General features: G+C 70.5%; 51 protein-coding genes (1 of these 51 cut by a window edge). 22 read left to right on the top strand and 29 right to left on the bottom strand.

From position 1 onward, the window contains the following. A protein-coding gene (locus tag ACWD5D_RS27355) for a DUF4190 domain-containing protein (RefSeq protein ID WP_451375404.1) crosses the window boundary here: on the bottom strand, positions 1-1317 show its 5' portion. It extends 45 nt beyond the left edge of the window; the window shows 1317 of its 1362 coding nt (coding positions 1-1317); its start codon is at positions 1315-1317; its stop codon lies off the left edge, out of view. Between the two features lie 109 nt (positions 1318-1426). On the opposite strand from ACWD5D_RS27355, the gene ACWD5D_RS27350 reads away from it, so the two are divergent. From ACWD5D_RS27350 to ACWD5D_RS27340, 3 genes are all read left to right on the top strand, one after another. Then, a complete protein-coding gene (locus ACWD5D_RS27350; RefSeq protein WP_451375403.1) occupies positions 1427-2806 on the top strand; it encodes a serpin family protein in 1380 nt (459 codons plus the stop codon). 293 nt (positions 2807-3099) lie between these two features. Then, positions 3100-4410 carry a M14 family zinc carboxypeptidase gene (locus tag ACWD5D_RS27345; protein ID WP_451375402.1) on the top strand — a complete coding sequence of 437 codons (1311 nt, stop codon included), beginning with the start codon at positions 3100-3102 and terminating at the stop codon, positions 4408-4410. Positions 4411-5064: 654 nt separating this feature from the next. Further along, positions 5065-5646, top strand: coding sequence for a Uma2 family endonuclease (locus ACWD5D_RS27340; RefSeq protein ID WP_451375401.1), 582 nt, complete (start codon positions 5065-5067; stop codon positions 5644-5646). A gap of 479 nt (positions 5647-6125) precedes the next feature. Here the strand turns inward: ACWD5D_RS27340 and ychF are convergent, their stop codons facing one another. Then, positions 6126-7214, bottom strand: a complete 1089-nt coding sequence (ychF, locus tag ACWD5D_RS27335; RefSeq protein WP_451375400.1) for a redox-regulated ATPase YchF — start codon at positions 7212-7214, stop codon at positions 6126-6128. Positions 7215-7397: 183 nt separating this feature from the next. On the opposite strand from ychF, the gene ACWD5D_RS27330 reads away from it, so the two are divergent. After that, a complete protein-coding gene (locus ACWD5D_RS27330) occupies positions 7398-7970 on the top strand; it encodes a DUF6542 domain-containing protein (protein WP_451375399.1) in 573 nt (190 codons plus the stop codon). A gap of 40 nt (positions 7971-8010) precedes the next feature. On the opposite strand, the gene ppgK is transcribed toward ACWD5D_RS27330, so the two are convergent. Together ppgK and ACWD5D_RS27320 are read right to left on the bottom strand one after the other, a co-directional pair. Then, entirely contained in the window at positions 8011-8775 is a 765-nt protein-coding gene (gene ppgK, locus ACWD5D_RS27325; protein WP_451375398.1) for a polyphosphate--glucose phosphotransferase, read from the bottom strand. A 73-nt stretch (positions 8776-8848) separates the two neighbouring features. Continuing rightward, entirely contained in the window at positions 8849-9865 is a 1017-nt protein-coding gene (locus tag ACWD5D_RS27320; protein WP_451375397.1) for a 4-hydroxy-3-methylbut-2-enyl diphosphate reductase, read from the bottom strand. Positions 9866-10116: 251 nt separating this feature from the next. Here ACWD5D_RS27320 and xseA point away from each other — a divergent pair, with 251 nt between their 5' ends. From xseA to ACWD5D_RS27305, 3 genes are all read left to right on the top strand, one after another. Further along, positions 10117-11325, top strand: coding sequence for an exodeoxyribonuclease VII large subunit (xseA, locus tag ACWD5D_RS27315; protein ID WP_451375396.1), 1209 nt, complete (start codon positions 10117-10119; stop codon positions 11323-11325). Between the two features lie 9 nt (positions 11326-11334). Beyond that, a complete protein-coding gene (locus ACWD5D_RS27310) occupies positions 11335-11568 on the top strand; it encodes an exodeoxyribonuclease VII small subunit (RefSeq protein WP_451375395.1) in 234 nt (77 codons plus the stop codon). Between the two features lie 133 nt (positions 11569-11701). Beyond that, entirely contained in the window at positions 11702-12292 is a 591-nt protein-coding gene (locus ACWD5D_RS27305) for a malonic semialdehyde reductase (RefSeq protein WP_451375394.1), read from the top strand. Between the two features lie 108 nt (positions 12293-12400). Here ACWD5D_RS27305 and ACWD5D_RS27300 read toward each other — a convergent pair whose 3' ends face one another. After that, the gene (locus ACWD5D_RS27300; RefSeq protein WP_451375393.1) at positions 12401-12925 is read right to left on the bottom strand and encodes a DUF4245 domain-containing protein; all 525 of its coding nucleotides are present in this window, start codon (positions 12923-12925) and stop codon (positions 12401-12403) included. Positions 12926-13051: 126 nt separating this feature from the next. Between ACWD5D_RS27300 and glpX the strand changes: the two genes are divergently transcribed. Beyond that, positions 13052-14086, top strand: a complete 1035-nt coding sequence (gene glpX, locus ACWD5D_RS27295; protein ID WP_451375392.1) for a class II fructose-bisphosphatase — start codon at positions 13052-13054, stop codon at positions 14084-14086. Between the two features lie 143 nt (positions 14087-14229). Here the strand turns inward: glpX and ACWD5D_RS27290 are convergent, their stop codons facing one another. Together ACWD5D_RS27290 and ACWD5D_RS27285 are read right to left on the bottom strand one after the other, a co-directional pair. Continuing rightward, complete coding sequence (locus ACWD5D_RS27290) at positions 14230-14604, bottom strand: WhiB family transcriptional regulator (RefSeq protein ID WP_451375391.1); 375 nt, start codon at positions 14602-14604, stop codon at positions 14230-14232. Positions 14605-14730: 126 nt separating this feature from the next. Then, on the bottom strand, positions 14731-15456 hold the full coding sequence (locus ACWD5D_RS27285) for a DUF1707 SHOCT-like domain-containing protein (protein WP_451375390.1): 726 nt from the start codon (positions 15454-15456) through the stop codon (positions 14731-14733). Between the two features lie 198 nt (positions 15457-15654). On the opposite strand from ACWD5D_RS27285, the gene ACWD5D_RS27280 reads away from it, so the two are divergent. Continuing rightward, positions 15655-17319 carry a fumarate hydratase gene (locus tag ACWD5D_RS27280; protein ID WP_451375389.1) on the top strand — a complete coding sequence of 555 codons (1665 nt, stop codon included), beginning with the start codon at positions 15655-15657 and terminating at the stop codon, positions 17317-17319. Positions 17320-17442: 123 nt separating this feature from the next. Here ACWD5D_RS27280 and ACWD5D_RS27275 read toward each other — a convergent pair whose 3' ends face one another. Further along, entirely contained in the window at positions 17443-18966 is a 1524-nt protein-coding gene (locus ACWD5D_RS27275) for a ricin-type beta-trefoil lectin domain protein (protein ID WP_451375388.1), read from the bottom strand. 199 nt (positions 18967-19165) lie between these two features. Between ACWD5D_RS27275 and fomD the strand changes: the two genes are divergently transcribed. Then, positions 19166-19855, top strand: a complete 690-nt coding sequence (gene fomD, locus ACWD5D_RS27270) for a cytidylyl-2-hydroxypropylphosphonate hydrolase (RefSeq protein WP_451375387.1) — start codon at positions 19166-19168, stop codon at positions 19853-19855. 280 nt (positions 19856-20135) lie between these two features. Continuing rightward, entirely contained in the window at positions 20136-22247 is a 2112-nt protein-coding gene (locus ACWD5D_RS27265) for a SpoIIE family protein phosphatase (RefSeq protein ID WP_451375386.1), read from the top strand. An 83-nt stretch (positions 22248-22330) separates the two neighbouring features. Here the strand turns inward: ACWD5D_RS27265 and ACWD5D_RS27260 are convergent, their stop codons facing one another. Next, positions 22331-24637, bottom strand: a complete 2307-nt coding sequence (locus ACWD5D_RS27260) for a transglycosylase domain-containing protein (RefSeq protein ID WP_451375385.1) — start codon at positions 24635-24637, stop codon at positions 22331-22333. A 266-nt stretch (positions 24638-24903) separates the two neighbouring features. Here ACWD5D_RS27260 and ACWD5D_RS27255 point away from each other — a divergent pair, with 266 nt between their 5' ends. Genes ACWD5D_RS27255 through ACWD5D_RS27245 form a run of 3 tightly spaced genes read left to right on the top strand, consistent with a single transcriptional unit; the run spans position 24904 to position 28441 of the window. After that, positions 24904-25428 carry a PadR family transcriptional regulator gene (locus ACWD5D_RS27255; RefSeq protein WP_451375384.1) on the top strand — a complete coding sequence of 175 codons (525 nt, stop codon included), beginning with the start codon at positions 24904-24906 and terminating at the stop codon, positions 25426-25428. Further along, on the top strand, positions 25425-26114 hold the full coding sequence (locus tag ACWD5D_RS27250) for an ABC transporter ATP-binding protein (protein WP_451375383.1): 690 nt from the start codon (positions 25425-25427) through the stop codon (positions 26112-26114). Before ACWD5D_RS27255 ends, ACWD5D_RS27250 begins: the two co-directional genes overlap by 4 nt. Further along, on the top strand, positions 26111-28441 hold the full coding sequence (locus ACWD5D_RS27245; protein WP_451375382.1) for an ABC transporter permease: 2331 nt from the start codon (positions 26111-26113) through the stop codon (positions 28439-28441). The genes ACWD5D_RS27250 and ACWD5D_RS27245 overlap by 4 nt, the downstream gene beginning before the upstream one ends. A gap of 109 nt (positions 28442-28550) precedes the next feature. On the opposite strand, the gene ACWD5D_RS27240 is transcribed toward ACWD5D_RS27245, so the two are convergent. Continuing rightward, a complete protein-coding gene (locus tag ACWD5D_RS27240) occupies positions 28551-29558 on the bottom strand; it encodes a LysR substrate-binding domain-containing protein (RefSeq protein ID WP_451375381.1) in 1008 nt (335 codons plus the stop codon). A gap of 133 nt (positions 29559-29691) precedes the next feature. On the opposite strand from ACWD5D_RS27240, the gene ACWD5D_RS27235 reads away from it, so the two are divergent. Beyond that, complete coding sequence (locus ACWD5D_RS27235) at positions 29692-30246, top strand: peroxiredoxin (protein WP_451375380.1); 555 nt, start codon at positions 29692-29694, stop codon at positions 30244-30246. A gap of 3 nt (positions 30247-30249) precedes the next feature. Continuing rightward, positions 30250-30783 (top strand): alkyl hydroperoxide reductase, encoded by a 534-nt coding sequence (locus tag ACWD5D_RS27230; protein ID WP_451375379.1) that lies wholly within the window; start codon positions 30250-30252, stop codon positions 30781-30783. A 27-nt stretch (positions 30784-30810) separates the two neighbouring features. On the opposite strand, the gene ACWD5D_RS27225 is transcribed toward ACWD5D_RS27230, so the two are convergent. The 5 genes from ACWD5D_RS27225 to ACWD5D_RS27205 form a co-directional block, all read right to left on the bottom strand. Then, the gene (locus ACWD5D_RS27225; RefSeq protein WP_451375378.1) at positions 30811-32202 is read right to left on the bottom strand and encodes an AI-2E family transporter; all 1392 of its coding nucleotides are present in this window, start codon (positions 32200-32202) and stop codon (positions 30811-30813) included. A 139-nt stretch (positions 32203-32341) separates the two neighbouring features. Then, positions 32342-33061 (bottom strand): aggregation-promoting factor C-terminal-like domain-containing protein, encoded by a 720-nt coding sequence (locus ACWD5D_RS27220; protein ID WP_451375377.1) that lies wholly within the window; start codon positions 33059-33061, stop codon positions 32342-32344. Between the two features lie 389 nt (positions 33062-33450). Beyond that, positions 33451-34776: a PhoH family protein gene (locus ACWD5D_RS27215; RefSeq protein WP_451375376.1), complete on the bottom strand. Its 1326-nt coding sequence runs from the start codon at positions 34774-34776 to the stop codon at positions 33451-33453. A gap of 408 nt (positions 34777-35184) precedes the next feature. After that, positions 35185-35958 (bottom strand): isoprenyl transferase, encoded by a 774-nt coding sequence (locus ACWD5D_RS27210; protein WP_451375375.1) that lies wholly within the window; start codon positions 35956-35958, stop codon positions 35185-35187. 816 nt (positions 35959-36774) lie between these two features. After that, on the bottom strand, positions 36775-37560 hold the full coding sequence (locus ACWD5D_RS27205) for a class I SAM-dependent methyltransferase (protein WP_451375374.1): 786 nt from the start codon (positions 37558-37560) through the stop codon (positions 36775-36777). 52 nt (positions 37561-37612) lie between these two features. Between ACWD5D_RS27205 and ACWD5D_RS27200 the strand changes: the two genes are divergently transcribed. Continuing rightward, entirely contained in the window at positions 37613-38125 is a 513-nt protein-coding gene (locus ACWD5D_RS27200; protein WP_451375373.1) for a DinB family protein, read from the top strand. Positions 38126-38133: 8 nt separating this feature from the next. Here ACWD5D_RS27200 and ACWD5D_RS27195 read toward each other — a convergent pair whose 3' ends face one another. After that, on the bottom strand, positions 38134-38589 hold the full coding sequence (locus ACWD5D_RS27195; RefSeq protein ID WP_451375372.1) for a GNAT family N-acetyltransferase: 456 nt from the start codon (positions 38587-38589) through the stop codon (positions 38134-38136). Positions 38590-38644: 55 nt separating this feature from the next. Then, positions 38645-39517 (bottom strand): LLM class flavin-dependent oxidoreductase, encoded by an 873-nt coding sequence (locus ACWD5D_RS27190; RefSeq protein WP_451375371.1) that lies wholly within the window; start codon positions 39515-39517, stop codon positions 38645-38647. Between the two features lie 116 nt (positions 39518-39633). Between ACWD5D_RS27190 and ACWD5D_RS27185 the strand changes: the two genes are divergently transcribed. Beyond that, positions 39634-40002 (top strand): DUF192 domain-containing protein, encoded by a 369-nt coding sequence (locus tag ACWD5D_RS27185; RefSeq protein WP_451375370.1) that lies wholly within the window; start codon positions 39634-39636, stop codon positions 40000-40002. A gap of 40 nt (positions 40003-40042) precedes the next feature. Here ACWD5D_RS27185 and ACWD5D_RS27180 read toward each other — a convergent pair whose 3' ends face one another. The 12 genes from ACWD5D_RS27180 to ACWD5D_RS27125 all read right to left on the bottom strand — a co-directional run bounded on the left by ACWD5D_RS27180 (position 40043) and on the right by ACWD5D_RS27125 (position 49630). After that, entirely contained in the window at positions 40043-40666 is a 624-nt protein-coding gene (locus tag ACWD5D_RS27180; protein ID WP_451375369.1) for an OmpA family protein, read from the bottom strand. Positions 40667-40673: 7 nt separating this feature from the next. Continuing rightward, positions 40674-41255 carry a hypothetical protein gene (locus ACWD5D_RS27175; RefSeq protein ID WP_451375368.1) on the bottom strand — a complete coding sequence of 194 codons (582 nt, stop codon included), beginning with the start codon at positions 41253-41255 and terminating at the stop codon, positions 40674-40676. A gap of 26 nt (positions 41256-41281) precedes the next feature. Beyond that, on the bottom strand, positions 41282-41875 hold the full coding sequence (locus tag ACWD5D_RS27170; protein WP_451375487.1) for a pilus assembly protein TadG-related protein: 594 nt from the start codon (positions 41873-41875) through the stop codon (positions 41282-41284). Continuing rightward, a complete protein-coding gene (locus ACWD5D_RS27165; protein WP_451375367.1) occupies positions 41872-42069 on the bottom strand; it encodes a Flp family type IVb pilin in 198 nt (65 codons plus the stop codon). Before ACWD5D_RS27165 ends, ACWD5D_RS27170 begins: the two co-directional genes overlap by 4 nt. Before the next feature lie 457 nt (positions 42070-42526). Beyond that, positions 42527-43414: a DUF5936 domain-containing protein gene (locus tag ACWD5D_RS27160; protein ID WP_451375486.1), complete on the bottom strand. Its 888-nt coding sequence runs from the start codon at positions 43412-43414 to the stop codon at positions 42527-42529. A gap of 16 nt (positions 43415-43430) precedes the next feature. Then, the gene (locus ACWD5D_RS27155; RefSeq protein ID WP_451375366.1) at positions 43431-44375 is read right to left on the bottom strand and encodes a type II secretion system F family protein; all 945 of its coding nucleotides are present in this window, start codon (positions 44373-44375) and stop codon (positions 43431-43433) included. A gap of 12 nt (positions 44376-44387) precedes the next feature. Further along, entirely contained in the window at positions 44388-45725 is a 1338-nt protein-coding gene (locus tag ACWD5D_RS27150; RefSeq protein ID WP_451375365.1) for a CpaF family protein, read from the bottom strand. A 128-nt stretch (positions 45726-45853) separates the two neighbouring features. Next, the gene (locus ACWD5D_RS27145; protein ID WP_451375485.1) at positions 45854-46201 is read right to left on the bottom strand and encodes a TadE/TadG family type IV pilus assembly protein; all 348 of its coding nucleotides are present in this window, start codon (positions 46199-46201) and stop codon (positions 45854-45856) included. A gap of 70 nt (positions 46202-46271) precedes the next feature. Then, the gene (locus tag ACWD5D_RS27140; RefSeq protein WP_451375364.1) at positions 46272-46700 is read right to left on the bottom strand and encodes a TadE family protein; all 429 of its coding nucleotides are present in this window, start codon (positions 46698-46700) and stop codon (positions 46272-46274) included. Positions 46701-46707: 7 nt separating this feature from the next. Then, a complete protein-coding gene (locus ACWD5D_RS27135; protein ID WP_451375363.1) occupies positions 46708-47961 on the bottom strand; it encodes an AAA family ATPase in 1254 nt (417 codons plus the stop codon). 12 nt (positions 47962-47973) lie between these two features. Beyond that, positions 47974-48678 (bottom strand): Flp pilus assembly protein CpaB, encoded by a 705-nt coding sequence (gene cpaB / locus ACWD5D_RS27130; protein ID WP_451375362.1) that lies wholly within the window; start codon positions 48676-48678, stop codon positions 47974-47976. A 91-nt stretch (positions 48679-48769) separates the two neighbouring features. Then, complete coding sequence (locus ACWD5D_RS27125) at positions 48770-49630, bottom strand: hypothetical protein (RefSeq protein ID WP_451375361.1); 861 nt, start codon at positions 49628-49630, stop codon at positions 48770-48772. Between the two features lie 408 nt (positions 49631-50038). On the opposite strand from ACWD5D_RS27125, the gene ACWD5D_RS27120 reads away from it, so the two are divergent. From ACWD5D_RS27120 to ACWD5D_RS27105, 4 genes are all read left to right on the top strand, one after another. Further along, complete coding sequence (locus ACWD5D_RS27120) at positions 50039-51733, top strand: chitinase (RefSeq protein WP_451375360.1); 1695 nt, start codon at positions 50039-50041, stop codon at positions 51731-51733. A gap of 222 nt (positions 51734-51955) precedes the next feature. After that, positions 51956-52507 carry a hypothetical protein gene (locus tag ACWD5D_RS27115; RefSeq protein WP_451375359.1) on the top strand — a complete coding sequence of 184 codons (552 nt, stop codon included), beginning with the start codon at positions 51956-51958 and terminating at the stop codon, positions 52505-52507. Positions 52508-52512: 5 nt separating this feature from the next. Next, positions 52513-53181, top strand: a complete 669-nt coding sequence (locus tag ACWD5D_RS27110; protein WP_451375358.1) for a hypothetical protein — start codon at positions 52513-52515, stop codon at positions 53179-53181. Continuing rightward, positions 53181-56579, top strand: a complete 3399-nt coding sequence (locus tag ACWD5D_RS27105) for a putative T7SS-secreted protein (RefSeq protein ID WP_451375357.1) — start codon at positions 53181-53183, stop codon at positions 56577-56579. The genes ACWD5D_RS27110 and ACWD5D_RS27105 overlap by 1 nt, the downstream gene beginning before the upstream one ends. The last annotated feature ends 38 nt before the right edge of the window (positions 56580-56617 follow it).

Raw genomic sequence — 56617 nt, 5'->3', positions numbered from 1 at the left:
ACCCGAGCCTCCACCGTCGCTCGAGCCGCCACCTTCACCTGAACCACCGTCACCCGAGCCGCTGTCGTCGTCGGCGGGCGGGGTGGTCTCGAGCCCGAGGGCCTTGCGGGCGGGCACGGACCGCTCCGGGTCGACGGCCCCGAGGCCGGCGCCGTAGTGCTGGTAGAAGGCGTCGGCGTCCTTGGCCATGGCCGCCTTCGCCCACTCCACGCGCGCCTGCTCCAGGTTCGCGGCCAGGGCGGTGACCGGTGTGCGGGCGCTCGCGGGCCAGGAGTGGCCGCGCAGCATCAGGATCTGCTCGGCCAGGGCCTTCGACACCCGCCCGGCCCACGCCTTGTGCCCCGGCAGGTCGTCCTCGACGTACTTCTCGTCCGGCGCCGTGTCCATGGCCGCGTTGAGCACATGGGCGGCCTTCAGGTAGGCGACCTGGTCGGGATCGAGGACGGTCTCGTCGTTGCGCAGCGAGCCGGTGAGGTTCTGCCCCTCGGTCGTGTTGCCGAAGACGCAGGTGACCTCGCGGTCTCCGGCCGCCCAGCTGTCCTCGGTGGGCGTGAGGTAGTAGACGTCGACGTCCGCGGGGACCGCCCAGCCGTCCATCGCGTAGGCGTCCTGGAGGCCGTAGCAGCGCCGGTCCGAGGTGTCGGCCACCGATTCGTCGCCGGGGTAGCCGCCGGCGCCCAGCCGGAAGGAGGCGAACACCTCGCCGTCGTGCTCCCCGGCGCAGGGCACCTCGTCGACGTCGTACGTCTCGCCGCTGAGCCGGCCGCCGGGCGCGTCGAAGCACTCGCCCTTGACGAGCGAGACACTCGCGCCGCCGCGTGCGCCGTCCTCGATCCCCTGCCAGAAGTAGGACGCGCCGCCGGTGGCGAGCAGCACCCACAGGACGATCCCGATCGCGGACAGCACCGAGCCGCCGATCGCCAGCCCCTTGCCGCGCTGCCCCTGCCGCCGGATCTGCCCCAGGGCGATCAGCCCGAGCAGCAGGCCCACGCCCGGCAGGCAGCACAGCACGCCCATCACGAGGGAGGCGATGGCGAGGCCGTTGACGGGCGCCGGCTGGTTGTAGGGGCTGTAGCCCTGCGTCCACGGCTGGTACCCGGGCGGCGCATAGGGGTTGTGCGGTTCCTGCGGGTACGACGGCTGCCCGTACGGGCCCGGCTGCGACGGCTGCGACGACCCGTACGGTCCCTGCTGGGCCAGCCCGTGGGGCCCCGGCTGGGGCGACTGGGGCGGCTGGGCCAGCCCGTGGGGCCCCGGCTGGGACGGCTGGGACGGCCCGTACGGCTGGTGGGGGTCGGGGGGCGGAGGTATGGACACCGGTACCGTGCTCCTGGGTCGGGCGGCGGCAGCCGCGGGAGCGGCGAGCGGCCGACGGCCGTGCAGACGTTCGACAGCGCATGGTAAGCGGGACACAAGTGGGGGCGGAATGAGGGTGGGCAGCCGGTTCGGCGGCGCGACGGTCCAGGCGGTGAACGGCCTCACCGCCCGCTGGGCACACGCCCTTCCCGAGGGCACGGTGTTCTCGGCGCCGGGTGTGTGGCCCCTGCTGGCCTTCCTGGCGGACGGCGCGACGGGGCCGGCCCGGGCGGAGCTGGCCTCGGCGCTCGGGGTTCCCGCGGAGCATGCGGCCGCAGCCGCACGGGAGTTGATGGCCGGGCTGGAGGACGTGTCAGGGCTGGACGCGGCGCTCGGGCTGTGGACGCATCAGGCACTGCGTCTGCGGGAGCAGTGGCGGGCGGGGCTGCCGGCGCGGACGCAGGGGGTGTTCGGGGACGATCTGGTCACCGCGCAGGAGCGGCTGGACGCCTGGGCGGCGGAGCGGACCGGCGGGCTCGTGGAGCGGATGCCGGTGAGGCTGACCCGGGACGCGCGGATGGTGCTGGCCAGTGCTCTGGCACTGCGCACCGACTGGCGGCACCCGTTCACGGAGACGATGCTGCGCCCCGAGGCCGGGCCCTGGCAGGGCCGTTCGCTGCTCGGGCTGCACCGCCGGAGCGTACGGCCGGAACGGGTCGGCGTGACGAACTCGCCGGACGGCTACGTGACCGCACTGACCGTGCCCGGCGACAACGGCATCGACGTCCACCTGGTGCTCGGCGAGGAGCGGATGACACCCGGTCAGGTGCTCGCGACCGGGATCGGGGCCGTACAGCGCACGTTCCCGGTCACCGAGGGCGGGCGGCTCCCGCTCGGACACGTCGGGCCGGGCCTGCACGTGGAGCGGGAGCCGGCCGTCGCGCCGGAGTCGGTCGCGCTGGACGTGACGACGGTGGCGTACGAGGTGCGCGCCGATCACGACCTGATGGCACTGGCCGCCCTCTTCGGGCTGACCACCGCCCAGGATCAGCGCCAGGGCCACTTCCCCGGCATCAGCGACACCCCGCTCGCCATCGGGCAGGCCCGCCAGTCCGCCCTCGCCCGGTTCGGCGCGCTCGGCTTCCGGGCGGGCGCGGTGACGGCGGTCATGGCGGCACCGGGCGGCGTCCCGCAGTACCGCTACGAGACGACGGTCGTCCGCGCGGCCTTCGACCGCCCCTTCGGCTTCCTCGCCGTCGACCGCGCGTCACGGCTGGTGCTGGTGGCGGGCTGGGTGACGGATCCGGTGCCGTACGGCGTGGCGGGGTACACGGGCGCGCGGGGCTTCGCGGACACGCCGGGGTTCGCGAGCCCGCCGGGGTTCACGAGCCCGCCGGGCGCACCCGCGTTCACAACTCCTCCGGGCGCACCCGGGTTCACAAGTCCCCCGGGTGCGCCCGGGTTCACTGCGGGGCCGGGCCTCCCGGGCGCTGTTCCGCCGGCACCCTGACGCAGCGGGCGAGCAGCGCGGTCAGGGTGTCCCGCTGTCCCGCGGCCGCAAATCCATCCAGCGCAGCAAGGTCATGCGCCAACCTCGTCAGCCCCAACTTCTTGGGACGACAACGGACATTGACAAGCGTCACCGGCTGAGCGAACGCTGACAAGAGCACAGGGAGCAGAGCACGCCACATCTGTCGGCGGGAGGAACCAGCATGCCGATCAAGATCGAGATCCGTCCGCCGGACAACAAGAAGACCACGGGCGACAGTGTTGGTGACGACGGCTCCTGATCAGGCGCGGACGATGGACCGTTATCCCACGGTCGCGGAAGTCACCGACTCGGCACGGCAGTTGGTCTCCCGGTTCCCCGGGTCCTGCCGCCTGCGCCGGATCGGCACGTCCCGCGCGGGCCGCCCGATCCTGATGCTGTCCGTGGGACACGGGCCGCGCCACATCCTGGTGGTCGCCCGACCCCACCCGGACGAGCCGGTCAGCGGCGCGACCGCGCTCGCGTTGGCGGAGCAAGTGGCACGCGGTGACCGTCCGTCCCCGGCGACGAATCCCTCCCTCGTCACCTGGAACATCGTCCTGTGTCTGGACCCGGACGGCGCCGCGCTGACGCAGGGAATCGAAGAGGCGACGGCCGGCCCCGACCACACCCTGGGCACGTACTTCCGCGCCGCCTACCGCCCGGTCGCGGCGGAACAGCCGGAGTGGGCGCCGATCGAGTCGCGGCAACTCCCGGAGAGCCAGGCGTTGTTCCAGGTGATCGACGAACTACGGCCGTTCCTCCAGTGCTCCCTGCACAGCGTCGAGGCGGGTGGCAGCTGGGTCCAGCTGACCCGTGACCTCCCCGGGCTCTCCGTACCCTTCCGCACTTCGGCCATGGAACTCGGCATCCCGCTTCAGCACGGCACGTTCGACGCCCTGTACTGGGAGAACCCCGCCCCAGGGATCTACGTCCTGCCTGCGCCGGACGGCACCGCCCGACTGGCCGCCGGGTCCGAGAACATCGCTCTGTCCACCTGGTGCGCACCTCAGCGGTACGACGGCGTCACGGCGATCGTCGAAGTGCCCATGTGGTCGACCGACCTGGCCGACGACCTGTCCCCGCACCCGGAACCGGTCCCCGTCCTGCACGGCCTGTCCCGGCTGGTACGGGAGGAAGGACGACAGGTGACCGCCGTCCTCGACAAGGCCCGCGCATTCCTGCCACCGGCCGAGGACGACCCGTGCAGACGCGTACTGGAGTGGATGGCCGCCGGCCTCTACGACCTGGTCGCCACTTCCTGGGACCCACTCGCCCGGCAGGCCGCCGAAGCCTCGCACCCGGACGACCCGCGCCGACCGACGAAAGCCCAGATCTCCGCCCTGGACGTCGTCGCCCGCCGCCAACCACTGCGCGCCGCAGGACTTCTCCTACGACTCCTGAAAGCGTCCGACGACCCCGCCGCCCCCGGACTGCACCACGACCTGGACGACCTCTTCACCACCTGGTGCACGGACTTCGCGAAATCCCTGCGCCCGCGCTGGGTCCCCGTACACCACCAGGTCCGACACCAGGCCCGCACGGTCGTCGCCACCGCCGAAACCGCCCTGACCGCCCTCGGGTGACCACCCTTGCGCAGACCGGCTCCGGAGCATGGCCGATCCGGCACTGGGTCGTACACGTCAGGCATCGCTCCACCGTCCAGGACACCTCAGCACTCCTGAGATCCAGCCGGATGATCCAGGGCCGACCCACCACAGGGCCGAAGCCCGATGGACTTCTCCGCAACGTCTGCGGCTCGATCGCGCTCACCAACTCCCGCGCCTCGCCCGCAATCCGCCACTCACAGCGCAGGCAGGGATCTGCCACCCGGTAGCCGCGATCCTTCGACGGACGCAGCGATACGGGTAACTCCGCCGCAACGATGCCCGTGAGTGCGGCGCCTCGCCGATGACCAGCACACTCGCCCGGGTCGGCGGGCAGCCCTGTGAGGTCAGCCATCCCGGCACGGGAAACCAGGGGCCCGACTCCGAAGAGTCGAACCCCTTCCGACCGGCATTTTCACCAGACCAGCGACCTGGCGTTGGTTCACCCGCTCACACGCTGAAGCGGGATGCCTACAACAACGCTCTCACCTGCGGAAACGTGCTTCTGAAAGATCCGAATCAGTACAGAATCAGCACCGGCGGCAGGTCCGGGGTTTTCAGGACAGCCCGGAAGGGCGCTCACCCCTTGACGATCTCGTGGCCCAGGCCTCGCCGAGTCGCTACGGTTTAGGCATGACCGCACTGCCCGACTGGATGCGCCCGCCGCGCGCGGAAGGCTGGTTCGCGGAGGACCTGGACCGCCTCCCCGAGGCACCACGCCACACCGAGCTGATCGACGGAGCCCTCGTCTTCATGATGTCGCCCCAGCGGTCCTGGCACGGCCGCCTCGTCACCTCCCTCACCACCACACTCATGACCACCGCGCCCGCCGGTTTCGAGGTCGAACGGGAGATGACGATCCGCCTCGACGAGCGAAACCGGCCGGAGCCGGATCTGCTCGTGACGACCGCGCCGTACGACCCGGACCGCACGTGGTACGCGCCGGAAGAGGTCCGGCTCGTCATCGAGGTCGTCTCACCGGAATCCGCCCACCGTGACCGCACGGTGAAGCTGCACAAATACGCAGAAGCCAGGATTCCTCACTATTGGTGCATCGAGGAAGAGGACGGCGCTCCTGTCGTACACGTCTACGAACTCGACGCACCGACTGGCGTCTACGCGCCCGCGGGTATCTTCCGGGGCACTCTCGAGCGCCCGGTGCCCTTCGAGATCAACCTGGACCTCGACAAGCTCACCCCACCGCGGGGCAACTGAAGTCAGCACAGGAACGCGGAAGGGGCCGGGCTCGCCAGAGCCCGACCCTTTTTGACCTGCACGCTTGACGAATCATCTAGCGCGCAGTCACGCAGCGATCACAATCGTCCGGACCTCCAGCCTGACCTGCGGCGAAGCCGCGCCCAAGCCTTTGACTAGGGATGTCACCGTTGACTGCTTGGCCTCCGATGGCCGGGCCATCCACGAATTCTGCGGACTGGGAGAAGGACTTACCGGGACCCGCCGCGATGGCAGGTGACAAGGGGCGTCGGCTCAGTCGACTCAGTCGGCTGTGCCAGGCTCCACGACCCACTCGGCTTTCAGCCCGCTCATGTACGACACCTGAGCACTCTGACGTCGGGGCAGAAAATCCGGCACCAATCCAGCACGGGATTGCCGAAGGGGCCGGACTCGTGAGAGTTCGACCCCTTCTGACCCGTGTGTTTGCCACGTCAGCGGCGCGGGCTCGCTTCATCCGCTCACACGTTGAAGCGGAACTCCACCACATCCCCGTCCCGCATCACGTACTCCTTGCCCTCCATGCGCGCCTTGCCCTTGGCGCGGGCGTCGGCGACGGAGCCGGTTTCGACCAGGTCGTCGAAGGAGATGACCTCGGCCTTGATGAAGCCCTTCTGGAAGTCGGTGTGGATGACACCGGCGGCCTCGGGGGCGGTGGCGCCCTTCTTGATGGTCCAGGCGCGGGACTCCTTGGGGCCGGCCGTGAGGTAGGTCTGCAGGCCGAGGGTGTCGAAGCCGACGCGGGCGAGGGTGGCCAGGCCGGGCTCGTGCTGGCCGACGGACTCCAGCAGTTCCAGGGCCTCCTCCTCGTCCAGCTCGGCGAGGTCCTGCTCCAGCTTGGCGTTCAGGAAGATCGCCTCGGCGGGGGCGACCAGGGCGCGCTGCTCGTTCTTGAAGTCGTCGTCCATCAGCTCGTCCTCGTCGACGTTGAAGACGTAGAGGAACGGCTTGGTGGTGAGCAGGTGCAGGTCGTGGAGGAGCTCCTCGTTGCCGGAGCCCTGGACGATGCCCGCGGAGAACAGTGTGTCGCCCTTCTCCAGGATCTCCTTGGCCTCCTCGACGGCCTTGACCTTCGGAGCGACGTCCTTCTTGATCCGCGACTCCTTCTGGAGGCGGGGCAGGACCTTCTCGATGGTCTGGAGGTCGGCGAGGATCAGCTCGGTGTTGATCGTCTCGATGTCGTCCTTCGGCGAGACCTTGCCGTCGACGTGGACGACGTTCTCGTCCTTGAAGGCGCGGATGACCTGGCAGATCGCGTCGGACTCACGGATGTTCGCGAGGAACTTGTTGCCCAGGCCCTCACCCTCGGAGGCGCCGCGCACGATGCCGGCGATGTCGACGAAGTCGACCGTGGCCGGAAGGATGCGCTCGGAGCCGAAGATCGAGGCCAGCTTGGCCAGCCGGGCGTCGGGGACGCCGACGACGCCGACGTTCGGCTCGATCGTGGCGAACGGGTAGTTGGCCGCCAGCACGTCGTTCTTGGTCAGGGCGTTGAACAGGGTCGACTTGCCGACATTGGGCAGGCCGACGATTCCGATCGTGAGCGACACGTTGCGACTTCCCGTAGATGAGTGGGCCAGGGGGTGCCAGGGGCCAGAGACCGACACTGACCGATCCCCCAGTTTACGGCGTCCCGGCGGCGGGCTTCCGCGAGCATCGAACGCCTGGCCAAGCCGTCCTCACCGGCGTGTCTGATGGGTGATTCGGCACATAAACAGACCTAAGTTGGTCCAATGGAGCAATACAGAACGCGACCTCCGAACGACGGACCGCGACGTGGCACGCCGCCACCTGCGCATCTGCCGCCCGGGCAGCTGCCGCCGCAGGCACGGCGCCGCCCGGCCGACGTGCGCAGGCCCGCTCCGGCGGCGCAGCGGGACCCGCGGCAGGTCCGGGTCGCCCGGCCGACGCCGCCCGTCCGGCGGGTGCCGAACCCCCGGCTGACCGGGCTCGGCGGGGGTCTGTTCTGCACGGCGGCCATGTTCCTGCTGGGCTGCCTGGACCACCTGCTGTTCGGGGGGTCCCTCACCGTGTACGGCGTGCTGTTCCTGCCGGTGTGCGTGCTGACCGCGCTGTGGATGCGCGGCGGTGACCTGCTGACCGCGCCGGTGGTCGTGCCCATCGCCTTCGCCGTGGGCCTGTTCCCGGTCGCCGACGGCGGCACGGGGTTCCTCAGCCGGATGATGGGCCTGGTCACCGGGCTCGCCACGCAGGCGGGCTGGCTGTACGGGGGGACGCTGGTCGCCGGGGTGATCGTGCTCGTACGCCGGGTGCGGTGGGTACGGAGGCGACGGCGCCGCGGCTGACTGGTCCTGTACGTCCTGTACGTCCTGCCCCTGCGCGCCCCTACCCCTGCCCGCCCGCCTGCTGGATCTGGGACACCCGCATCGCCGCACCGACGATCCCCGCGTTGTTCTCCAGCTGCGCCGGGACGATCTCGGCCTTGATGCCCTCGATGAGCGGCACGAACTTGTCGGCCTTGCGGCTCACCCCGCCGCCGATGATGAACAGCTCGGGCGAGAACAGCATCTCGACGTGCGCCAGGTACTTCTGCACGCGGCGCGCCCAGTGCTCCCAGGTGAGGTTCTGGTCCTCCTTGGCCTTGCTCGAGGCCCGCGTCTCCGCGTCGTGCCCGTTCAGCTCCAGGTGACCCAGCTCCGTGTTGGGGATCAGGACGCCGTCGGTGAAGACGGCGCTGCCGATGCCCGTGCCGAAGGTGAGCAGGATGACCGTGCCCCGTCGGCCCTGGCCGGCGCCGAAGTGCATCTCGGCGACGCCCGCCGCGTCCGCGTCGTTGACCACCGTCACCGGCAGGCCGCCGAGCCGGCCGCTGAACAGGGCACGCGCGTCCATGTCGACCCAGCTCTTGTCGACGTTGGCCGCTGTACGAATCGTGGCGCCACCGGTGACCACTCCGGGGAAGGTCAGGCCCACGGGGCCCGTCCAGCCGAAGTGGTCGACCACCTGTTTCACCCCGTCGGCCACGCCGTCCGGTGTCGCCGGGTGCGGGGTGAGCACCTTGCACCGTTCCTGGGCCAGGTCGCCCTTCCCCAGGTCCACTGGGGCACCCTTGATCCCGGATCCACCGATGTCCACGCCGAAGATCTGCATGGCTCCACGTTACGACGCACGACTGACCGTCACGCCCCGGACCTACGGGACGGGGTGCGGGACGTGGAGACGCTCACGCGTCCGCCGTGCCCGTGCCGCCGCGCTCGGCGACCAGGGCTGCGGCCTCTTCACGCAGGTCGCGGCGGAGTTCCTTGGGCAACGAGAAGGTGATGGACTCCTCGGCGGCCCGGACCAGCTCGACGTCGCCGTACCCGCGCTCGGCGAGCCACTGGAGGACCTGCTCGACCAGGACCTCGGGGACGGAGGCGCCGGAGGTGACGCCGACCGTGGTGACGCCCTCCAGCCAGGCCTCGTCGATCTCGCCGGCGAAGTCCACCAGGTAGGCCTCACGGGACCCGGCGAGCTTCGCGACCTCGACCAGCCGCTTGGAGTTCGAGGAGTTCCGCGAGCCGACGACGATGACCAGCTCGGCCTCCGCGCCCATCTGCTTCACGGCGAGCTGGCGGTTCTGGGTGGCGTAGCAGATGTCGTCGCTGGGCGGGGAGACCAGCCCGGGGAACTTCGTCTTCAGGGCGTCGACGGTCTCCATGGTCTCGTCCACGGAGAGGGTGGTCTGGGAGAGCCAGACCACCTTCGACTCGTCGCGGACCTGGACCTTGGCGACGTCCTCGGGGCCGTCGACGAGCTGGATGTGTTCGGGGGCCTCGCCGGAGGTGCCGATGACCTCCTCGTGGCCCTCGTGCCCGATCAGGAGGATGTCGTAGTCCTCGCCCGCGTAGCGGACGGCTTCCTTGTGGACCTTGGTGACCAGGGGGCAGGTCGCGTCGATGGTGGCCAGGCGGCCCTGGCGTGCCTCCTCGTGGACGACCGGGGCGACGCCGTGCGCGGAGAACATCACGATGTTGCCCGGCGGCACCTCCTCCGTGCGCTCGACGAAGATGGCGCCCTTCTTCTCCAGGGTCTGCACGACGTACTTGTTGTGGACGATCTCGTGGCGGACGTAGATCGGGGACCCGTACTGTTCCAGGGCCTTCTCGACGGCGATCACGGCGCGGTCCACACCGGCGCAGTAGCCTCGAGGGGCGGCGAGCAGGACACGGCGGCCAGGCGAAGCGGTCATGGGACCCATCGTAAGGCCGCGTTCGGGGGCCCCGGGATCGCGTGCCGGTGCCGTCCCCGGGACGACGGGGCGTAGTCCCCCCGCGGTCGCGTGTGCGCGGCCGTACGACCGACGGCCGCGCAGTCCCCCAGAGGCGCGCGTGAACCGCGCGACAAGCCACGACGGCGCCGCACCCGCCCCCGGAGTCGGCCGGCACACCCTCGGCGCGTAGCCCCTCTGCACATACCCACACTGTCAGTACGGCCCATTACGCTCGGCGCATGGCTGTGAACACGTCGTCCGAAGCGCCCCTCCCCGTCGGTGAGGTCTCCCGGCTGATCGGCGGGTGGATCGACCGTCTCGGGGCCGTGTGGGTCGAGGGGCAGATCACGCAGTTGTCGCGGCGGCCCGGCGCGGGGGTCGTGTTCCTGACCTTGCGGGACCCGTCGTACGACATCTCCGTCAGCGTGACGTGCTACCGGCAGGTGTTCGACGCGGTCGCGGACGTCGTCGGCGAGGGCGCCCGCGTCGTCGTCCTCGCGAAACCCGAGTGGTACGCGCCGCGCGGGCAGCTGTCGCTGCGGGCGGCCGAGATCAAGCCTGTCGGGGTCGGCGAGCTGCTGGCGCGGCTGGAGCAGCTGAAGAAGACGCTGGCGGCCGAGGGGCTGTTCGCGCCGGAGCGGAAGAAGCCGCTGCCGTTCCTGCCGCAGCTGATCGGGCTGGTCTGCGGGCGTGCCTCCGCCGCGGAGCGGGACGTGCTGGAGAACGCCCGGCACCGGTGGCCCGCCGTCCGCTTCGAGGTGCGCAATGTCCCCGTGCAGGGCGTGCACGCCGTCCCGCAGGTCGTTCAGGCCGTGAAGGAGCTGGACGCGATCGAGGACGTGGACGTGATCATCGTCGCGCGGGGCGGCGGCAGTGTGGAGGATCTGCTGCCGTTCTCCGACGAGCAGCTGGTGCGGGCGGTGGCGCAGTGCCGTACGCCGGTCGTCTCCGCGATCGGGCACGAGCCGGACAATCCGCTGCTGGACCACGTCGCCGACCTGCGTGCGTCCACGCCCACCGACGCGGCCAAGAAGGTCGTACCGGACGTGGGCGAGGAGTTCGAGCGGGTGCGGATGCTGCGGGACCGGGCGCGGCGGTCCGTGCGGGCGCTGGTGGAGCGGGAGGAGCGGGGGCTCGCGCACGCGCTGGCGCGGCCCTCGATAGAGGATCCGCACCGGATGGTCGACGAGCGCGCCGATCATGTCGCCGCGCTGCTGGACCGCGGCCGGCGCACCCTCGGCCACCTCCTGGACCGCGCCGACTCGGAGCTGACGCACACGCACGCGCGCGTGGTGGCCCTCTCCCCCGCCGCCACGCTCAAGCGGGGCTACGCGGTGCTGCAGAAGGCCGACGGCCACGTGGTGCGCGATCCGCAGGACGTGACGGAGGGCGAGACGCTGCGCGCGCGGGTCGCCGAGGGCGAATTCTCGGTACGTGTCGATGTCTAGGGTGGGTGGATGACCAGCAAGGTGGATGAGGCGCTCTCGTACGAGCAGGCGCGGGACGAGTTGATCGAGGTCGTACGGCGGCTGGAGGCCGGCGGTACGACGCTGGAGGAGTCCCTGGCGCTGTGGGAGCGCGGCGAGGAGCTGGCCAAGGTGTGCCGGCGCTGGCTGGAGGGGGCGCGGGCCCGGCTGGACGCGGCGCTCGCGGAGGAGGAGGCCGGGGAGACCGGGGAAGGGAGCGAGTAGGCGCCGCGCGGGGATGTGAAGCGGATCACCACACCCCAGTTTTTGTTGAAGGTTGAACTTCCCTCGCGTAGGGTCATTCCTGTCAGCCGGTCCGGGCAATCACGGACCGGACGCGCATCAGAGGAAGTCACGCATGTCTCTCGTTCTTGACCCCGCCGCCCAGGACCTGCTGTTCCGCGAGGCCCGTACCGCGAACAGCTTCACCGACGAGCCGGTGACCGAGGAGCAGATGCAGGCGATCTACGACCTGGTCAAGTACGGCCCGACCGCCTTCAACCAGAGCCCGCTGCGCATCACCCTGGTCCGCTCCGACGAGGCCCGCGAGCGCCTGGTGCAGCACATGGCCGAGGGCAACCAGCCCAAGACCGCCGCCGCCCCGCTGGTCGCGATCCTCTCCGCGGACAACGAGTTCCACGAGGAGCTGCCGGCCCTGTTCCCGCACTTCCCGCAGGCCAAGGACGTGTTCTTCAGCGAGCGTCCGGCCCGTGAGGGTGCCGCCGCGCTGAACGCCTCCCTGCAGGCCGCCTACTTCATCATCGGTGTCCGCGCCGCGGGCCTCGCCGCCGGCCCGATGACCGGCCTCGACTTCGAGGGCGTCCGCAAGGAGTTCCTGGACGACGACCACACCCCTCTGATGGTCGTCAACATCGGCAAGCCGGGCCCGGACGCCTGGTTCCCGCGCTCGCCGCGCCTGGCCTTCGACGACGTCGTCACGACCGTCTGAGCCGCCCACACACGCGAAGAGGCCCCCGGTCCTGCCGGGGGCCTCTTCGCGTGTTCTCCCGCTTTCTCCCGCTTCTCCCGCGCGCGTTCCCCGCTCGGGCCGCGACTCCTACTTCAGCCGCAGCGCCGTCGCCATCGCCGTCAGCTGGTCGAAGGGGGCAGTACCCGCGACCACGGTCGTGGAGCCGGGGGTGTCCTCCAGGACGAGGGCGTCGTAGCGGCCGCCCGTGTAGCGGGTCCAGGTGCGGCCGTCGATCCGCTCGGTCCGCTTGGTCGCCGAGGCGCCCTGGCTGGCCTGGTCGATGACGTCGGCACGCTTCCCGGCGGACTGCTCGACCTGCACGTACTGGCCGTCGGGGCCCTGGAAGCCGAGGTGCCAGCGGTCGCTCTCCTCGCCCTGGAAGCGGACGGAGGTCGCCTTCCAGGTGTCCGGCAGCCCCTCGGGGGCCGCCACCGGGTAGCTCGCCGCCCGCCGTGCCGTGAGCAGCTCGACCCGGTAGTCGACCCGCTTGACGTCGGGAGCGTGATCGTCGTGCGGGACGAAGACGTAGATGACCGCCGCCGCGATACCGATCAGGGCCAGGGAGAGAATCATGTCCCGGACCGTCTTCTGCTTGCCGTTCGAACCTGCCACGCCCCCTATCGTCGCAGGCGTCCCCGGCGCTCATCCGTGGGGTCCCCTGCTCATTTTGTCGGCCTAACGATAGAGTCGGGGGCATACCCTCATCCGGCCGTCGTCGTATCAGAAAGGTGCGCTCCGATGACCGAGCATCATCACTTGCCGTCCGAGCTCGACGTACCCTCCGAGGCTCCCGACCGCAACCTCGCCCTGGAACTCGTCCGGGTGACCGAAGCCGCGGCGATGGCCGCGGGCCGCTGGGTCGGCCGCGGCGACAAGAACGGCGCCGACGGCGCAGCGGTGCGCGCCATGCGGACCCTCGTCTCCACCGTGTCGATGAACGGCGTCGTCGTCATCGGCGAAGGGGAGAAGGACGAGGCCCCGATGCTCTTCAACGGGGAGCGCGTGGGCGACGGCACCGGGCCCGAGGTCGACATCGCCGTCGACCCGATCGACGGGACCACGCTGACGGCCAAGGGCATGCCGAACGCGATCGCCGTCCTCGCGGCCACCGAGCGCGGCGCCATGTTCGACCCGTCCGCCGTGTTCTACATGGACAAGCTGGTCACCGGCCCCGAGGCCGCCGACTTCGTCGACATCGACGCGCCCGTCTCCGTGAACATCCGCCGCATCGCCAAGGCGAAGCGGTCCGCGCCCGAGGACGTCACGGTCGTCATCCTCGACCGGCCGCGGCACGAGGGCATCATCAAGGAGGTCCGCGAGGCCGGCGCGCGCATCAAGCTGATCTCCGACGGCGACGTCGCCGGCTCGATCCTGGCGCTGCGCGAGGGCACGGGCATCGACCTGCTGCTCGGCGTCGGCGGTACGCCGGAGGGCATCATCTCGGCGTGTGCCGTGAAGTGCCTGGGCGGCACCATCCAGGGCAAGCTGTGGCCCAAGGACGACGCGGAGCGGGCCCGTGCGATCGACGCCGGGCACGACCTGGACCGGGTGCTGACGACCGAGGACCTGGTGCGGGGCGAGAACGTGTTCTTCGTCGCCACCGGTATCACCGACGGTGAGCTGATGCGCGGGGTTCGCTACCGGTCGGAGACGGCGACGACCGACTCCATCGTGATGCGGTCCAAGTCCGGCACCGTGCGGCGGATCGACTCCGAGCACCGGCTCAGCAAGCTGCGGGCCTACAGCGCGATCGACTTCGATCGGGCGAAGTAGCACCTGCCCACGGGCGGAGGCCGCGCGTCCGTCGGCGGGAGCGAGGCCCTCGCGGCTCGTCGCGCCCGCACGACGGGGACACGGCCCCGTCCCCCTGAAGAGCCTGGGCGCCCTCGGTGCGGAGAGGGCGCCCTTGCTCATGTCTAACCCGCCATGCGGTTCTCCGTCGCCCGCGCCGCCTTCTTCAGTTCCACCTCGCGCCGGCGGCGCCGGGCCAGGACCACGCGGCGCTCCGCCGCCGTGAGGCCGCCCCAGACGCCGTAGGGCTCGGGCTGGAGGAGGGCGTGTTCGCGGCACTCGACCATGACCGGGCAGCGGGCGCAGACGCGCTTGGCCGCCTCCTCACGGGAGAGCCGGGCGGCCGTGGGCTCCTTCGACGGGGCGAAGAAGAGGCCGGCCTCGTCGCGCCTGCACACCGCGTCGGTGTGCCACGGTGTGTCCTGGTCCCTGTCGCGCGCTGGCACCCGCTGGGCCGGAGCGACAGCTACCTGCAAGGACGAGGGCGGCGGTTGCAGCACGGTCTACTCCTGACGACGGATTCGCGAGCGAGAGACGATGCAGCAGCCCTACCCGCTGTGCGCGCGCCTATGCACTGCGTTCCCAACCGTCGGCGTGCGGCGTCTTGTTCGCGCCCCTCGTGGCCGTCAACGATCCAGGTGTCTGCGCAGCTTCCTGTCGAGCTTGCTCTGGACCCGCTCCTGAACGCGCTCGTGGACCCGCTCGAGGATGTCCGAGACGAGCTTGCCGCGCTTGGGGCGCGCCTCGACGTTGCCGAGAACGGCCCAGCCGTCGACGTAGACCACCGGGGCGTCCGACTCGGGCGAATCCAGGGGGTGAACCTCGAAGTTGCCGAGGACGCCGCCGCCGGTGCCGCGCAGCGACACGTTCTCCGGGACGCGGATCTGGACGTCGCCGAAGACCGAGACGGCCTTGATCACGACCTGCTGGTACTCGAAGATCGCCTCGCTGAGGTCGATCTCGACGCTGCCGAAGATCGCGAACGCGTGCAGCCGGCGCCCGGCGCGCCAGCGGCCCCGGCGCATGGCGCTGCTGAAGACGGCCACCACGCTGGCGTCGGCCTCGGCGGGGATCGCGCCGGGCTCCGGGCGGGACGGCGCGCGCGTGTACGCGGGGGCGGCCGCCTGCTGGTGGGCGGCGGGCAGGTCGCGGATGAAGGTGTCCAGCTCGCCGACCGTCTTGGTGTGCAGCACCCCCTCCACGCGCTCGGCGTGCTCCTCTGCGGTCAGCCGGCCTTCGGCGAGGGCGTCGCGGAGGATGTCGGTGACACGGTCGCGGTCGGCGTCCGAGGCGCGCAGGTCGGACACGCTCGGCGCGGCGTCCTGGGGCTGGGCGTGCTTGTGAAGGTCCACGAAGGCAGCGTACCGAAACGCGATAGATCGCGACTAGGGGGTGTGGACGACCCGCCGACCCGCGTCATGTCCTGCGGGCGCCGCGCGATCGAACCGACTGAGCCTTACCTCACAGGCTCCGTGTCGGCGGCAGGTTCTACGCTGGGGAGGCCCGCCGATGTCGACGGGCGCCGTCCGTAGAGTGAGGAATGGGCTGAGATGCCTGAGTTCGCGTACACCGATCTGCTTCCCCAGGGAGAGGACACCACCCCCTACCGGCTGGTGACCTCCGAGGGCGTGTCCACCGTCGAGGGCCCGGACGGACGCACGTTCCTCAAGGTGGAGCCGGAGGCGCTGCGCAAGCTGGCCGAGGAGGCCGTCCACGACATCCAGCACTACCTGCGCCCGGCCCACCTCGCCCAGCTGCGCCGCATCGTCGACGACCCCGAGGCGTCGAACAACGACAAGTTCGTCGCGCTCGACCTGCTGAAGAACGCCAACATCGCGGCGGCCGGCGTGCTGCCGATGTGCCAGGACACCGGCACGGCGATCGTCATGGGCAAGCGGGGCCAGAACGTGCTCACCGCGGGCGAGGACGAGAAGTCGCTCTCCAAGGGCATCTACGACGCCTACCAGAACCTGAACCTGCGCTACTCGCAGATGGCTCCGCTCACCATGTGGGAGGAGAAGAACACCGGCTCGAACCTGCCGGCGCAGATCGAGCTGTACGCCACGGACGGCGGCGCCTACAAGTTCCTGTTCATGGCGAAGGGCGGCGGCAGCGCCAACAAGTCCTTCCTGTACCAGGAGACGAAGGCCGTCCTGAACGAGGCCTCCATGATGAAGTTCCTGGAGGAGAAGATCCGTTCGCTGGGTACGGCCGCCTGCCCGCCGTACCACCTGGCGATCGTCGTCGGCGGTACGAGCGCCGAGTACGCGCTGAAGACCGCGAAGTACGCCTCCGCGCACTACCTGGACGAGATCCCGGCGGAGGGCTCGGAGCTGGGCCACGGCTTCCGGGACAAGGAGCTGGAGGAGAAGGTCTTCGAGCTGACCCAGAAGATCGGCATCGGCGCGCAGTTCGGCGGCAAGTACTTCTGCCACGACGTGCGCGTGGTGCGTCTGCCCCGGCACGGCGCGTCCTGCCCGGTCGCCATCGCCGTCTCCTGCTCCGCCGACCGCCAGGCCGTCGCGAAGATCACCGCCGAGGGTGTCTTCCTGGAGCAGCTGGAGACGGACCCGGCGCGGTTCCTGCCGGAGACCACGGACGAGCACCTGTCCGACGACGACGTGGTGAAGATCGACCTGAACCGGCCGATGGACGAGATCCTCGCCGAGCTCACCAAGTACCCGGTCAAGACCCGTCTGTCGCTGACCGGTCCGCTGGTCGTGGCCCGCGACATCGCGCACGCCAAGATCAAGGAGCGGCTCGACGCGGGCGAGGAGATGCCGCAGTACCTGAAGGACCACCCGGTGTACTACGCGGGTCCGGCCAAGACCCCGGAGGGCTACGCGTCCGGCTCCTTCGGCCCGACGACGGCCGGCCGCATGGACTCCTACGTGGAGCAGTTCCAGGCCGCGGGCGGCTCGAAGGTGATGCTGGCCAAGGGCAACCGCTCCCAGCAGGTCACCGACGCGTGCGACGCGCACGGCGGCTTCTACCTCGGCTCCATCGGCGGCCCGGCCGCGCGGCTCGCACAGGACTGCATCAAGAAGGTCGAGGTCGTCGAGTACGAGGAGCTCGGCATGGAGGCCGTCTGGAAGATCGAGGTCGAGGACTTCCCCGCCTTCGTCGTCGTCGACGACAAGGGCAACGACTTCTTCCAGAACCCGGCTCCTGAGCCGACGTTCACGCACATCCCGGTGCGCGGACCGGGCCTGTAGCGACGACGGGGACGGCCCCGGTCACCGCGCGTGCGGTGACCGGGGCCGTCGCCGTTCGGCCGTGCGGGCGGCCGGTCGCTCAGCGGGCGCTCAGCGGGCGCTCAGCGGGCGCTCAGCGGGCGCTCACGCGAACTTCTGGTTCGCGGAGCCGTCGCAGTTCTGGAGCCGGACCGGTTCCCTGGCGGCCGCGTGGGCCAGGCAGAGCGTGGAGGCCGCCGCGGGGCGGATCGTGGCGCCGGCGCGGACGAACTTCTGGTTCGCGCCGCCGTGGCAGTTCCAGACCTCCAGGGCGGTGCCCGCCTTGTAGGTGCTGCCGGGCACGTCGAGGCAGCGGTCCTGGGTGAGCCCGGTGATCAGGGTCTGCCGGGTGGAGTCGTACCACCAGGTCTGGTTACGGGTGCCCCCGCAGGTCCAGCCGAGCACGCTGGTGCCGTTGGCGCTGGCGGAGCTGTCGACGTCCAGGCAGTTGCCGGTGGCCGCGTTCTTCAGCGGGCGGTACACGTCGTCCCAGGCGAGCGGGAACAGGGTCGGCTTCCCGGAGGAGTTGACGTCCGCGCAGCTCGCCTCGCGCAGGCCCGAGTCGTAGAGCTGGGTCAGGCAGGACGCGAAGGCGGCGTGGCCGCGGGCGTTGGGGTGGAAGGACTGGCGCAACGAGTTCTCGTCCGGCGTACCGGGCTTGGTGACGTCGATGAAGGCGCCGCGGGCCCATGTGTCCTCCATGCAGACCTCGTGGCCCTGGAACAGCCGCGAGTTGTCCAGGTAGGTCACGCCGGTGTCCTGGGCGGCCTTCCGCATGCCGCGTTCGAAGGCGGGGACGGCGGTGTCACGGCCCCACTTGGTGTCGGAGTCGTAGCCCAGGCCGCCGCAGGCGAGCTTGCCGGGGAAGCTCGGGTTGTCGTGGAAGTCCGGGCCGATGGGGCTCGGGTAGCCCATCACGACGAGCTTGTAGTCGCCGTCCGCGTACCCGGCGTCGCGCATCACGGTGCGCAGGTCGCGCACGGTCTGCTCGACCTTGGGGACGAGGGCGTCGACGCGCGCCTGCCAGCCGCCCGCGTACTTGGGCTCGCAGGCGCCCTGGGAGAGCAGGTAGCGCTCGACGCAGTCGGTCATGACCGGGCCGAACTGCAGGTCGTCGTTGGCGCCCGCGACCAGCAGCACCATCTTGATGCGGGTGTTGCGGGCCTTGACCGCGAGGTTGTCGCTCTGGACCGGCTCGTCGGCGTACTGCTTGCTGCCGCCGATACGGATGTTGCCGGTGTAGGCGCCGGAACAGGCGACGTTGTACGTCTCGTCGGCCGGGATGCCGGTGCGGTGGATGGCCGAGTCGGGCGACCGGTGGCACCAGTTGTCGGGGCCGTTGGTGCCCGGCTCGTAGGTGCCGATGCCCTCGCCGGAGATCTCGCTGTCGCCGAGGGAGATCAGGGAGGTCTTGCGGTCGGCGAGGGGCCGCTCGGCCGAGTCGCCGTACAGGGCGGTGGCCTCCGCGGCCCGGATGCGTTCCAGGTCGGGCGACAGTGGCGTGGCGGTCAGGGCCCGCTGGGCGGCGGGAGCCGCGTGGGCGGCAGGGGCCGCCAGGCCGGCGAACACGGTCGCGGCCGCCGCGACTGCGACGGCCGTACCTCTGATCCTGGATCTGAAGCGGTGCATGACGCCTCCCCGAAGCAGGTGTTACCCCCGGTTTTACTGACGGGTAGTCGAATAGGGAAGGGGCAGACGTGAGAAGTGTTCAGCTTTTCGGGGGTGGCACAGTGACGCTCGTGAACCGCAGGCGAACGTTTCCGGCCACGCGCCCGCAACCGTGACCGCCATCGCAGCGTCGTATGTCCACGGCACCTAAAATCTGTCCATGACGGACGACGGAGCGGTGAATCGAGTGGAAGCAGGCCCTGCGACGTACTGGTCCCCCGGGAGTCAAATCCTGTGGCGGTACCGGGAGAACGCGGGCGAACACGTCCACATCGCACGGCCCGTCACCGTGGTCCGGGACGACGCCGAGCTGCTCGCGGTGTGGCTCGCGCCCGGCACCGAATGCGTGAAGCCCGTCCTGGCCGACGGCACCCCCGTGCACCTGGAGCCGCTGGAGTCCCGCTACACCAAGCCCCGCACGGTGCAGAGGGACCGCTGGTTCGGCACCGGCGTGCTCAAGCTGGCGCGGCCCGGCGAGCCCTGGTCGGTCTGGCTGTTCTGGGAGCCGGGCTGGCGGTTCAAGAACTGGTACGTCAACCTTGAGCAGCCGTTGGTCCGTTGGGGGCACGGCGTGGACTCGGAGGACCACTTCCTGGACATCTCCGTACATCCGGACCGCAGTTGGCACTGGCGCGACGAGGACGAGTTCGCGCAGGCCCAGCGGGACGGGCTGATGGACGCGGAGACCGCCGAGCAGGTCCGGGCGGCGGGCCGGGCCGCCGTGGAGGGGATCCACGCCTGGGGTTCGCCCTACGCGGACGGCTGGCAGCACTGGCGCCCGGATCCGTCCTGGGCGGTACCGTCACTCCCCGAGGACTGGGACCGTACGCCCGCGCACATGTCCTCATGAGACCCTTGATGCGCCCCCGGACCACAACCGTAGGATCGTCCTCCGCAAGGGCGCCGAGTTGCAACTCCCGGAGCATGCGCCGGGCTTGACCGAACGTCACCGAGGGGCGGCAGGACGTGAGCGAGGGGTACGAGGGCAACACCGCGGCGGACCCCGAGGGGTTCGGCACCGGCACAGGAACAACCTCTGACCACGCGGGAATTCCGTTCCTGGGGCACGTATTCCGGGTATCGGGATTTCGGCGGGACCATCTGCGCGCCCGGCGCGCAGCCCCGGACGGATGGATTCGACACGCGTGACGGAGCAGCCCACCTCCTTCGAACGCCCCCAGCCGGGCGTCGACCCCGCGGAGGGCCGCGGGGCGCTCCTGCGTACCCCGGATCCGCTCGGCCCCCCGGCCCTACCGGCACAGGCCCGTGCGGACGGCACTCCGTCCGGCCCGGGGACCACCACACCCTGTGGCAAGGGGAACAAGGGGAAGGAGCCCCCAGTCAACGGCCCCGAGCACTCCCAGCCGGCCGCCGCGGAGCCGGGCACGCACCGCCCGCGCCCGGCCGAGGCCATTCCGCCGCAGCCGGGCGCCGAGCAGGAACGGGCACCGGGCGGCGGCCAGGAGCGCCGTACCGGGCGGGGCCTGCCGCCCGGGCGGCCGATGCCGATGCGCCGGGACGGGGACCGGCTCAGATTCGTGGGCGCGGCGACCCGCCGGATCGCGCGCGGTCTCGATCTGGACGAGATCGTGATGGGGCTGTGCCGGGCCACGGTGCCGACGTTCTCGGACGCGATCCTGGTCTATCTGCGCGACCCGCTGCCGGTCGGCGACGAGCGGCCCACCGGCCCTGTGGTGCTGCGGCTGCGCCGCGCCGACCGGATACCCGACGAGCGGGGTGCCGAGGGCCTGTTGCCGTCGCCGTTCCCGGAGCCGGAGCCGGACCCCTCCGGACTGCCCGCGTTCTCCGGGCCGTCGGCGCTGACCGCCGAGCTGTGCGAGGTGCGGCCCGGCGGCGCGCTCAACGAGGTGCTGCGCGGGGTGCGGCCGGTGTTCGCCGACGCCCCCGGGGCCCGTGCCGCGCTGCCCGAACTGCTCGGCGAGAACGGCGAGGCGCTGGTACCGGACGGGCAGCACGCGATCCTCGCGCCGCTGCGCGGCCGGCGCCGGGTGATCGGCGCGGCACTGTTCCTGCGCCGCCCCGAGCGGCTCGCCTTCGAGGCGGACGACCTGCTGGTGGCGGCCCAGTTGGCCACGCACAGCGCGCTCGGCATCGACAAGGCGGTGCTGTACGGCCGCGAGGCGTACATCGCCGACGAGCTGCAGCGCACCATGCTGCCCGAGACGCTGCCCCGTCCGACGGGCGTGCGGCTGGCCTCGCGCTATCTGCCGGCCGCGGAGACCGCGCGGGTGGGCGGCGACTGGTACGACGCGATCCCGCTGCCGGGCAGCAGGGTGGCGCTGGTCGTCGGTGACGTCATGGGGCACTCCATGACCTCGGCGGCGATCATGGGCCAGCTGCGGACGACCGCGCAGACCCTGGCCGGTCTCGACCTGCCTCCGCAGGAGGTGCTGCACCACCTGGACGAGCAGGCTCAGCGGCTCGGCACCGACCGCATGGCGACCTGCCTGTACGCGGTCTACGACCCGGTCACGCACCGGATCACGATCGCCAACGCCGGTCATCCGCCGCCGGTCCTGCTGCATCTGGGCGGCCGGGCCGAGGTGCTGCGGGTGCCGCCGGGCGCGCCCATCGGGGTCGGCGGGGTCGACTTCGAGGCGGTCGAGCTGGACGCGCCCGCCGGGGCCACGCTGCTCCTCTACACCGACGGCCTGGTGGAGTCCCGGCTGCGGGACGTGTGGACCGGCATAGAGCAGTTGCGGGAGAAGCTGGCCGCGACCGCGCAGCTGACCGGCCCGGACCATCCGCCGCCGCTGGAGGCCCTCTGCGACGAGGTGCTGGACATGCTCGGGCCGGGCGACCGGGACGACGACATCGCGCTGCTCGCGGCCCGCTTCGACGGGATCGCGCCGAGCGATGTGGCGTACTGGACGCTGGAGCCGGAGGACTCGGCGCCCGGCCGGGCCCGCAGGCTGGCCCGGCACGCGCTGTCCCGCTGGGGTCTGGAGGACCTGTCGGACTCGGTGGAGCTGCTGGTCAGCGAGGTGGTCACGAACGCGGTGCGGTACGCCGAGCGGCCGGTGACGCTGCGGCTGCTGCGCACGGATGTGCTGCGCTGCGAGGTCGGCGACGACGTGCCCCAGCTGCCCCGGCTGCGGCAGGCCCGCGCCACCGACGAGGGCGGCCGGGGCCTGTACCTGGTCAACAAGATGGCCCGGCGCTGGGGCGCGACCCGGCTGAGCACCGGCAAGGTGGTCTGGTTCGAGCTGCACCGCAGCTGAGGTGACGGCCCGCCGCGTGGGCCCGCTCCGGTACGACGTGAAGGGCGCCCGGCGTGTGCCGGGCGCCCTTCACGTGTGCGGTGTCACTGACCGGTGGGTCTGAGCGGGTTCTCGGGTGTGACGTCCGTCCTCGGTACCTCGGTGGTCGGCGTCTGCGTCGGTGTCTGCGTGGGCGGGGTCTGGCTGGGCGGTGTCCGGGTCGGGGTCCCGCTCGGCGTCTCGGACGGGGTCTCGGACGGGGTCTCGGACGTCGGCGGTTCGCTGGTCGGCGTCTGCGAGGGCGTCTCGGTCGGCGACTGGCTCTGCGTCGGCGTGTCCGTCGGGGCGACGGCGGCACCCTGCTGGGTGTCCAGGTCGAAGCGGGCCGCGGAGGTCACGCCGAAGGTGTAGGCCGCCCAGATCTTCGCGGGCGGGCCACCGCCGTTGACGCGGCCGCCGCCCATCGCGCCCGAGAGCGAGACATGGGCGTACTTCTTGATCGGCGTGCCGTCGCAGTCGGTGCCGCCGGCCTTGGCCGCCTCGCCGAACAGGCCGACCGAGGTGACCAGGTCCGGGGTGTAACCCGTGAACCAGGCCGACCGGTTGCAGTCGGAGGTACCCGTCTTGCCGGCCACCTGCTGGCCGCTTCGCAGCGGGTTGTTCGCCACGGACGCACTGGCCGTGCCGTCGTCGACCACGCCGGTCAGCACGGAGGTCACGGTGTCGGCGGCCGTGCGGCTGATCACCTGGTCGCCGACCGGGTCGGGCATCTCGACGCTGCGGTCCTTCTGCTCGGCCGACTTCACGATGCCGGGGGTCACCTTGTCGCCGTGGTTGTCGAGGGTGGCGTAGATGCCGGCCATCTCCAGCGGGCTGGCCCCCATCGAGCCCAGGGTCTGCGCGGGCACCGCCTGCATGCCCGTGGTGTCCATGCCGAGCTGCTTGGCCGTCCCCATGACGTCGTCCATGCCCACGTCCACGCCCATCTGCGCGAAGACGGAGTTGACGGAGTTGTTCATCGCCTTCTGGACGGTGATCTTCCCGTAGTCGTGGTCGTCCTCGTTGGGCGGGGCGAAGCCGACCTTGCTGCCGTGGTCGACGACCGGACGGCCGCTGGTGCCGTCGTAGACGGTGTCGGCGTTGATGGGCTGCCCGTTCTGCGTGGTGGCCTGGTGCTCCAGCGCGGCGGCGAGGATGACCGGCTTGAACGTGGAGGCGGGCTGGTAGTCCCGGCGGGTGGCGTTGTTCGTGTAGTGGGCGAAGTAGTCCTTGCCGCCGTACAAGGCGACGATCTTGCCCGTCTTCGGGTCGACGGAGACGGCGCCGGCCTGGACGTCGGCGTCGGTCTTGCGCTTCTTCGGGTCCAGCCTGCTGGTCAGTTCGGCCTTGACGGCCTTCTCCAGCGCCGCCTGCTTCTCGCGGTCGATGTTCAGGGTGATGGTCCAGCCCTGGTCCTCGACCTTGGCCTCGGCCTCGGATCTGGACAGGCCCTCGTCCTTCATCAGCTGCTGTTCCAGCTGGGCGTTGGCGAGGGAGACCAGGTAGCCCTTCTGACCCTCCATGCCGGGGGCGCCCTTGGGCTCCTTGGGGTAGGGGAACTTCATGTCCCGGCGCTTGGCGGCGTCGAGCCAGCCCTCCTTGACCATGTTGTCCAGGACGTAGTTCCAGCGGGCCTTCACCAGGCGCTTGCCGACCGGGCCCGCGGCGGACCAGTCGTACTGGCTCGGCGCCTGGAGCAGCGCGGCCAGGTAGGCGCCCTGCTCGACGGAGAGATCCTTCGCGTCCACCTGGTAGTAGGCCTGGGCGGCGGCCTGGATGCCGTAGGCGCCGCGGCCGTAGTAGCTGGTGTTGATGTAGCCCGCGAGGATCTCGTCCTTGGACTTCTCCCGCTCCACCTTGAGCGAGATGACCAGCTCCTTCAGCTTGCGCGTGACGGTCTGGTCCTGGTTCAGGTAGTAGTTCTTGACGTACTGCTGGGTGATCGTCGAACCGCCCTGGGTGCCCTTGCCGGACAGCGTGTTGACCAGGCCGCGGGCCATTCCCTTGAAGTCGACGCCGGGGTCGCTGTAGAAGGACTTGTTCTCGGCGGCGACGAAGGTCAGCTGGACCTTGCGCGGCACCTTCGACAGGTCGACGATCTCCCGGTTCACGGTGCCGGCGCGGGCGAGGACCTTGCCGTCGCTGTACTTGTACACGTTGCTCTGGCGCTGGGCGGCCACGTTGCCGGCGGGGACGTTGACCGTCATGTACAGGACGATGAAGCCGCCGATGCAGAGCAGGCAGAAGCCGAAGAACGTGCCGAGGATCTTCTTCCAGGTGAAGAGCCGGCGTATTCGGCCCTTGGCAGGCCTCGCGGGCGCCGCGCGGTGGCCGCCGCGCTGGCGCGCTCGTCTCTCGTCCGCTCGTCCCATAGGTCCTGTGGCTCCGCTTCCGTCTCGGGGTCGGCTCCGAAAGCTAACACCCGGCACTGTGACAAAGGCCGTCCGATCCGCTCTTTTACGGACGTGAGAATGAGCACCCGCCCTAAGGGAACCGACGGATCCGGCGGGCTCAGGGTTGCCTGACGCGAGGATTCCGGTTGGCCGTGCACGAGGCGCACCCGACCCTGCCGGCTGTTGCGGAATCATGACAGTGGGATCTATACACACTGCGTATACACCGTGTGTAGAGTGCCGCCATGTCCATCGGTCACACCCTTCTAGGACTCCTGGAGTCCGGCCCCCGGCACGGCTACGACCTGAAGCGGGCCTTTGACGAGAAGTTCGGTCACGACCGGCCGCTGCACTACGGCCAGGTCTACTCGACGATGTCCCGGCTGCTGAAGAACGGGCTCGTGGAAGTCGACGGCATTGAGGCGGGCGACGGTCCGGAGCGCAAGCGGTACGCCGTCACCGACGCCGGCGTCACGGACGTCGACCACTGGCTCGCCACCCCGGAGAAGCCCGAGGAGTACCTCCAGTCGACCCTGTACACCAAGGTCGTCCTCGCGCTGCTGACCCACCGCGACGCGGCCGACGTCCTCGACACCCAGCGCTCATCGCACCTGCGCAGCATGCGGATCCTGACGGACCGCAAGCGCAAGGGCGACCTCGCGGACCAGCTGATCTGCGACCACGCCCTGTTCCACCTGGAGGCGGACGTGCGCTGGCTGGAGCTCACCGCGGCACGGCTCGACAAGCTGCGCACGGCGGTGACCGCATGACTCCCCCGCCCGGCTCCCTGCTCGCGGCCGAGGACCTGCGCAAGGCCTACGGCCCGACGCTCGCCCTCGACGGTGCCGCCTTCTCCATCCACCCGGGCGAGATCGTCGCCGTGATGGGCCCCTCCGGGTCCGGCAAGTCCACCCTGCTGCACTGCCTCGCCGGGATCGTGCGGCCCGACTCCGGCTCGATCACCTACGCCGGACGCGAGCTGGCCGGCATGAGCGACGCCGAGCGCAGCGCGCTGCGGCGCGGCGAGTTCGGCTTCGTCTTCCAGTTCGGCCAGCTCGTACCGGAACTGACCTGCGTGGAGAACGTGGCGCTGCCGCTGCGGCTGAACGGCGCCTCCCGCAAGGACGCCGAGCGGACGGCGCTGGGCTGGATGGAGCGCCTGGAGGTCGACGACCTGCGGCGCAAGCGGCCCGGCGAGGTCTCCGGCGGCCAGGGGCAGCGCGTCGCGGTGGCGCGGGCGCTGGCCACCGGGCCCCGGGTGCTGTTCGCCGACGAGCCGACCGGCGCGCTGGACTCCCTCAACGGTGAGCGCGTGATGGAGCTGCTGACCGACGCGGCCCGCTCGACCGACGCGGCCGTCGTCCTCGTCACGCACGAGGCCCGGGTGGCCGCCTACTCCGACCGCGAGATCGTCGTACGCGACGGGAAGTCCCGGGACATGGAGCACGCCGTATGAACCCGCGCCAGTGGGGCCGGGATCTGGCCATGGGGGCCCGGTTCGCCGTCACCGGCGGGCGCGAGGGCTGGGTCCGGACGACCCTGACGGCGGTCGGCGTCGGCCTCGGTGTGGCCCTGCTGCTGCTGACGACCGCGCTGCCGAACGTGCTGACGGCACGCCATCACCGCGAGCAGGCGCGCCAGGACCTCACCTTCGGCGTGACCGCGCCGCCCAGGGGCGAGAACACCGTGCTGGTCGGCCAGAGCGACACCATGTGGCGCGGCCGGGATGTCCGGGGCCGTCTCCTGCAGCCCGAGGGGCCGCGGGCGCCGCTGCCGCCCGGCGTGGACCACATGCCGGCGAAGGGAGAGATGGTGGTCTCGCCCGCGCTGAAGGAACTGCTCTCCTCGGACGGGGCGAAGCTGCTGCGGGAGCGCCTTCCGGCCCGGATCACCGGCACGATCGGCGAGGCCGGACTGGTCGGGTCGCACGAGCTGGCCTATTACGCGGGCACCGAGGGCATCGCGGTGTCCAAGAACAGCTCGCGTGTGGTGCGCCTTGCCGGATTCGGGGATCCGAACCCGACGACCGAGCGGACCGACCCGGTGCTCGTCCTGCTGACGCTGGTCGTGTTCGTGGTGCTGCTGATGCCGGTCGCCGTGTTCATCGCGGCGGCCGTACGGTTCGGCGGCGAGCGGCGCGACCGCCGGCTGGCCGCGCTGCGGCTGGTCGGCACCGACAGCGCGATGACCCGCCGGATCGCGGCCGGCGAGGCACTGGCCGGCGCACTGCTCGGGCTGCTCGTCGGAACGGTGTTCTTCCTCCTCGGGCGGGAGACGGCGGGCTCGGTCGAGGCCATGGGCGTGAGCTTCTTCCCGAGCGATCTGAACCCCTCCCCCGCGCTGGTCGCGCTGGTCGCCATGGCGGTGCCGGCCGCCGCCGTGCTGGTGACGCTGCTCGCGATGCGCGGGGTGGTCGTCGAACCGCTCGGCGTGGTGCGCACCGCCAGGCAGCCCCGCCGGCGCCTGTGGTGGCGGCTCCTGCTGCCCCTCATGGGACTCGCGATGCTCTACCCGATGCTCGGGAACGGCCGCTCCCACGGGAACTTCAACCAGTACCTCGTCGTCGGCGGCGTGATGCTCCTGCTGGTCGGCGTGACCGCGCTGCTGCCCTGGCTCGTGGAGGCGGTCGTCGCCCGGCTCGGCGCGGGTGCGGTCTCCTGGCAACTGGCCGTACGACGGCTCCAGATGAGCAGCGGTACGGCCGCCCGTACGGTCAACGGCATCGCGGTAGCGGTGGCCGGGGCGATCGCCCTCCAGATGCTGTTCGCGGGGGTGGAGAGCCAGTACACGAAGGACACCGGCAAGGACCCCGGCCGGGCGCAGATGGAGATCGACCTGCCCGACCGCTCCCACACCCCGACCGCGGGGCAGGAGTTCCACCGCACCAGGGGCGTACGGGCCTCGGTGGCGATCTCCACCGGCTCGCTCGGCAACCGGCGCATCGAACCCGACGCGCGGGCGAACGTCACCGTGGGCGACTGCGCCGCGCTGCGCGAGCTGGCCCACCTGCCCTCGTGCCGGGACGGCGACGCGTTCCTCGTGCCCGTCCAGGACGACTCCACCGTGCGCGCCTTCCTGCGGCCGGGCCGGCCCGGCTTCATCGACCCCAGCGACGAGGGCGCCGACCGCGGACGCGAGATCCCCTGGACGGTGCCGGCCGGTCTGCGGACGGTGACCCCCCGCAAGGACGCGCTGCAGCCCTGGATCCAGGGCCTCCTCGTCACCCCCTCCGCCCTGCCCTCCTCGGCCGGGCCGACGATGTACGACCAGGTCTTCGTCCGGCTCGACCCGTCGGTGCCGGACGCGGAGGAGTACGTCCGCAACACGGCCGCGCGGCTGGACCCTCTCGCCAACCCGTGGAAGTGGTCGGCGACCGAGCAGTCCAGCAGGTACGCCTCCCTGCGCACCGGCCTGTTCGTCGGCGCGACCTGTGTGCTGGCGCTGATCGGCGCGAGCCTGCTGGTCTCCCAGCTGGAGCAGTTGCGCGAGCGGCGCAAGCTGCTGTCGGCGCTGGTCGCCTTCGGCACCCGGCGCCGCACACTGGGCCTGTCGATGCTGTGGCAGACGGCCGTACCGATCGCGCTGGGCCTGCTGCTGGCGTCGGCGGTGGGCCTCACCCTCGGCGCGGTGCTGCTGCGGATGACGGCGACCCCGGTGGCCGTGGACTGGCCGAGCGTGCTGTCCATGACCGGCGTGGGCGCGGCCGTGGTCCTCGTGGTGAGCCTGCTCAGCCTGCCCCCGCTGCTGCGGCTGATGCGCCCGGACGGGCTGCGCACGGAGTAGGCGCCCTCCCGGGACACGGCGGTCGCGAAGGACGCGACGGACGCGCGCGCGGGGCCCCTCTCCGGCACCGGGGAGGGGCCCCGCGCCGGGTACGGTCACCGGCGCTGTGTCAGGCGCCCGCGTCGAGCACCCGTACCGGCAGCGGTTCCAGCGCCTCGCGCAGGGCGGCCGCCAGTTCGCGGTACTCGGCTCCGCGGGCGGCGCCGGTGCGCATGGCGAGGGCGATCCGGCGGCTCGGGGCGGGTTCGGCGAAGGAGCCGGTGAGGAGCTGGCTGCTGCGGGTGGTCTCGAGCTTCAGGGCGGTGCGCGGGAGCAGGGTGCAGCCGAGGCCGCCGGCCACGAGCTGGACGAGTGTGGAGAGTCCGGCGGCCGTGGTGGTGACCGGGGCGCTCCCGCGCCGCCCGCCCCCGCCGTCGGCCGAGGAGCTCCGCCCCGCCCCCTTGAACTCCCGCCCCGCCTCCCGGCAGATCTCCAGGGCCTGGTCGCGCAGACAGTGCCCCTCGTCCAGGAGCAGCAGGTTCAGTTCCTTCAGCGCCTCGCGAGGAATGCCCTCGCGCCCGCCGAGCCAGTGGTCCAGCGGGGTGACGAGCACGAAGTCCTCGTCGAACAGCGGGAGTTCGACGACTCCGGGCACAGCGAGCGGCACCGCCAGCAACAGCAGGTCGAGCCGGCCCGAACCCAGGCCCTCGACGAGGCTCGCGGTCTGCTCCTCGTGCACCTGGAGGTCGAGGTGCGGGTAGCGGTCGTGGACGAGGCGCAGCACGGTGGGCAGGAGGTAGGGCGCGACGGTCGGGATGACGCCGAGCCGCAGCGCCCCGGTGAACGGCGCCCGGACCGCCTCGGCCTCCTCCATGAGCGCCCCGACCTCGTCCAGCACCGCTCTGGCCCGTGCGGCCAGGCTCTCGCCCGCGGGCGAGAGCAGTACCTTGCGCGTCGTACGCTCGAGGAGGGTGACGCCGAGGGCCTCCTCCAGGGCCGAGACCGCGCCGGACAGCGCGGGCTGGCTCATGCCGATGGCGGCGGCCGCGTCCCGGAAGTGCAGGTGCTCGGCCACGGCCACGAAGGCCCGCAGCTGGGAGAGGCTCGGCTGCCTCCGGATTCCGCTACTGACTGTCACTGATAGCTACCTCCGATCAACGTGACCTAGTGTAGCTATTTCACTAATCAATGCACCCTGTGCCAGCATCAACAGCGTCCAACCCATGGGAAGCGCCCTCAAAAGGGGTGCTTCTTCGCTGCAAGGAGAGCACGTGCTCACTGTCGGTGACAAGTTCCCCGAGTTCGAACTGGCCGCCTGCGTCTCGCTGGAGAAGGGCAAGGAGTTCGAAACGATCAACCACAAGACCTACGAGGGCCAGTGGAAGATCATCTTTGCGTGGCCCAAGGACTTCACCTTCGTGTGCCCGACCGAGATCGCCGCCTTCGGCAAGCTGAACGACGAGTTCGCCGACCGTGACGCCCAGGTCCTCGGCTTCTCCGGTGACTCCGAGTTCGTCCACCACGCCTGGCGCAAGGACCACGACGACCTGCGTGACCTGCCCTTCCCGATGATGGCCGACTCCAAGCACGAGCTGATGCGCGACCTGGGCATCGAGGGCGAGGACGGCTTCGCCAAGCGCGCCGTCTTCATCGTCGACCAGAACAACGAGATCCAGTTCTCCATGGTGACCGCCGGCTCCGTCGGCCGTAACCCCAAGGAGGTCCTGCGGGTCCTGGACGCCCTGCAGACCGACGAGCTGTGCCCGTGCAACTGGAGCAAGGGCGACGAGACGCTGGACCCGGTCGCGCTGCTGGCCGGTGAGTGACCCATGTCGCTCGACTCGCTGAAGTCCCGCGTCCCGGACTACGCCAAGGACCTGAAGCTCAACCTGGGCTCGGTCATCGGCAACTCCGACCTGCCCGCGCAGCAGCTGTGGGGCACGGTGCTGGCAACCGCCATCGCCTCCCGTTCCCCGATCGTGCTGCGTGAGCTGGAGCCGGAGGCGAAGGCGAACCTCACGCCGGAGGCGTACACGGCGGCGAAGTCCGCGGCTGCCGTCATGGCGATGAACAACGTCTTCTACCGCACCCGGCACCTGCTGTCCGACCACGAGTACGGCACGCTGCGCGCGGGTCTGCGGATGAACGTCATCGGCAACCCGGGTGTCGAGAAGGTCGACTTCGAGATGTGGTCGTTCGCGGTCTCCGCGATCAACGGCTGCGGCCTGTGCCTGGACTCCCACGAGCAGGTGCTGCGCAAGGCCGGCGTCGAGCGCGACGTGATCCAGGAGGCGTTCAAGATCGCCTCCGTGGTTCAGGCCGTCGGCGTCACGCTGGAGGCAGAGGCCATCCTCGCCGAGTAGTCCGGCCGTGTCGTACGAGAACCCCGCTCACCCTCCGTGGGCGGGGTTCTCGGCGTTCACGGGGACCTCATCGAGGCTCGCGCCCCCGGACCCCGCGCCGGCCGGAACGGTCTCGTCCTCCGGCTCCCGCGCCGGTGGCGTCGCGACCGGGGCCGACTGCTGCCCGCCCGCACCGAGGAGTTGCTGCTCCAGCGAGTACTGCCGCAGATAGCCCACCACCGTGTTCGTCACCGCCACCAGCGGCACCGCCACGACCGCACCGCCGACGCCGGCGACCATGGCGCCGGCGGCGACCGTGAGGACCACCGCGAGCGGATGGACGCGCACGGCACGGCCGAGGATGAACGGCTGCAGGACGTGCCCCTCGATCTGCTGGACCAGGAGGACCACCACGAGGGTCATCACGGCCGTGAACACGCCCTGGGTCACCAGCGCCACGATCACCGCGAGCGCCCCGGAGGCGACCGCGCCGACGAGCGGGATGAACGAGAACAGGAAGATGAACACGGCCAGCGGGACCGCCATCGGCACATCCAGCGCGTAGATGCCGATGCCGATGCATATGGCGTCGATCAGGGCGACCAGCACCGTGCCGCGGACGTACGCCGTCAGCGTGCTCCAGGCACGCGGTCCGGCCCCGGCCACACCCGGTCGGGCGGCGGCCGGCACGAGCTTCAGGAACCACTGCCAGATGCGCTCGCCGTCGTAGAGCAGGAACAGCGTCGAGAAGAACACCAGCAGGATGCCGGTCAGGGCCTCGACGACGACCTGAACTCCCTCCAGGCCCGCGGACGTTATCTGGTCGGTGTTGGCACCGATGGCCTCGCGCAGATTCTTCGCTATCTGGTTGATCTGCTTGTCGGTGACGTGGAAGGGGCTCTTCAGCAGCCAGTTGCGCAGGTCGTCGATGCCGCTCTGGATCTGGTTGGAGAGGGTGTCGATGTTCTCCATCACCTGCCAGGTCACGAACCAGCCCATCAGCCCGATGACCACGAAACCGGAGATCGCGGTGAGCGCGGTGGCCGGACCGCGCGGCACGCCGTGGCGGCGCAGCCGGGCGACGGTCGGCTGGAGCAGCGCGGTGATCAGCAGGGCGATGACGAAGGCGAACACCACCAGTTGGACGGCGCTGATGACCCGCATCAGGACCCACACGGTGCCGGCGAGCACCAGCACGCGCCAGCCGGCCTCGGCGGCGACGCGCACACCCCAGGGAACGGCCTGCGCGGGGTCGGGGCGGGGACCGGCCGGCACGGGCAGCGGTGCGAGCGGGGCGGCGGGCGCGCCGGGCAGGTCGGCGGTGACCGGCTCCGGAGGGCTGTGCTCCTTCTCTACCTCGGCGCGCCGCTCGTCCAGGCGCGCGCTCACTTCGGTCAGCCCGGCGCCGATCCGACCGAGCCACCCTGGCAGTCGCGACATGATCCGTCCTCTTCCCCCGCGTCCCCGGGTGTTCGCCACCACTGGCCCCGGGAGTCGTTCGCGTACGACCGTACAGCGCGAAAGCCCCTCCCCCTAGGACGGGGAGGGGCTGCGCGAGGTTGAGTCGGACCGACCCGGATCAATACCAGTGGTTGGCCTGCCAGAACGACCACGCCTCACATGGACTGCCGTACCGGCTGTCCATGTAGTTGAGGCCCCACTTGATCTGGGTGGCCGGGTTCGTCTGCCAGTCGGCGCCGACGGACGACATCTTGGAGCCGGGCAGGGCCTGGAAGAGGCCGTAGGCGCCGGAGGAGGCGTTCACGGCGCGGTAGTTCCAGCTGGACTCGTGGTCCACGATGTTGCTGAAGCACTGGAACTGGCCGGAGGCCACCATCTGACGCGCCATCGCCTGGATCTGCGCGACCGAGTAGCTGCTCTGCGTGGGGAAGCTGGAGGAGGACCGGACGGTGTCGCGGCTCGCCGCGGCCTTCGCCTCGGCGCGCTCCTTCGCCGCCTTGGCGGCGGCCTCCTCGGCGGCGGCCTTCTTGGCGACCGCGGTCTCGGCGGCAGCCTTGCGGGCCGCTGCCTCGGCGTCCTTCTTGGCGGTCGCGTCCGCGGCGATGGCCTGGGCGTCGGCCTGCTGCGTCAGGGACGCGGTCTGGACCTGGGCCTGCTGACCCGCGGGTATGTCCGCGAGGAGCGTGGTGTCGGCTGCCGTCGCCTCGGCGTCGTTGTTGTTCTGCGCGACGCTGCCCGAGGCAACGCCGACGACGCTTCCGACGGCGGTGACCGCGGTGGCCGAGACCACTGCGAATCCCCGGACCGAAATCCGGCTCACACGGTTTCCTTCCAGCATCGCCCGCTTCGGTGACCCTGGCGGACGCAATCGTGCCCCCTGACACTGGCCTCCCAACTGCGGGGTCACGGGAGGCACGGGCCCGGTGGGCAACTCCCCGGAAGGGAGCGCCACGTGGTGCGCGGGCGGCATACGACGTCAGCTATGGAGTTGGCCGTGGTGTTTCTGATACCGCTGGGGGTACAGGTGTGTCGTATGCGGGGCCTGACAGGAGTGAGACTCTGCCGCAACCGGACGCCGCGTGGCAATTCTGTGTTGCGTGTGAAAGCTCACATCCTGTTTGCCCCTGGGGATTTCAGGAAAGTTCCACATGCCGAGGCGCCGCCCGGATAGGCTCTTGGCCTTTGCCGGACGGCGCCAAAAAGCGCCGCATCAGGGGCGGATGCCCATCAGATGTGGCCGTCCTCCAGCATTTCGGTCACAAGCGCCGCAATCTGGGACCTCTCGGAGCGCGTCAGGGTGACGTGCGCGAAGAGCGGGTGCCCCTTCAGCTTCTCCACGACGGCGACCACACCGTCATAGCGGCCCACTCGCAGATTGTCCCGTTGTGCCACGTCATGCGTGAGAACCACCCGCGAATTGGCGCCGATTCGAGACAGAACGGTCAGCAGGACATTCCGTTCCAGTGACTGCGCCTCGTCCACGATCACGAACGCGTCGTGCAGCGAGCGACCGCGGATGTGGGTGAGCGGCAGCACCTCCAGCATCCCGCGCGCGGTGACCTCCTCGATGACCTCGCGGCTGGTGACCGCCGACAGCGTGTCGAAGACGGCCTGGGCCCAGGGACTCATCTTCTCGGACTCGCTGCCCGGCAGATAGCCCAGTTCCTGCCCGCCCACCGCGTACAGCGGCCGGAAGACCATCACCTTCTGGTGCTGACGGCGCTCCAGAACCGCCTCCAGGCCCGCGCACAGCGCGAGTGCCGACTTGCCGGTGCCGGCCCTGCCGCCCATCGAGACGATCCCGACGTCCGGGTCGAGCAGCAGGTCCAGCGCGACGCGCTGCTCGGCGCTGCGGCCCTTGATGCCGAACGCCTCCCGGTCGCCGCGCACCAGGCGGACGTTGCCGTCCGCGGTGACGCGGCCGAGCGCCTTGCCGCGCTCGGACTGGATGGTCAGTCCCGTGTGCACCGGGAGGTCGGAGGCCTCCGGCACATACACGTGCCCGACCTCGAACAGGATGTCCACCTGTTCGCCGGGGAGCGTCAGTTCGGACATTCCGGTCCAGCCGGAGTTGTCCGTGATGGCGAGTTCGGCGCGGTACTCCTCGGCCAGCAGGCCGACGGAGGAGGCCTTGATTCTGAGCGGAAGATCCTTCGAGACGACGGTGACGTCGTACCCCTCGGCCTGCAGATTACGGGCCACCGCGAGGATGCGGGAGTCGTTGTCCCCCAGGCGGTAGCCGGTGGGCAGCACGCTGGGGTCCGAGTGGTTGAGCTCGACACGGACGGTTCCGCCCAGTTCCCCGATCGGGATGGGGGCGTCGAGGCGACCGTGCTTCACCCGGTAGTCGTCCAGCAGGCGCAGGGCCTGGCGGGCGAAGTAGCCGAGTTCAGGGTGGTGCCGCTTGGCCTCCAGTTCCGTGACCACGACGATCGGAAGCACGACCTCGTGCTCGTCGAAGCGGGTCAGGGCTTTCGGGTCGGCCAGCAGGACGCTGGTGTCGAGAACATAGGTGCGCCGGTCTGGCTTGTGGCGCTTTGTGCTGGTCACCACGGAAGGACGTACCCCCTCGGATGAGGTCGGGGAGCGACGAAGTGGAAGCCGGGCCGGGAGGGTCGAGGCATTGCGGCCGGTCCCTGGCCCCCGCGTCGGGCGGGCCGGACACCGGCCCTCCGCGGCTGCTTCCGTGCAGTGGCCGCACGGTCGGGCTGGTGCAAAGGGCCTCCCGGGCGGACGGCCACGTGCCGCCCGCTGAGATCCGATGCCCGTGGTTCGGGCATCGACCTGCTTGGCTTATGCCCTCGAACATGCACTGCCATGCAAAAGCGGCCATCGGCGCCCCGGTGAACTCCTTGTTACATCCGCCCCAAGAGGGGTATATGGAACGCCCCGCCTCAGAGGTGAGCGGCGGGGCGTTCGGGGCGGGTTCCACAGCGGGCGGGCGCGGGGCTCCCGTGCAGTTCAGCCTCCGTAGCGGCGGTGGCGCGCCGCATAGTCACGCAGGGCGCGCAGGAAGTCGACCTTGCGGAAGGCCGGCCAGAAGACCTCGCAGAAGTAGTACTCGGAGTGGGCCGTCTGCCAGAGCATGAAACCGGACAGCCGCTGCTCGCCGCTGGTGCGGATGACGAGGTCCGGGTCCGGCTGGTCACCGGTGTAGAGGTGACGGCCGATCATGTCGACGTCGACGGAGTCGGCGAGGTCCTCCATCGAGACGCCCCTGTCCCGGGCGTCGAGGAGCATGGAGCGCACGGCATCGGCGATCTCCTGCCGACCGCCGTAACCGATGGCCACGTTGACCAGTATCCCGTCGACGTGGGCGGTGGACTCCTCGGCCTCCTTGAGGGTGCGCTGCATCCCGGACGGCAGCAGGTCGCGGGTGCCGACGTGGTGCACCCGCCAGCGGCCGTCGGCGGCGAGGGTGCGGACGACGTCCTCGATGATGCCGAGGAGCGGGACCAGCTCCTCCTGCGGGCGGTCGAAGTTGTCCGTGGACAGCAGCCACAGGGTGACGCCCTCGACCTCGGTCTCGGTGCACCAGCCGAGGAATTCCTCGATCTTTTCGGCACCGGCCCGGTGGCCGTGCACCGTGGTGGAGCCGGCGGCCTTCGCCCAGCGGCGGTTGCCGTCCATGATGACGCCGATGTGCTTGGGCACCTGAGCGTGGTCGAGGTGGCCTTCCACCCGGCGTGCGTAGAGCCTGACGAGCAGGCCGCGCAGCTTGTCGCGCAGGTTCACGGGACCCTCCGGGGGTTGAGCGGCGGTTGAAGCGTACCCCTGCCGGGGGCTCGGCCGGGGTAGGGGTACGGGGCGCGGTTCGGGTGTTCACGCGGGCGCTGTGGGGGCCCGGCGGGGGCCGGCCGTACCCACGCGGCGGAGGCCGTGTGCCGAACGCGGTCCCACGCCCCTCGGAGCGGGGGCGGTGCCCCTCCAGGTGGGGACGGCCGGCGGGTGCCTCGCGGTTCCGCATGATGCACGCTTCTGGGCCGCATGAAAAAACGGGCCGGTCCGTGGGGGGGAGACGGACCGGCCCGAGGGGGGGTTTCCACCATAACCCTTCGTAAGGGATGGTGCGTGCATCGGCGCGGCACAACTACTCAGCGGAGTCGCCCGGCGACGTCCCGGTGCACGCGGAACGCTGCGTTCAGGGGCGTTTCATGGCTTGTTCACAGCGGATTCCCGGGAAATCCGGGCGGAACGAGAGGGATCGAGAGAGTTTGGGCCGTCCTGGTGACCGTTCGGCGAGTTGTCCTCGGGTCCCTCCGGCGGGCGACCCGGTCAGCGAACGACGACTTGACCGTTCCGCTACGGGATTCACGGAGATCACAGCACCGCGCAGCCCCCTCCACTGCGCGATGCCACCCGCGCAGCTTTGCTGGCGCGAATCACCTTGGTCTGAACCTACGTGACGAGTGAGGCGGAAGTGAACCGCAGAGGATAACGATATGGAAACCCCAGGTGAACTGTGAGTGAACAGATGGTCGATTCGCCCATGTTCACCCCATTCGTCGGAGGCCATGCCTCCGCACCGTGACGGAGTCGGCCTCCGAGTCGCTAGGAGGCCGGCTTTCGGACATCGAAGAGATGCCGGGTGCTGTGCGCCACGAACGGACCTTCCTTCTCGATCCGCTCGTGCAGGTCGCGCAATCGGGGCTCGTACGCCTCGACCGTGAAGCCGGGGACCATCCAGATCACCTTGCGCAGGAAGTGGACGACGGCGGCGATGTCGTGGAACTCGATCCGCAGCCGCTCCGCCCGCAGGTCCACGACCTCCAGTCCGGCGGCCTCCGCCCCGGCGCGCTCGCGGTCGGGGTGCCGGGCATTGCGCACGGCGTCGGACTGGGCGCCGACGAACCGCTCGACCAGCTCGAAGACACTGCTCGGCCCGACGTGCTGCGCGAAGTACGTGCCGCCCGGCCGCAGCACCCGTGCGACCTCCGCCCAGTGCGGGCTCACCGGGTGCCGGCTGAGCACCAGGTCGAAGGCCTCGTCGGCGAAGGGCAGCGGCGCGTCGTCCGGGGCCGCGACGACCACGACTCCGCGCCGCCGGAGCAGCGCGGTGGCCTTGGCCACATTCGGCGGCCAGCCCTCGGTGGCGGCGAGCAGCTGCGGGCGGGCCGGGGCGGCCGTGGCCAGTGCGAAGTCGAACACCTCACCGCCCCCGGTCTGGATGTCGAGCGCGGCCTCGGCGCGGGCCAGCCGCTCCCCCGCCGACCGGGCGTACCCCCACGAGGGCCGCTCCTCGGTGGCCCGCCCCTCGAACCACGAGAAATCCCACCCCTCGGTGGGCACGGCGGCCCCCTCGGCCACCAGGTCCTCGAACGTGCGCTCACCAGTCATACGTGTCATCGTCCCAGGACGTTGTCGGCGGTACCTGCTAATTTCCGCGCCCATGACGAACGCGGAGACCGGCCGCACCGCCGGCGAGAAGGACACCCTGCACGCGAGCCTGAACCGGCACCGGGACGCCGTGCTGTGGAAGCTGAACGGACTGGACGACGAGCAACTGCGCCGGCCGCTGACCCCCACCGGGACGAGCCTGCTCGGCCTGGTGAAGCACCTCGCCTCGGTCGAGTACGGCTGGTTCGTGGAGACCTTCGGCCGCGAACCGGAACCGCTGTGGTTCGACCCGTACGAGGGAGAGGACATGTCCGTCACCGTCGACGAGACGACCGAGCAGATCATCGCCTTCTACGGCCGTGCCCGCGCGGCGGCGGACCGTACGATCACCGAGCTGCCCCTGGACGCGACCGGCCGCCCCGCGTGGCAGGACAGCCAGGTGTCCCTGCGCTGGACGCTGGTCCACATGCTCACGGAGACCGCGCGGCACGCCGGCCACATGGACATCGTGCGCGAACTGATCGACGGCGCGACCGGCGACCCGCCGCCCACGGTCGCCGGCTGAGGGCCCTCCTAGGCGAGCCTCAGCAGCACGTGCCCGTCCTCGTCCAGGCTGACGCGCTCGAAGCCGTGTCTCTCCAGCAGGGCGACGGACGCGGTGTTCCCGGAGTGCGGGTCGGCGTACAGGGGCCGGACGGCATCCAGTTCCAGGAAGAGGCCCAGGGCCCGGGTGCCGACGCCCCAGCCCCAGTACGCACGCCCCAGCCAGTACCCGACGAACCGCCGCCCGCCCTCCGCCGTCCACGACCCGACGTTCCCGGCCACCTCCCCGCCCACGATGACCGTCTGTGACAGACAGTCGGGGTCGGGGAGCACCCGCTCGCGCCAGTGCGTGAGGAAGGCGTCCTTCGGCCGGGGGGTGAACTTCGACCGGCGGACGGCTTCCTCGTCCTGTTCGTAGGCGTGGAGGACGAGAAGGTCGTCCTCCACCACGTTCCGCAGACTCACATCACTGTGTGCTTCGGTCATACGGGGAGTGTGGCACCCGCCACTGACAACGCCCCGACGCACGGATCATGACGTGCTACGCCACCAGCGGCCGGACCTCCTCGGCGGCGAAGCGCACGAAGCCCTCCACGTCGGGCTCGTCCGCCGTCGGCTGGAGGACGACCGTGTCGGCGCCCGCGTCGGCCATCCGCTGCACCGCCTTCGCCACGGCGTCCGCGTCCCCCGCGACACCGAGGTCAGGCACCGACTCCAGCCCCTCGGCAGCGAGTTCGGCACGCAGCCGGGCGGCCGCGTCGGGTCCCGTGGCGGCCAGCAGATAGACGACGACCCGGTGCGGTTCGCTCCGCCCCGCCTCCGCCCGCGCCTCCTCGATGATCCGGCGGGCCCGCCGCACGCCGTCCGGCGAGGTGGCGGCGGTCAGCAGGGTGCCGTCGGCGCGGGCGCCGGAGAGGGCGAGGGTACGAGGTCCGGTGGCGCCCGCGAGGACGGGCAGCGGGCCGGCCGGGGGCCAGTCCAGGCCGACGTCGTCGAGGGTGACGTACCGGCCGCGCACACTGAGCCGTTCCCCGCGCAGCAGGGCGCGCAGCGCGTCGAGATGCTCACCGAGGAGGGTCAGCGGCGAGGCGGCCCGCGCGCCGACCTGTCCCATCCAGTTCTGGACGCCGTGCCCGACGGTCAGGACGGCCCGGCCGGGGAACATCCGCTCCAGGGAAGCGGCCTCCATCGCGGTGACGGCAACGTTCCTGAGCGGCACGGGCAGCAGCCCGATCCCGACCCGCACCCGCTCGGTCCAGGCGAGCGCGGCGGCGGCCGCCGACACCCCGCCCTCCAGGAAACAGTCCTCCCACAGCCACAACTCCTCCAGCCCCACCGCGTCCGCGAGTCGGGCGACGGCACGGAGCCGCTCGGGAGGAAGCTGAGGACGGAATACGACACCGAGTCCAGTCATGAGGCCTTCCTAGTGCGCCGGGACGGGTGGGACAACACGTTTACGTGGGTACGGGTACGGACACCGCGGAGACCGAAGCGGGAGCCGGGAACGGGATCGGGTGGGGTGAGGTGGGGATGGCTCGGTGGCGGGACGGGTGCGGAACGCTGGTGGTCAACGCCGGCGAAGGGGCGGAGGCCGTCACCGTCCCCCTGGAGATCGCGGCGTCGTATCGCGCGCGTACCAAAGGGCTGCTGGGCCGTGACGGGATCGACGGCGCCATGCTCCTCTCCCCCGCGAACAGCGTGCACACCTTCCGTATGCGCATCCCCATCGACGTCGCCTACCTCGACCGCGGCCTCACCGTGATCGCCGTCCGCACGATGAGGCCGGGCCGCCTGAGCCTGCCCCGGATCCGCGCCCGTCATGTGCTGGAGGCGGATGCCGGTGCGATGGCGGGGTGGGGCCTGGTCCCGGGGGCGCGGGTCGTGGTCGAACGGCAGTAGGGGCTGGGCCGGCGGCTTCACCGGCGCCCTTGCCGGTGGCTCACTGCCCGGTGCGCGGGAAGGTGACCTCGACCCGGCGGTTCTTCTTCCGGCCTGCTTCCGTGGAGTTGTCGGCGATCGGGTACTGCTCGCCGTAGCCGCGTACCTCGAAGGTGATGCCCGGGTTGTTCAGGTCCTGGTCGAGGACGGCCTGTACGGCGTTGGCGCGCTGCTTGGAGAGGACGTCTCCGTGGGCCGAGGTGCCGAGGTTGTCCGTGAAGCCGAAGACGCGGATCTGGGTCGCGTGCTGTTTCCCGATCTCCTCGGCGATCGTCGCGATACGGGCCTTTGCCGCTCCGCTGAGCTTGGCGCTGTCCTTGCTGAAGAGGACTTCGGCCTGCAGGGCGAACGTGACGTCGGCGTTCGTGTCCTCCCTGCGCTCGTCCCCGCTCTGGTCCTCCACGACCGACTTGATGTCCAGTACCTTCGGCGCGGCGAGCGTGGCACCTTCGGGGAGCTTCAGGTCCGGGTCGGTGGGGTCGATCTTCACGGGGGCGGCGGCGGAGGGTTCGGTGCCAGGGGGATCGCTGGGGTCGGTGTCGTCGGCGTGGGCCGGGATGAGGTGGGTGGTTGCGAGGAGGGCGGCGGTGGCCACGGTGAGGGTGAGGCGGGATCTGGTGGTCACGTCGGCCTCACCCTGAGATCTGGATGGTGGCGCTCGGGAACGTCGGCAACTGGAAGTCCAGTTCGGCCGTACTCACCGGAGGTGCCGGAAACTGCATGAACACCGCCAGATTCTCACCGGACCTGAGGGTCGAGAAGCCCGTCGTGGTCAGTGGCCGGCCGTCCGTGTCGCGCAGAACGTAGTATCGCTTCTTCCCGTGAGGGTCGACCAGCGTGGCGCCCCCCAGGGACTTGCCGTTCCGGATGATCTCCGTTTCGTTCCCGCTCAAGGCGGACGGGATGACGACGCCCTTCGCGCCGTCGTTCCTGAGAGTGCCGTTCACGGTGATGAAGCCACCGGAGTCACGTTGAGCGGAGGTGATCTGAAGGAACAGTCCGTCCGAACCCTTCAATTCGGCCAGCGGCCCGTCCGACTGACCCTCCTGAGTATTCGAGTCCGATCCACGGGACGTGGGCGAGGACGCTGAACGTTCCGGCTTCTTGGCGTCGTCCCCTCCACCGCCGCAGCCGGCCACGCCCAGGGCCAGGCCGGCCGCCACCGTCAACGCGACCAACCCCCTGTTGGCCTTCCCAGTGAGCCGAATCCTCATGGTTCTGCTTCCTTCTTTGCACGTTGTCAGTCGGCCAGGTGGACGTCGAAGAGATCCTGGGGCCCTGGGAGATCGGCTAGATCGTCCGGGTTCAGTTCCCAGTCCCGGTCCTTGCAGGTGAGTCGGGGCAGCGCCTTGCCGTCTCCACCCTCACCGGGGAGTTCGAAGGTGCAGAGAGGCTCGATGACGGCCTTGGCGGACGCCTTCGACTTGAAGTTCTCGGTACCGGGGACGACCGAACGTCCGACGGACTTGTTGGTCTCGGCCCGGACGGTGAAGGTGAGCGGACCCGGCGAGTCGCACTGCGCCCGTGCGTTGTTCTGAGCGGCCAGTTGATCGGCCCGCCAGCACGACGGTCCGAGTGGCACCTTGCCGTCGAAGATGTCCTGCCATTGCGTCGGGTCCAGGATGTCCTCCACCCATTTCCCCGCGAGTTGGTCGCGTCTGTTCTGTGCTGCGGCCAGTGCCGCCGCGTCGGCCGCCGTCTGGGCGCCGCTCCGATTGACCGCGGCCTGCCCCACGGCGAGATAGGCGAGCGCAAGAAAGAGCAGACCTGCCACCACCGTGATGTAGATGGGGAAGGCCTGCCCTACGTCCCCCAGTCGGCGCTGGTGGGTCAGATGCCGGTCACTTCGGAGATCTTCTGCGTGATCGCGTCGAAGATCGTCTGACCGATGCTCGTACCCGTGATCGCCAACACGATCGCCACCACCACCGCGATGATGCCGAGGTACTCCACCGCGGTCTGTCCCCGGTCGTCGCGGGCGACTCGGGTCTTCAGGTACGCGACCGTGGAGTTGATCCAATTGCTCATGGTGTTCCCCTCTGGTGTCCGGCGATCGTTGCGCGCTGTGCTCGCAAGGCTCGGGAGAAGTCTCGTGAAAAACGTATGCGGGAATGCCCGGAAGACCAGAGGGTTCTTGGGCCCAAATCCGGGGCCCGGCCGAAAACCATCGCCACGTCACGTCGCTGATGCAGCAGGTGGCGGTGATCTCCTGATCGTCCTCGCCTGCTGCGACAAAGTCCATGATCTCCGCCTCCCCCCTGCTCGGCCGGAACCGCGACCGGCATGACGACGACTGTCCCACATCTGGTTGCATTCGTGAAGAACCATCCGGGAAGTGCGTTGAAATTATGGCGAATTCGGCGTTTGCGTACGCGAGGCCAGGTCTGCTGCCAGCCACCAGGCGGGGTGTGGCCATGCGAGTACGTTCCCCGGCCGCCCGTCCCCGGAACGGCGTCGTCGGCACCATGTCTGCTTTCCCCTCCCCTCACTTCCCCGTGAGCGAGCCGAAGTCCAGGCCCGAGCCCAGGATCAGGCCCGCGCCCAGCAGCAGCATCGTGGCCGGGACCATGAAGGTGGTGATCATCAGGGTGGCTTTGGGGACAGCGCGGGCGGCTTTGCGGCGGGCGTTCTGGGCGTCGGTGCGGCGCATGTCCTTGGCCAGGGAGACGAGGGTGTCGACGATCGGGGCGCCCAGTTCCTCGCCCTGCTGGAGTGCCGTCACGAACATGGCGACCTGCTCGGAGTCGTTGCGGCGGCGTAGTTCCGCGAAGGCCTGGCGGCGGTTCATGCCGAGGTCCATCTGGCGCAGGGTGATGCGCAGTTCGTCTGCCCAGGGGCCCTCGTAGCGGGAGGCGACCCGGTCGAGGGCCTGGCGGAAGCCGAGGCCCGCGCTGACGACGACGGCGAGGACGTCCAGGAAGTCCGGCAGGGTCCGCTCGATGACGTCCTTGCGGACGCGGATCGCCGACCAGATGCCGACCTCCGTCCAGAACGCCCCGAACAGCAGCAGAAGCAGGGCGACGAACCACTGGCCGCGCAGCAGGAACACCAGGAAGCCGACGCCGCCGAGGGCGCCGTAGACCGCGCGCCGGGCGGCGTAGCGGTCGATGGTCAGGCCGCCGGGGTTGCCCGCGAGGTCGATCCTGCGACGGTACCTCGCGACGAGGCGGGGGCCCATCAGGCGCAGGACCATGGGGGCGTAGCGCATGCCCATGCGGTCGATCAGGGAGTTCGCGGCGCCCGTGCGGGTGGCGCCGACCTCCAGGGCGATGGCGAGGTCGCCGGGGAGTTTCGCGTCCGCGCGGTACATCCGGACGCCGGCGAAGGCGCCCCAGACACCGAGGCCCATCAGCAGGGCGAGCAACACAGCGATCATCGGAGCGGCCCCCTCACACGTCGATCCGGCTCATCCGGCGGATGAGCACGAAGCCGACGGCGTACATGGCGAACGCGATGACCACGCAGGCCTGGCCGATCGGTGAGCCGGTCATGCGGTCCAGGGCGCCGTCCTTGACACCGTTCATCAGGAAGAGGGCGCCGACACCGAGGACGGGGACGGCGTACGAGGTCATGGTCACCTGGGAGAGCTGGGTGCGGATCTCCCGCCGGGTCTCCTTGCGCTCCTCCAGGGTCTCGGTCAGGTTGCGCAGGGCCGAGACCACCTGGCCGCCGGCGCGGTTGGAGAGCACCAGGGTCGTGACGAGGACGACGAGTTCGCGGGAAGGCAGCCGGTCGGCGAGTGCACCGAGGGCGTCCTCCATGGACTGGCCGATGGTCAACTGGTCGGCGACCTTGGCGAGTTCCTCACCGGCCGGGGCCTCCATCTCCTCCGCGGCCATGCCGATGGCCGTGCGCAGGGCGAGGCCGGCCTGGGTGGCGTTGGCCAGGATGCGCGCCAGTTCGGGGAGTTGGCCGATGAAGCGCTCGATGCGTTTCTGGCGTTGCCAGTTGAGGAACTGGACGGCCGCCCAGACGCCGAGCAGGCCGGCGAGCGGGCCGAAGAAGGGGGCGAGGGTGGCCTGGCCGACGATCCAGAGGGCGGCGACCACGGCGAGCATGTAGGCGAAGAACTCGCCCGGAGTGACGTCCAGGCCGGTCGCCGCCAGCCTCAGCTCCAGCTTGCGGCCCAGTGCGGTTCGGCGCAGCCGCCGGTCCAGGGTGCGAAAGCGGCGCCGGCGGCCCGGGTCGGGCGCGGGTCCCGTGTGCGAGAGGCGGTCGATGAGGGCGGCGCGGCGGGCGCGGCCGGAGGCGTAGACCTGCACGCCGACGACGGCCAGGACGCAGGTCAGCAGCGCGATGCCGGTGGTGAGCCGGGCGACGGTGTTCAGTTCCATGGGGTGACCTACCTACCTGGCTTCTCGGGTGGCGAGCTGGTCCGCGGAGTGGGCGACGCCGAAGGCCCCCGGGATGGGCTGGCTCGCCATGTAGAGGCGGTCGGCGGTACGGCGCGGCAGGGGGAAGTGCGCGAAGGTGCCGTGCACGCGGCCGTCGGGGCTCATGGGCTCGGCGGCGAACCGGGCCACGGTCGCCAGCCGGTACGGCTCCCCGCCGTGGCTGTCGAGCAGCGCGACCTCGGTGATGCGGCGAGCGCCGTCGGCGAACCGGGTGAGCTGGACGAGGACGTCGACGGCGCTGTTGATCTGGTCGTGCAGGGCGACAAAGGGCACCTCGACGTCGGACATGGAGGCGAGGGTCTGCAGACGGGTGAGGGCGTCCTCGGCGCTGTTGGCGTGGACGGTGGCGAGGGAGCCGTCGTGGCCGGTGGACATGGCCTGGAGCATGTCGAGGGACTCGCCGCCGCGGACCTCGCCGACGACGATCCGGTCGGGGCGCATGCGCAGCGAGTTGCGGACGAGGTCGCGGATGGTGACCTGCCCCTTGCCCTCCACGTTCGGCGGCCGGGCCTCCAGGCGGACCACGTGGGTCTGCTGGAGCTGGAGTTCGGCGGAGTCCTCGATGGTGATGATCCGCTCGTGCGCGGGGATCAGCCCGGAGAGGGCGTTGAGCAGGGTCGTCTTGCCCGTGCCGGTGGCGCCCGAGACGATGATGTTGAACTTCGCCTGTACCAGGCCCGCCAGCAGGAACAGCATGTGCTCGTCGAGCGAGCCGAAGCCGATCAGTTCCTGGAGGGTGAAGGAGCGCGGGAAGCGGCGGATGGTGAGGATGGGCCCGGTCAGGGACAGCGGCGGGATGATGACGTTGACGCGCTCGCCGGAGGGAAGGCGGGCGTCCACCATGGGGTTGGACTCGTCCACCCGGCGGTTGACCGTCGACACGATCCGTTCGATGGTCTGCATCAGCTGGTCCGCCGACGCGAACCGGAGGGGCAACTGCTCGACGCGGCCGCCGCGTTCGACGAAGATCGCGTCCGGTCCGTTCACCATGATCTCGGTGATGGACGCGTCCTCCAGCAGCGGCTCCAGGATGCCGAGGCCCAGCGCCTCGTCCACGACCCGGCGGATGAGCTGCGCGCGCTCGACGGTCGACAGCACCGGGCCCTCGCGGCTGATGATGTGCCCGAGCACCCGCTCGAGCCGGGAGCGGCGCTCGGCGGCGGCCAGCGAACTCATCTCCGCGAGGTCGATCTCCTCCAGCAGCTTGGCCCGGTAGGCGGTGACCAGATGCCCGTCCTCGCCCCGGCCGCCCTGCTCCTCCGGAGTGTTGATGCGTGCCCGCAGGCTCATGGGTTCGCTTCTCCTCGGTCAGTGGTGGAGGGCGGCATGGTGGTGGTCATCCGGTCGGTGGTCGAGGGCGGCATTGTGGCGGTCGTCCCGGTCGGTGGTCGAGGGCGGCATGGTGGCGGTCGTCCCGGTCAGTGGTCGAGGGGCATGGTGGCGGTCTTCTCGGCGGGGTCGAAGTGCCAGCCGGGGACGATCGAGGGGATGGAGACGCGGGCGGTGACGGTGACCGAGTCGGCGCCCGGCGCGGACGCGCACGTCACCGTGAGGCCCCCGCTGACGGCTTGTGCGCACGCCTCCTGGGCGGACTGCTCCAGTGACGCGGCCCGCGCCCCGGCCCTGGCCGCCGTACCGGCCTGTTCGGCCGCGTAGGCGACGGCCCCGATCTGGAACCCGGCCAGCCCGACGATCAGCAGGACGGGCACGAACCCGAGGTACTCGATGGCGACCTGGCCCGTGTCGCGGCGACGGCGGTGCGGCACATCGCGGCGACGACGGTGCGACGTGCACGGCACGGACGGTGTGGAAGGCACGGACGGCGTGTACGGCATCTCAGTCCTTCACCTCCTCCACGGCGCCGGCGTGGCCGTGCACCGTGACGGGGAAGTCGATCGAGCCGGGGAAGAGGACGGGGACCTTCAGCGCCACGTCCGCCGTCACATAACCGGTGCCACCGCACCGCTCCACCCTGGCCCCTCCCCGCCACGCCCCCGACAGGTGCTTCAGCGCGGCCTGTTCGCAGACGCCGAACCGCTCCCCCCGGTGCGCCGCCGTACCCGCCCGCACCCCCTCGTCCGCGGCATTCCCCGCGAGCGTGTACGCGTACCCCACGAGCACGCACTGCCACATCAGCACCAGGGTCAGGACGATCAGCGGAGTCATTCCCAGGAACTCGACGGCCACCTGCCCCCGGTCGTCCCGGCGGCCTCGCAGGCGTCTCAGCAGCCCCTGACCCCGCTCCCCGCCCCTGACTCCTTTCATCGCGCCCTCACTCCTTCCGCCGCCGGAAGCCGGCCGTGCCCCGCTCGCCGCGCAGTCGTACGCCGGCGCGGTGGGACGTCCCCTCGGCCGCGCGCACCAGCCCCAGTTCCCCGGCGAGGCTCCACAGGGCCTGTTTCACCGTGCTCCTGCTGTCGAGTTCGTGCAGGCGCCCGGCGTCGACCACGGCCTGGAGTTCCTTGAAGTTGGCGGGTATCGCGGTGCGGGCCAGGGCGGTGCCGGTGATGCGCTGGACGAGGGCCGGCTGGATCTCCGTGCTGCGGGTGTGCCGGTTGACGACGACGGTGGTCTCCTCGGCCTTGCGGATCTGCAGCCGGTCCCACATGCGCACGGTCCGCTTGGCGGCGCGTACGGCGACCACGTCGGGGGTGGTCACGAGCAGTGCGGTGTCGGCGGTCTCCACGGCGGCCGCGCTCGCCGCGGTGAGCTGGGCTCCGCAGTCCACGACGACGACCTCGTAGCGGGAGCGCAGGGCGCCGATGATCTGGCGGGCGGCGCGGTCGGTGACCTCCTCGCCGCGTTCGCCCTCGGCGGGGGCGAGGAGCAGGGCGAGGCCGCTGTCGTGACGGAAGACGGCCTCGGCGAGGATGCGCGGGGAGATGTCGGTGATGGCGGCGAGGTCGACGGCCGAGCGGCGGAACTGGACGTCCAGGTAGGAGGCGACGTCGCCGGACTGGAGGTCGAGGTCGGCCAGTGCGGTGGTGAGGCCCGAGGCCTGCGCGGCGAGCGCGAGCTGGATCGCGGTGAGGGTGGCACCGACGCCTCCCTTGGCGCCGCTGACCGTGACGACCCTGCCGCCGGCGCCGCCGAGGGCGTCCGAGGTGCCGTGTCCGAGGTGGCGGCGCATGCCGGTGGACCACTGGCCGACGGCCTGCACGCGGTGGGCGAGTTCCTCGTACGACAGCGGGAGCGAGACGAGGCCGCGGGCACCGGAGTCCATGGCGGCGGCGAACAGGCCGGGGCTCGCGTCGGAGGTGACGAGGATGACGCCGACGGCCGGGAAGCGCAGGGCGACCTCGCGGACCAGCTCCAGTGCCGGGACGGGTCCGATGCGCTCATGGACGACGACCACTTCGGGGAGTTCCTCGACCGACTCGGCGGCGAGGTGGGCCAGGAAGTCGACCAGCTGGGTGGAGTCGGTGACGGGCGGCTGCGGTTCGACGTCGGGGAGCTGGCCGAGCAGCGTGGTGAGGGCGCGGACGGCGTCAGGGTCCGCGCCGGCCGGGAGAATCCTGGTGGGCATGCGGGCCGCCTCTCACTTGTCCGTCGCGAGTTCGTACGTGCGGTCCTTGTCCGGCACGCTGGTCTCGCTGCCTGGGGCCACCAGCGCCAGCCGGACCCGCTGGGCGAAGGACTCGGCGTAGGTGATGCGCTGGGCGTCGAGGGTGGACAGCGCGAAGGTGATCGGGACGGCCTCGGTGGGCTGCTGGTTCTTGCTGTTGTCGGGGTCCAGGGCGGTGATCCGGCCGACGTCGAGGACACGGGCGCCGGTGACGATGATCTTCGACTGGTCGGGGTCGGCGTCCTTCTTCCCCGCGAAGGTGGCGAAGACGTTGACCCGCGACCCCGGGGTGATCTTGCCGGCGACACCGGTCGCCGCGTCGATCATGATGGCGACCTCCTGCTGGCCGGGCTGGAGGGCCGGACGGTCGACGATCATGTCGGTCTGGAGCAGGGAGCCGGAGCGCAGGGTGGTGACGGCGATCTTGCCCCGGATCTGGCTCAGATCGGTGACGGCGTTGCCGGACAGCCACCGCCGGGGCATCTCGATCTTCTCGAACTGGCCGGTGTCCAGCGCGGTGTAGGGCTTCACGTCGGACCTGACCCGGTAGGCGGTGACCTCGGGGCCGACCTTGGACTGCACGTCATGGACGACGGAGAGCACGCCGGCGAACGCGCCGAGAGCACACAGGACCGACAGGATCAGGAGTATCACGCCGCGGCGCTGACGGGAGTTCATGAACCGTGCAACCTCATTGGGGGAATCGGTCGAGCGGGATGTGAGTCGTGTTCACGCGGATCGGGCTTCGCGCGGATCGGGATTCGCGGATTCAGGCGGGCGTTCGCTGCTCCAGTGCGCGGGGCGCGGGGCGCTCCCGCACGGGCGGGGTGGCCGAGCAGAAGACACAGCGGTCGCCGATGACGTCGAGGCCGCACCAGTGGCAGCGGGACTGCCGTACCGAGGTGACCAGTTGGTAGAGGACGGAGAGGTCGGCGAGGTGACTGCAGTACTCGACGAGTCTGCCGGTCCCCCACCACACGGGGGACTCGGCGGGCAGCGGCGTCTCGCGCAGCCCGTGCACGTTCCAGTCCTTGGCGAGGCCGGCGATCCACTCGCTCTGCAACTGCCCCTTGGCGACGAGCATCCAGGTGCTGAACTCGGGCCCCTTGAGCGTGGCGCCGGGGGCGACCCTGACGAGCTGCGGCTCGGGGTGGGCGGCGACGGCGAACTGGCTGCCCGGCACCCAGGACTTGGCGTGCGTCCGCAGTCCGACCGGCACCCGGTCCAGGCGGGCGACCGAGCCGAGGACGGCACCGGCGTGGATGTAGTGGGTGAGCAGCCGTCCCGCCGAGGCCAGCACGCCCGGACTGAGGTCACAGGAGGCGAGCTGCCGCAGCTGCCGGGCAAGGACGGCGACGCCGAGCGGGGGCAGTTCGGGCCGGAAGAGGGCGATCCGGTCGCTCTCCAGCAGGGAGCGCAGGGTGTGCAGCCGTCGTACGACGCTCTCCGGGGTGGCCTGCGAGCACACGACGACCAGGTACCCGTGATGCTCGGTCAGGGCGTGGACTTCGGCGAGGGTCTGCTCCAGCGGGCGCTGGTCGAGGTCGCGCAGCACGACGCCGGGCATGGTCCGGTCGTCCTGCGCCGGCAACGCCAGGTCGGCACTCGTCACGGCAACGGCAGTTGGCACGCGCAGCTCCCCGCTCTTCACGCCCTCCGGCCCACCGGTGCGATCCCAGTGCGCCTGGGTGACTTCATTGCGTGACTCCCTGAGCACTGTATCCAGGCCCCTATGACCGGAGAACAGCGTTTGTGCAGCTCTTGTGGAAGCCTCTGGTCACAACTCCCGGCAAAACCGGACAGGTTGAGCGGGCAGCCGGAAACAACCTTGGTCTGAACCTCTTGACACCAGGATTGGTCTGGACCAACTTGGACGCAACGGTGACCACCGCCGTTCGCTGCCACAGCTCCCCCTGCTCCCTCCCTCTTCCCCTTCTCCCCCACCCTCCCCCACCCTTCCCCACCCTTCCCTCGTCTTCCCCCTCTCCCCACAGACTCCACTCCCCCACCGGAGGCCCCAGTGGACCGCGTATCAGGCATGCCCAGACGCAGAGGACGAATCCGCACATGGTCGGCGGCGACGGCCCTGGCCCTCTCCCTGGCGGGCCTCGCCGCCGCCCCCGCCTCCGCGGCGGACGTGAACAACGCCAAGAACGCCGGCTTCGAGTCCGGCCTCACCGGCTGGACCTGCACGGCGGGCAGCGGCACGACGGTTTCCTCTCCCGTGCACGGCGGCGCCGCCGCCCTCAAGGCCACTCCGGCCGGCCAGGACAACGCCCAGTGCTCCGAGTCGGTGGCCGTCAAGCCCAACTCGACCTACACGCTGAGCGCATGGGTCCAGGGCGGCTACTCCTTCCTCGGCGTGACGGGCACAGGCACGACGGACACCTCGACCTGGACCCCCGACTCGGCGACCTGGAAGCAGCTCTCGACGACCTTCACGACCGGGGCGTCGACGACCTCGGTCACGGTCTACACGCACGGCTGGTACGGCCAGGCGGCCTACTACGCCGACGACATCTCGGTCTACGGCCCCGACGGCGGCGGTGGCGGCGACCCGGCCCCGACGGTCCCCTCGGCACCGGCGGGCCTGACGGTCACCGGCACGACAGCCTCGTCGGCGTCCCTGTCCTGGTCCGCGGTGTCGGGCGCGACGGGCTACAACGTCTACCGCGACGGCACGAAGGTGACGGCGGTGACCGGCACTTCGGCGACGGTCAGCGGCCTCGCGGCCACGACGTCGTACTCCTTCCAGGTCACGGCGACCAACTCGGCGGGTGAGTCGCCGAGGTCGACGGCGGTGACGGCCACGACCGGTTCGTCCGGCGGCGGAGGGGGCGGCGGCACCCTGCCCAAGCACGCCGTGACCGGCTACTGGCAGAACTTCAACAACGGCGCGACGGTCCAGAAGATCTCGGACGTCCCGTCCGCCTACGACATCATCGCGGTCGCCTTCGCCGACGCCACCTCCACACCGGGCGCCGTCAGCTTCTCCCTGGACTCGGCCGGCCTCGGCGGCTACACGGTCGACCAGTTCAAGGCGGACATCGCCGCCAAGCACGCGGCCGGCAAGAAGGTCGTCATCTCGATCGGCGGCCAGAACGGCACGGTGTCGGTGAACGACTCCGCGTCGGCGACGAACTTCGCGAACTCGGTGTACTTCCTGATGCAGACGTACGGCTTCGACGGCGTCGACATCGACCTGGAGAACGGCCTGAACGCGACGTACATGACGCAGGCCCTGCGGTCGCTGTCGGCGAAGGCCGGCGCCTCGCTCGTCATCACGATGGCCCCGCAGACGATCGACATGCAGTCGACCTCGAACTCCTACTTCCAGACGGCCCTGAACATCAAGGACATCCTCATGGTCGTCAACATGCAGTACTACAACAGCGGTTCCATGCTGGGCTGCGACGGCAAGGTGTACTCACAGGGCTCGGTCGACTTCCTCACCGCCCTCGCCTGCATCCAGCTCGAAGGCGGCCTCTCCCCGTCCCAGGTCGGCCTGGGCCTCCCCGCCTCCACCAGCGGGGCCGGCAGCGGCTATGTCTCCCCGACGGTGGTGAACAACGCCCTCGACTGCCTCGCGAAGGGCACGGGCTGCGGTTCCTTCAAGCCCTCCAGGACCTACCCCGACCTGCGGGGCGCGATGACCTGGTCGACGAACTGGGACGCGGCGGCCGGGAACGCGTGGTCGAACTCGGTGGGAGCGCATGTGCACGGGCTGCCGTAGCGGGTGTCGCGTGAACGTCACGAAAATCTCGAACATCGAGAACATCGAGAACATCGAGAACATCTCGAACATCTCGGCGTGAGGACGCCCGGGCCCTGTTGGGGGTCCGGGCGTTGCCGTGTGCGTGGCCTGTCGAGACGAATGGAAACATTCGGCCAAAGGCCCTCCGGCAGGGGAGAGCCGCGTTGCACCCCGCAATGTGCCGGTGTGATGATCCGGGTCATGGCTGATGGCGGGGGTGAGACCGGCCGGGCGGAAGACATGCGCAGGTCGCGGCTTGCGGAGTACGCGGAGATGTCGGTCCCGGAGACACCGGAGACACTCGACACACCGGAGACACCGGAGACACCGGACACACCTCCCGGGCCGGCCACGGTTTCCCGCTCCTCCGATGGTGAGGCGATCACAAGAGGGCGCCGTGAATTCGCAGTCCTCCTCGGCCTGTTCCGCCGTACGGCAGTACTCGTACCCCTGGACGCGGACGACACCCCGCTGACCGCCGACCGCGACGGTATCCGCTGGATCCTGGCCTTCTCGAACGAGTCCGCGCTGGCCCGGTTCGCGATCGCGAGGGGTGAGGGCGATCGGGAGTGGGCGTACCAGCGGGTGCTGGGAGCCAGGTTGCTGGACGCCTGCGTCCCTGCTGTGGGGGTGCCGTGCGGGGTGGCCCTGGACGCGGCCAGTGGGGACGAGGGTGTGCTGTTCCCGCCGGTGAGCGGGATCGTGCCGGACTCGGCGGCGGTCGACGTGAGGGACGGGGAGTCGGCGGAGTGAGCGGAGTGAGCGGGAACGAAGGCCGCAATGGCATCGATTACACGGGGCTCGACCAGATCGCGCGGGGCATCACCCAGACCTTGGCCGAGTTGAAGGAGCTGGGGATCGACAGCCTGGCCGGGGTGGGCCGGGGCTTCTCGAACCTGGAGCTGTCCGGACTCCAACTGGGCCATGAGGACCTGACGGCGAAGTTCACGTCGTTCTGCGAACGCTGGGAGTGGGGCGTGCGCGCCCTGGTGGCGGAGGGCAACACCTTCGCGGAGGACGTGGGGCTGTCGGCGGGCACGATGCACGAGACGGACCAGTACATCGGCGACGCGCTGAAGATCGGCGTGAACTCGGCCGTGGGCAACCCGTACGCCTCCGAGGACGACGTCTCGAAGATGAGCTGGTCCCAGCTGTCCCAGAGCAGCGCCGACGCCCTCACCCACCCCGACTTCAGCAAGGACTCCTTCGACGAGGCGTGGCAGAACAGCAAGCAGAGCCTGAAGGACGCCGGACGTGACGCGATGACCGGTTCGCCGGGGATACCGGGAGTGAGCGTGGACAACATGACCCGGGCGGCCGGAGCGGGCGACGACTACAGCCGGATACTGGACGGGATATGGGGGCCGTCCCCCGAGGAGCGTGCCCAGGCCGCTGAGCAGGGGCAGCAGGACGGGAGCGCCGGCTGATGGGGCTCGGGGACCTGACCAACTCCATCGTCAGCGGTGCCGGGCACGTCGTCGACGGCGGCAAGAAACTGCTCGGCGAGACGGTCGACGAGGGAACCGACATCGTCGGCGGGACCCTCGACAAGGTCGGCGCGCACGGCTACGCGGACAAGGTCAGGGACCTCGGCGACGGGTGGGCCTCCGACCTGGGCGCGACACCGGGCGAGCAGCAACTCGGCCAGAGCGACGACCCGACCGACCTGATCCACGGCAACGCCAAGGACATCCTGGCCACCGCCAAGCACCTGAAGGACTTCCACACCGCCTTCGACAACGTCGGCCAGGGCATGCGGAAGCTGGACTCCTCGCACTGGCAGGGCGAGGCGGCCGAGGCTTTCCGCAAGAAGTTCGGCATGCACCCGGTCAAGTGGCTGCACGCGGCGGACGCCTGCCACACGGCGGCCACCGCGCTGGAGACGTACGCCGAGACCGTCACCTGGGCGCAGGGTGAGGCCCGGACCGCAATCGACCTGTACAAGAAGGGCGCGGACGACTCCGAGAAGGGGAAGGCCTCGTACAGCAAGCGCGTCGAGGCCTACAAGGCCGCTGTCGCTTCGGGCGACAAGGACCCCGGCCCGGCCCCCGGCGAATTCGACGACCCCGGCGCCGCCGCCCTCAAGCTGGCGGACGAGATCCTCGGCGAGGCGCGCAAGCAGCGCAACCACGCCGCAGCCGACGCCGCGAAGTCCGTCCAGGAGGCCCTCACCCACGCCCCCGCCGAGCCACCCCCACTGGCCCAGTTGAAGGCAGACGCGTCCGACGGCTTCGGCGCCGCCAACACGGAGATCCTTCACTTCGGCGGCGGCCTCATCAAGGGCTCGGCCACCTTGATCGGCACCGCGCGCGCCGTCAACCCCCTCGACCCCTACAACCTCACCCACCCCGCCGAGGCCCTGCAGCACCAGGTCATGACTCTGGCGGGCCTGGTCTCCAGTGCCACGCATCCCGAACGGACCGTGAAGCAGACCCTCCAGGACTTCGCCAAAGACCCGTCCGAGTTCGGCGGGCGCTTCGTGCCCCAGGTGGCCTTCACCGACGGGATCGGCATGGAGGTGAACGAGGTAAAGGCAGCGGCAGCCGAGCAGCGGCTGGCCACCGAGAACGCGGCGAAGGCGGCAGCGGAGCGCGAGGCACGAGCGGGCGCCGGGGAGACGCCGCCGCAGGCCGCTCGGGACAAGGTGAACGAGGGTCCGCAGGACAGCTCCCGCCAGGAGAACGCAGCACACAAATGCGGCGACCCGGTCGACGTCGCCAGCGGCAAGATGTACCTGCCGCAGACGGACGTCACTCTCCCCGGCGTCCTGCCCTTGGTCCTCAAGCGGCGAGTGGAGTCCGGCTACCGCCTGGGCCGCTGGTTCGGCCCGTCCTGGTCGTCCACCCTGGACCAGCGCCTGGAGATCGACACGGAGGGAGTCGTCTTCGTCACGGAGGACGGCCTGCTCCTGGCGTATCCGCACCCGGCTCCGGGCCTGCCGACCCTCCCCAGCCACGGCCCCCGCCTGCCCCTGGACCGCGTCGACGACGGCTACACCATCACCGACCCCCGCACCCGCCGTACCTGTCACTTCGCCGACCGGGGCGAAGGCCTGGCGGTCCTGGAACAGATAGACGACCGCAACGGCAACTGGATCACCTTCGAGTACGACGCGGAGGGCACCCCGCTCGCCGTCGTCTCCAGCAGCGGCCAAGGCATCGGCGTCACAACGGATTCCGGCCGGATCACAGCCCTCCATCTCGCTGCTACCGGCGAGGAGTTGAAGCGCTACGGCTACACGGACGGCAACCTCACGGAGGTCATCAACTCCTCCGGCCTGCCAATGCGCTTCGCCTACGACGAACCCGGTCGCGTGATTTCGTGGACGGACACGAACAACCGCAGCTATGCCTACGAGTACGACGAGAAGGATCGCTGCACGGCCCAAGGCGGCCCCGCAGGTCACATGGTCATGCGTCTGTCCTACGAGGACCGCGATCCGACGACCGGCCTGCGGACCACGACAGCCACGACGGGCGAGGGCCACAGCCGGCGCTATCTGGTGAATGACGCCCTGCAGGTGGTCGCTGAAGTCGACCCACTCGGCGCGACCACCAGCTACAGCCGCGACCGCTACAACCGTCTGCTCTCCGAGACGGATCCGCTGGGCCACACCACGGCGTTCCGCTACGACGACGAAGGCAACCTGACCTCTGTCGTGCGCCCGGACGGCCGCGAGGCGAGGGCTGAATACAACGACCTCGGCCTCCCGGAAAAGGTGGTCAACCCTGACGGCACGACGATCCGCCAGACCTACGACGAACGCGGCAACCGCACATCCGTGACCGACCCAGCCGGCCAGACCACCCGCTTCGCCTACACCGAGGCCGGCCACCTGACGTCCGTGACCGACCCACTGGGCAACACGACCACGGTCGTGTGCGACCGCACGGGCCTCCCACTGGAGCTGACGGACCCGCTGGGCGCGGTCACACGCTACGAACGGGACGCCTTCGGCCGCCCGATCACCATCACCGACCCGACGGGCGCCACGACACGCCTGGAGTGGACGGTCGAGGGGCACCTGGCCCGCCGCACTGCACCCGACGACACGACCGAGACCTGGACGTACGACGGCGAGGGCAACTGCACCACCCACACCGACCCACTCGGCGGCGTCTCCCTCTTCGAGTACACCCACTTCGACCTGCTCACCGCGCGCACCGGTCCGGACGGAGTCCGCTACGAGTTCGACCACGACACGGAACTGCGCCTGACCAAGGTCACCAATCCGCAGGGCCTCACGTGGACGTACGAGTACGACGCGGCCGGCCGCCTGGTGGTGGAGACGGACTTCGACGACCGCACACTGACGTACACGCACGACGCGGCGGGTCGCCTGAGGTCGCGCAGGAATGCTGTCGGCGAGGTGGTGTCCTTCGACCGCAACGAGCTGGGCCAGGTGCTCCGCAAGGACGCCGCGGGCCAGGTGACCACGTACGCCTACGACCTGACCGACCAACTCGCCCAAGCCGTGGGCCCCGACGGCACCACCCTCACCCTCCTCCGCGACCGCTACGGCCGCCTGCGCTCGGAAACGGTCACCGACCGCACCCTGACCTACACCTACGACACCTCGGGTCGCCGCACGGGCCGCACGACCCCGACGGGGGCCGCGACCACGTGGTCGTACGACGCCGGAGGCCGCCGCACCCGCATGGTGGCGTCAGGCCGGGTCATCGACTTCGCGTACGACGAGGCGGGCCACGAACTGACCCGCCACATCGGCGAGACGGTCACTCTGGAGCACAGCTTCGACGTTGTCGGCCGCCTAATGGGACTTGCCGGGTCGGAGAGACTCGGTGCCGTAGCCGCCAGCAGGTGAGCACTCATGCCGCCGGAAGCATCCGACTTCTGTGGTCA

This window comes from Streptomyces sp. NPDC002520, assembly GCF_053595235.1.
The sequence above is the reverse complement of the archived record's forward strand: the minus strand, read 5'-3'. Positions and strand labels throughout refer to the sequence as shown.

What these genes read in the sequence shown, in the direction of transcription:
- xseA (WP_451375396.1), top strand. Translation starts at nt 10,117, where the DNA reads ATGGCTGTGAACACGTCGTCCGAAGCGCCCCTCCCCGTCGGTGAGGTC.
- ACWD5D_RS27205 (WP_451375374.1), bottom strand. Translation starts at nt 37,560, where the DNA reads ATGACTGGTGAGCGCACGTTCGAGGACCTGGTGGCCGAGGGGGCCGCC.
- ACWD5D_RS27320 (WP_451375397.1), bottom strand. Translation starts at nt 9,865, where the DNA reads ATGGGTCCCATGACCGCTTCGCCTGGCCGCCGTGTCCTGCTCGCCGCC.
- cpaB (WP_451375362.1), bottom strand. Translation starts at nt 48,678, where the DNA reads ATGAACTCCCGTCAGCGCCGCGGCGTGATACTCCTGATCCTGTCGGTC.
- ACWD5D_RS27115 (WP_451375359.1), top strand. Translation starts at nt 51,956, where the DNA reads ATGGCTGATGGCGGGGGTGAGACCGGCCGGGCGGAAGACATGCGCAGG.
- ACWD5D_RS27275 (WP_451375388.1), bottom strand. Translation starts at nt 18,966, where the DNA reads ATGCACCGCTTCAGATCCAGGATCAGAGGTACGGCCGTCGCAGTCGCG.
- ACWD5D_RS27140 (WP_451375364.1), bottom strand. Translation starts at nt 46,700, where the DNA reads ATGAAAGGAGTCAGGGGCGGGGAGCGGGGTCAGGGGCTGCTGAGACGC.
- glpX (WP_451375392.1), top strand. Translation starts at nt 13,052, where the DNA reads ATGACCGAGCATCATCACTTGCCGTCCGAGCTCGACGTACCCTCCGAG.
- ACWD5D_RS27105 (WP_451375357.1), top strand. Translation starts at nt 53,181, where the DNA reads ATGGGGCTCGGGGACCTGACCAACTCCATCGTCAGCGGTGCCGGGCAC.
- ACWD5D_RS27305 (WP_451375394.1), top strand. Translation starts at nt 11,702, where the DNA reads ATGTCTCTCGTTCTTGACCCCGCCGCCCAGGACCTGCTGTTCCGCGAG.
- ACWD5D_RS27330 (WP_451375399.1), top strand. Translation starts at nt 7,398, where the DNA reads ATGGAGCAATACAGAACGCGACCTCCGAACGACGGACCGCGACGTGGC.
- ACWD5D_RS27175 (WP_451375368.1), bottom strand. Translation starts at nt 41,255, where the DNA reads ATGAGGATTCGGCTCACTGGGAAGGCCAACAGGGGGTTGGTCGCGTTG.
- fomD (WP_451375387.1), top strand. Translation starts at nt 19,166, where the DNA reads ATGACGGACGACGGAGCGGTGAATCGAGTGGAAGCAGGCCCTGCGACG.
- ACWD5D_RS27350 (WP_451375403.1), top strand. Translation starts at nt 1,427, where the DNA reads ATGAGGGTGGGCAGCCGGTTCGGCGGCGCGACGGTCCAGGCGGTGAAC.
- ACWD5D_RS27250 (WP_451375383.1), top strand. Translation starts at nt 25,425, where the DNA reads ATGACTCCCCCGCCCGGCTCCCTGCTCGCGGCCGAGGACCTGCGCAAG.
- ACWD5D_RS27190 (WP_451375371.1), bottom strand. Translation starts at nt 39,517, where the DNA reads ATGACTGGACTCGGTGTCGTATTCCGTCCTCAGCTTCCTCCCGAGCGG.
- ACWD5D_RS27135 (WP_451375363.1), bottom strand. Translation starts at nt 47,961, where the DNA reads ATGCCCACCAGGATTCTCCCGGCCGGCGCGGACCCTGACGCCGTCCGC.
- ACWD5D_RS27255 (WP_451375384.1), top strand. Translation starts at nt 24,904, where the DNA reads ATGTCCATCGGTCACACCCTTCTAGGACTCCTGGAGTCCGGCCCCCGG.
- ACWD5D_RS27260 (WP_451375385.1), bottom strand. Translation starts at nt 24,637, where the DNA reads ATGGGACGAGCGGACGAGAGACGAGCGCGCCAGCGCGGCGGCCACCGC.
- ACWD5D_RS27225 (WP_451375378.1), bottom strand. Translation starts at nt 32,202, where the DNA reads ATGTCGCGACTGCCAGGGTGGCTCGGTCGGATCGGCGCCGGGCTGACC.
- ACWD5D_RS27120 (WP_451375360.1), top strand. Translation starts at nt 50,039, where the DNA reads ATGCCCAGACGCAGAGGACGAATCCGCACATGGTCGGCGGCGACGGCC.
- ACWD5D_RS27245 (WP_451375382.1), top strand. Translation starts at nt 26,111, where the DNA reads ATGAACCCGCGCCAGTGGGGCCGGGATCTGGCCATGGGGGCCCGGTTC.
- ACWD5D_RS27195 (WP_451375372.1), bottom strand. Translation starts at nt 38,589, where the DNA reads ATGACCGAAGCACACAGTGATGTGAGTCTGCGGAACGTGGTGGAGGAC.
- ACWD5D_RS27150 (WP_451375365.1), bottom strand. Translation starts at nt 45,725, where the DNA reads ATGAGCCTGCGGGCACGCATCAACACTCCGGAGGAGCAGGGCGGCCGG.
- ACWD5D_RS27230 (WP_451375379.1), top strand. Translation starts at nt 30,250, where the DNA reads ATGTCGCTCGACTCGCTGAAGTCCCGCGTCCCGGACTACGCCAAGGAC.
- ACWD5D_RS27340 (WP_451375401.1), top strand. Translation starts at nt 5,065, where the DNA reads ATGACCGCACTGCCCGACTGGATGCGCCCGCCGCGCGCGGAAGGCTGG.
- ACWD5D_RS27280 (WP_451375389.1), top strand. Translation starts at nt 15,655, where the DNA reads ATGCCTGAGTTCGCGTACACCGATCTGCTTCCCCAGGGAGAGGACACC.
- ACWD5D_RS27200 (WP_451375373.1), top strand. Translation starts at nt 37,613, where the DNA reads ATGACGAACGCGGAGACCGGCCGCACCGCCGGCGAGAAGGACACCCTG.
- ACWD5D_RS27155 (WP_451375366.1), bottom strand. Translation starts at nt 44,375, where the DNA reads ATGGAACTGAACACCGTCGCCCGGCTCACCACCGGCATCGCGCTGCTG.
- ACWD5D_RS27185 (WP_451375370.1), top strand. Translation starts at nt 39,634, where the DNA reads ATGGCTCGGTGGCGGGACGGGTGCGGAACGCTGGTGGTCAACGCCGGC.
- ppgK (WP_451375398.1), bottom strand. Translation starts at nt 8,775, where the DNA reads ATGCAGATCTTCGGCGTGGACATCGGTGGATCCGGGATCAAGGGTGCC.
- ACWD5D_RS27220 (WP_451375377.1), bottom strand. Translation starts at nt 33,061, where the DNA reads ATGCTGGAAGGAAACCGTGTGAGCCGGATTTCGGTCCGGGGATTCGCA.
- ACWD5D_RS27165 (WP_451375367.1), bottom strand. Translation starts at nt 42,069, where the DNA reads ATGAGCAATTGGATCAACTCCACGGTCGCGTACCTGAAGACCCGAGTC.
- ACWD5D_RS27345 (WP_451375402.1), top strand. Translation starts at nt 3,100, where the DNA reads ATGGACCGTTATCCCACGGTCGCGGAAGTCACCGACTCGGCACGGCAG.
- ACWD5D_RS27265 (WP_451375386.1), top strand. Translation starts at nt 20,136, where the DNA reads ATGGATTCGACACGCGTGACGGAGCAGCCCACCTCCTTCGAACGCCCC.
- ACWD5D_RS27310 (WP_451375395.1), top strand. Translation starts at nt 11,335, where the DNA reads ATGACCAGCAAGGTGGATGAGGCGCTCTCGTACGAGCAGGCGCGGGAC.